The sequence below is a fragment of the Variovorax sp. PAMC26660 genome (assembly GCF_014302995.1).
Classification (GTDB): domain Bacteria; phylum Pseudomonadota; class Gammaproteobacteria; order Burkholderiales; family Burkholderiaceae_C; genus Variovorax.
This window is the reverse complement of the sequence record NZ_CP060295.1, coordinates 5,372,512-5,426,535: the sequence shown is the minus strand read 5'-3', so window position 1 is coordinate 5,426,535 and position 54,024 is coordinate 5,372,512. Positions and strand designations below refer to the sequence as shown.

The 54,024-nt window shown below is 64.0% G+C and carries 59 protein-coding genes, 1 tRNA gene and 2 pseudogenes (2 of these 62 cut by a window edge); 25 read left to right on the top strand and 37 right to left on the bottom strand.

All coding sequences use genetic code 11. From position 1 onward, the window contains the following. Window positions 1-1,024, top strand: the 3' portion of a protein-coding gene (locus H7F35_RS25640) for an alpha/beta hydrolase family protein (RefSeq protein ID WP_222621966.1). The gene continues 266 nt to the left of window position 1, outside the view; only the last 1,024 of its 1,290 coding nucleotides appear in the window; the start codon falls outside the window, past its left edge; it ends in the stop codon at window positions 1,022-1,024. 13 nt (window positions 1,025-1,037) lie between these two features. Here H7F35_RS25640 and H7F35_RS25635 read toward each other — a convergent pair whose 3' ends face one another. Beyond that, a complete protein-coding gene (locus H7F35_RS25635; protein WP_187109361.1) occupies window positions 1,038-1,412 on the bottom strand; it encodes a VOC family protein in 375 nt (124 codons plus the stop codon). 226 nt (window positions 1,413-1,638) lie between these two features. Here H7F35_RS25635 and H7F35_RS25630 point away from each other — a divergent pair, with 226 nt between their 5' ends. Together H7F35_RS25630 and H7F35_RS25625 are read left to right on the top strand one after the other, a co-directional pair. After that, window positions 1,639-2,835 (top strand): MFS transporter, encoded by a 1,197-nt coding sequence (locus tag H7F35_RS25630; RefSeq protein WP_187109360.1) that lies wholly within the window; start codon window positions 1,639-1,641, stop codon window positions 2,833-2,835. 49 nt (window positions 2,836-2,884) lie between these two features. Further along, the gene (locus tag H7F35_RS25625; RefSeq protein WP_187109359.1) at window positions 2,885-3,640 is read left to right on the top strand and encodes an SDR family oxidoreductase; all 756 of its coding nucleotides are present in this window, start codon (window positions 2,885-2,887) and stop codon (window positions 3,638-3,640) included. Between the two features lie 77 nt (window positions 3,641-3,717). Here the strand turns inward: H7F35_RS25625 and H7F35_RS25620 are convergent, their stop codons facing one another. From H7F35_RS25620 to H7F35_RS25580, 9 genes are all read right to left on the bottom strand, one after another. Further along, window positions 3,718-3,972: a hypothetical protein gene (locus H7F35_RS25620; protein ID WP_187109358.1), complete on the bottom strand. Its 255-nt coding sequence runs from the start codon at window positions 3,970-3,972 to the stop codon at window positions 3,718-3,720. Between the two features lie 8 nt (window positions 3,973-3,980). Beyond that, the gene (locus H7F35_RS25615; RefSeq protein ID WP_187109357.1) at window positions 3,981-4,517 is read right to left on the bottom strand and encodes a YbjN domain-containing protein; all 537 of its coding nucleotides are present in this window, start codon (window positions 4,515-4,517) and stop codon (window positions 3,981-3,983) included. Window positions 4,518-4,545: 28 nt separating this feature from the next. Then, a complete protein-coding gene (locus H7F35_RS25610; protein ID WP_261803349.1) occupies window positions 4,546-5,490 on the bottom strand; it encodes a peptidylprolyl isomerase in 945 nt (314 codons plus the stop codon). Beyond that, window positions 5,487-6,239, bottom strand: a complete 753-nt coding sequence (locus H7F35_RS25605) for a hypothetical protein (RefSeq protein WP_187109356.1) — start codon at window positions 6,237-6,239, stop codon at window positions 5,487-5,489. Before H7F35_RS25605 ends, H7F35_RS25610 begins: the two co-directional genes overlap by 4 nt. A gap of 10 nt (window positions 6,240-6,249) precedes the next feature. Beyond that, window positions 6,250-8,037 carry a putative porin gene (locus tag H7F35_RS25600; RefSeq protein WP_261803348.1) on the bottom strand — a complete coding sequence of 596 codons (1,788 nt, stop codon included), beginning with the start codon at window positions 8,035-8,037 and terminating at the stop codon, window positions 6,250-6,252. Between the two features lie 79 nt (window positions 8,038-8,116). After that, on the bottom strand, window positions 8,117-8,860 hold the full coding sequence (locus H7F35_RS25595; protein WP_261803347.1) for a hypothetical protein: 744 nt from the start codon (window positions 8,858-8,860) through the stop codon (window positions 8,117-8,119). Between the two features lie 10 nt (window positions 8,861-8,870). Continuing rightward, entirely contained in the window at window positions 8,871-9,281 is a 411-nt protein-coding gene (locus H7F35_RS25590; RefSeq protein WP_093237370.1) for an ExbD/TolR family protein, read from the bottom strand. Window positions 9,282-9,294: 13 nt separating this feature from the next. After that, window positions 9,295-11,097, bottom strand: a complete 1,803-nt coding sequence (locus tag H7F35_RS25585) for a DUF2341 domain-containing protein (protein ID WP_187109355.1) — start codon at window positions 11,095-11,097, stop codon at window positions 9,295-9,297. A gap of 66 nt (window positions 11,098-11,163) precedes the next feature. Next, window positions 11,164-12,843 carry a ShlB/FhaC/HecB family hemolysin secretion/activation protein gene (locus H7F35_RS25580; protein WP_261803346.1) on the bottom strand — a complete coding sequence of 560 codons (1,680 nt, stop codon included), beginning with the start codon at window positions 12,841-12,843 and terminating at the stop codon, window positions 11,164-11,166. Between the two features lie 412 nt (window positions 12,844-13,255). Between H7F35_RS25580 and H7F35_RS25575 the strand changes: the two genes are divergently transcribed. Beyond that, the gene (locus tag H7F35_RS25575) at window positions 13,256-13,822 is read left to right on the top strand and encodes a thioredoxin family protein (protein WP_187109353.1); all 567 of its coding nucleotides are present in this window, start codon (window positions 13,256-13,258) and stop codon (window positions 13,820-13,822) included. A gap of 375 nt (window positions 13,823-14,197) precedes the next feature. Further along, window positions 14,198-14,332 (top strand): hypothetical protein, encoded by a 135-nt coding sequence (locus H7F35_RS34870; protein ID WP_261803345.1) that lies wholly within the window; start codon window positions 14,198-14,200, stop codon window positions 14,330-14,332. An 11-nt stretch (window positions 14,333-14,343) separates the two neighbouring features. On the opposite strand, the gene H7F35_RS25570 is transcribed toward H7F35_RS34870, so the two are convergent. The 4 genes from H7F35_RS25570 to H7F35_RS25555 all read right to left on the bottom strand — a co-directional run bounded on the left by H7F35_RS25570 (window position 14,344) and on the right by H7F35_RS25555 (window position 16,896). After that, window positions 14,344-14,583: a DUF333 domain-containing protein gene (locus H7F35_RS25570; RefSeq protein ID WP_187109352.1), complete on the bottom strand. Its 240-nt coding sequence runs from the start codon at window positions 14,581-14,583 to the stop codon at window positions 14,344-14,346. 48 nt (window positions 14,584-14,631) lie between these two features. Further along, window positions 14,632-15,372: a response regulator gene (locus tag H7F35_RS25565; RefSeq protein ID WP_187109351.1), complete on the bottom strand. Its 741-nt coding sequence runs from the start codon at window positions 15,370-15,372 to the stop codon at window positions 14,632-14,634. 149 nt (window positions 15,373-15,521) lie between these two features. After that, window positions 15,522-15,932, bottom strand: a complete 411-nt coding sequence (locus tag H7F35_RS25560; RefSeq protein WP_187109350.1) for an OsmC family protein — start codon at window positions 15,930-15,932, stop codon at window positions 15,522-15,524. Window positions 15,933-15,987: 55 nt separating this feature from the next. After that, window positions 15,988-16,896, bottom strand: coding sequence for a LysR family transcriptional regulator (locus H7F35_RS25555; RefSeq protein ID WP_187109349.1), 909 nt, complete (start codon window positions 16,894-16,896; stop codon window positions 15,988-15,990). Window positions 16,897-16,988: 92 nt separating this feature from the next. On the opposite strand from H7F35_RS25555, the gene tam reads away from it, so the two are divergent. After that, on the top strand, window positions 16,989-17,780 hold the full coding sequence (gene tam, locus H7F35_RS25550) for a trans-aconitate 2-methyltransferase (protein WP_187109348.1): 792 nt from the start codon (window positions 16,989-16,991) through the stop codon (window positions 17,778-17,780). 5 nt (window positions 17,781-17,785) lie between these two features. Here tam and H7F35_RS25545 read toward each other — a convergent pair whose 3' ends face one another. Next, window positions 17,786-18,211, bottom strand: coding sequence for an organic hydroperoxide resistance protein (locus H7F35_RS25545; protein ID WP_187109347.1), 426 nt, complete (start codon window positions 18,209-18,211; stop codon window positions 17,786-17,788). A gap of 54 nt (window positions 18,212-18,265) precedes the next feature. Next, window positions 18,266-19,303 (bottom strand): alpha/beta fold hydrolase, encoded by a 1,038-nt coding sequence (locus tag H7F35_RS25540; protein ID WP_187109346.1) that lies wholly within the window; start codon window positions 19,301-19,303, stop codon window positions 18,266-18,268. Between the two features lie 275 nt (window positions 19,304-19,578). On the opposite strand from H7F35_RS25540, the gene H7F35_RS25535 reads away from it, so the two are divergent. The 3 genes from H7F35_RS25535 (at window position 19,579) to H7F35_RS25525 (ending at window position 23,336) form a co-directional block, all read left to right on the top strand. After that, window positions 19,579-20,964, top strand: a complete 1,386-nt coding sequence (locus H7F35_RS25535) for an ATP-binding protein (RefSeq protein ID WP_187109345.1) — start codon at window positions 19,579-19,581, stop codon at window positions 20,962-20,964. A gap of 100 nt (window positions 20,965-21,064) precedes the next feature. Continuing rightward, window positions 21,065-22,861: a cytochrome c biogenesis protein DipZ gene (locus tag H7F35_RS25530; RefSeq protein WP_187109344.1), complete on the top strand. Its 1,797-nt coding sequence runs from the start codon at window positions 21,065-21,067 to the stop codon at window positions 22,859-22,861. Between the two features lie 94 nt (window positions 22,862-22,955). Beyond that, window positions 22,956-23,336: a hypothetical protein gene (locus H7F35_RS25525; protein WP_187109343.1), complete on the top strand. Its 381-nt coding sequence runs from the start codon at window positions 22,956-22,958 to the stop codon at window positions 23,334-23,336. Between the two features lies 1 nt (window position 23,337). Here H7F35_RS25525 and H7F35_RS25520 read toward each other — a convergent pair whose 3' ends face one another. After that, window positions 23,338-23,739 carry a DUF4440 domain-containing protein gene (locus tag H7F35_RS25520; protein ID WP_187109342.1) on the bottom strand — a complete coding sequence of 134 codons (402 nt, stop codon included), beginning with the start codon at window positions 23,737-23,739 and terminating at the stop codon, window positions 23,338-23,340. Further along, window positions 23,736-25,163 (bottom strand): MFS transporter, encoded by a 1,428-nt coding sequence (locus tag H7F35_RS25515; protein WP_187109341.1) that lies wholly within the window; start codon window positions 25,161-25,163, stop codon window positions 23,736-23,738. The genes H7F35_RS25520 and H7F35_RS25515 overlap by 4 nt, the downstream gene beginning before the upstream one ends. A 104-nt stretch (window positions 25,164-25,267) precedes the next feature. On the opposite strand from H7F35_RS25515, the gene H7F35_RS25510 reads away from it, so the two are divergent. Continuing rightward, window positions 25,268-26,203: a LysR family transcriptional regulator gene (locus tag H7F35_RS25510; RefSeq protein WP_187109340.1), complete on the top strand. Its 936-nt coding sequence runs from the start codon at window positions 25,268-25,270 to the stop codon at window positions 26,201-26,203. A gap of 399 nt (window positions 26,204-26,602) precedes the next feature. On the opposite strand, the gene H7F35_RS25505 is transcribed toward H7F35_RS25510, so the two are convergent. After that, window positions 26,603-26,857, bottom strand: coding sequence for a hypothetical protein (locus H7F35_RS25505; RefSeq protein ID WP_187109339.1), 255 nt, complete (start codon window positions 26,855-26,857; stop codon window positions 26,603-26,605). Between the two features lie 228 nt (window positions 26,858-27,085). Here H7F35_RS25505 and H7F35_RS25500 point away from each other — a divergent pair, with 228 nt between their 5' ends. Further along, on the top strand, window positions 27,086-28,264 hold the full coding sequence (locus tag H7F35_RS25500; RefSeq protein ID WP_187109338.1) for a GGDEF domain-containing protein: 1,179 nt from the start codon (window positions 27,086-27,088) through the stop codon (window positions 28,262-28,264). A gap of 25 nt (window positions 28,265-28,289) precedes the next feature. On the opposite strand, the gene H7F35_RS25495 is transcribed toward H7F35_RS25500, so the two are convergent. From H7F35_RS25495 to H7F35_RS25480, 4 genes are all read right to left on the bottom strand, one after another. Further along, window positions 28,290-28,655 carry a hypothetical protein gene (locus tag H7F35_RS25495; protein WP_410010730.1) on the bottom strand — a complete coding sequence of 122 codons (366 nt, stop codon included), beginning with the start codon at window positions 28,653-28,655 and terminating at the stop codon, window positions 28,290-28,292. A gap of 140 nt (window positions 28,656-28,795) precedes the next feature. Further along, entirely contained in the window at window positions 28,796-29,239 is a 444-nt protein-coding gene (locus H7F35_RS25490) for a hypothetical protein (RefSeq protein ID WP_187109336.1), read from the bottom strand. A gap of 68 nt (window positions 29,240-29,307) precedes the next feature. After that, on the bottom strand, window positions 29,308-29,547 hold the full coding sequence (locus H7F35_RS25485; protein WP_187109335.1) for a hypothetical protein: 240 nt from the start codon (window positions 29,545-29,547) through the stop codon (window positions 29,308-29,310). Window positions 29,548-29,737: 190 nt separating this feature from the next. Further along, on the bottom strand, window positions 29,738-30,961 hold the full coding sequence (locus tag H7F35_RS25480) for a diaminopropionate ammonia-lyase (RefSeq protein ID WP_187114407.1): 1,224 nt from the start codon (window positions 30,959-30,961) through the stop codon (window positions 29,738-29,740). Between the two features lie 113 nt (window positions 30,962-31,074). Between H7F35_RS25480 and H7F35_RS25475 the strand changes: the two genes are divergently transcribed. Further along, window positions 31,075-31,560 carry an Lrp/AsnC family transcriptional regulator gene (locus tag H7F35_RS25475; RefSeq protein ID WP_187109334.1) on the top strand — a complete coding sequence of 162 codons (486 nt, stop codon included), beginning with the start codon at window positions 31,075-31,077 and terminating at the stop codon, window positions 31,558-31,560. 19 nt (window positions 31,561-31,579) lie between these two features. Here the strand turns inward: H7F35_RS25475 and H7F35_RS25470 are convergent, their stop codons facing one another. The 3 genes from H7F35_RS25470 to H7F35_RS25460 are packed head-to-tail and all read right to left on the bottom strand — an operon-like array spanning window position 31,580 to window position 34,049. Beyond that, window positions 31,580-32,380: an aldolase gene (locus tag H7F35_RS25470; RefSeq protein WP_187109333.1), complete on the bottom strand. Its 801-nt coding sequence runs from the start codon at window positions 32,378-32,380 to the stop codon at window positions 31,580-31,582. 10 nt (window positions 32,381-32,390) lie between these two features. Further along, entirely contained in the window at window positions 32,391-33,041 is a 651-nt protein-coding gene (locus H7F35_RS25465) for a glutathione S-transferase family protein (protein WP_187109332.1), read from the bottom strand. Window positions 33,042-33,056: 15 nt separating this feature from the next. Continuing rightward, a complete protein-coding gene (locus H7F35_RS25460) occupies window positions 33,057-34,049 on the bottom strand; it encodes a Bug family tripartite tricarboxylate transporter substrate binding protein (RefSeq protein ID WP_187109331.1) in 993 nt (330 codons plus the stop codon). Window positions 34,050-34,144: 95 nt separating this feature from the next. On the opposite strand from H7F35_RS25460, the gene H7F35_RS25455 reads away from it, so the two are divergent. After that, a complete protein-coding gene (locus tag H7F35_RS25455) occupies window positions 34,145-34,678 on the top strand; it encodes an XRE family transcriptional regulator (protein WP_187109330.1) in 534 nt (177 codons plus the stop codon). Here the strand turns inward: H7F35_RS25455 and H7F35_RS25450 are convergent. Then, entirely contained in the window at window positions 34,675-35,106 is a 432-nt protein-coding gene (locus H7F35_RS25450) for a GNAT family N-acetyltransferase (protein ID WP_187109329.1), read from the bottom strand. The two genes, H7F35_RS25455 and H7F35_RS25450, sit on opposite strands and share 4 nt — an antisense overlap. Before the next feature lie 50 nt (window positions 35,107-35,156). Further along, entirely contained in the window at window positions 35,157-36,035 is an 879-nt protein-coding gene (locus H7F35_RS25445) for a LysR family transcriptional regulator (RefSeq protein ID WP_187109328.1), read from the bottom strand. Between the two features lie 71 nt (window positions 36,036-36,106). Between H7F35_RS25445 and H7F35_RS25440 the strand changes: the two genes are divergently transcribed. The 3 genes and pseudogenes from H7F35_RS25440 to H7F35_RS25430 form a co-directional block, all read left to right on the top strand. Continuing rightward, window positions 36,107-36,643 (top strand): GNAT family N-acetyltransferase, encoded by a 537-nt coding sequence (locus H7F35_RS25440; RefSeq protein WP_187109327.1) that lies wholly within the window; start codon window positions 36,107-36,109, stop codon window positions 36,641-36,643. 3 nt (window positions 36,644-36,646) lie between these two features. Continuing rightward, a complete protein-coding gene (locus tag H7F35_RS25435; protein WP_187109326.1) occupies window positions 36,647-38,161 on the top strand; it encodes an MFS transporter in 1,515 nt (504 codons plus the stop codon). A gap of 289 nt (window positions 38,162-38,450) precedes the next feature. Then, window positions 38,451-38,723, top strand: a pseudogene (locus tag H7F35_RS25430) (hypothetical protein); the annotation flags it as partial. 66 nt (window positions 38,724-38,789) lie between these two features. Here H7F35_RS25430 and H7F35_RS25425 read toward each other — a convergent pair. Further along, window positions 38,790-39,158, bottom strand: a complete 369-nt coding sequence (locus tag H7F35_RS25425; RefSeq protein WP_261803343.1) for a hypothetical protein — start codon at window positions 39,156-39,158, stop codon at window positions 38,790-38,792. 848 nt (window positions 39,159-40,006) lie between these two features. Here H7F35_RS25425 and H7F35_RS25420 point away from each other — a divergent pair. Beyond that, entirely contained in the window at window positions 40,007-40,195 is a 189-nt protein-coding gene (locus tag H7F35_RS25420) for a hypothetical protein (protein ID WP_187109323.1), read from the top strand. A 310-nt stretch (window positions 40,196-40,505) separates the two neighbouring features. Here H7F35_RS25420 and H7F35_RS25415 read toward each other — a convergent pair whose 3' ends face one another. Beyond that, a complete protein-coding gene (locus H7F35_RS25415; protein ID WP_187109322.1) occupies window positions 40,506-40,781 on the bottom strand; it encodes a hypothetical protein in 276 nt (91 codons plus the stop codon). A gap of 379 nt (window positions 40,782-41,160) precedes the next feature. Here H7F35_RS25415 and H7F35_RS25410 point away from each other — a divergent pair, with 379 nt between their 5' ends. Next, entirely contained in the window at window positions 41,161-41,388 is a 228-nt protein-coding gene (locus H7F35_RS25410) for a hypothetical protein (protein ID WP_187109321.1), read from the top strand. A 113-nt stretch (window positions 41,389-41,501) separates the two neighbouring features. Here the strand turns inward: H7F35_RS25410 and H7F35_RS25405 are convergent, their stop codons facing one another. Further along, window positions 41,502-41,819 carry a hypothetical protein gene (locus H7F35_RS25405; RefSeq protein ID WP_187109320.1) on the bottom strand — a complete coding sequence of 106 codons (318 nt, stop codon included), beginning with the start codon at window positions 41,817-41,819 and terminating at the stop codon, window positions 41,502-41,504. Between the two features lie 495 nt (window positions 41,820-42,314). On the opposite strand from H7F35_RS25405, the gene H7F35_RS25400 reads away from it, so the two are divergent. The 4 genes from H7F35_RS25400 (at window position 42,315) to H7F35_RS25385 (ending at window position 44,801) form a co-directional block, all read left to right on the top strand. After that, window positions 42,315-42,446, top strand: a complete 132-nt coding sequence (locus tag H7F35_RS25400) for a hypothetical protein (RefSeq protein ID WP_261803342.1) — start codon at window positions 42,315-42,317, stop codon at window positions 42,444-42,446. Between the two features lie 88 nt (window positions 42,447-42,534). Continuing rightward, a complete protein-coding gene (locus H7F35_RS25395) occupies window positions 42,535-42,834 on the top strand; it encodes a hypothetical protein (RefSeq protein ID WP_187109319.1) in 300 nt (99 codons plus the stop codon). 25 nt (window positions 42,835-42,859) lie between these two features. After that, window positions 42,860-43,768, top strand: coding sequence for a pyridoxal phosphate-dependent aminotransferase (locus tag H7F35_RS25390; protein ID WP_261803341.1), 909 nt, complete (start codon window positions 42,860-42,862; stop codon window positions 43,766-43,768). 28 nt (window positions 43,769-43,796) lie between these two features. Then, window positions 43,797-44,801, top strand: a complete 1,005-nt coding sequence (locus H7F35_RS25385) for a hypothetical protein (RefSeq protein ID WP_187109318.1) — start codon at window positions 43,797-43,799, stop codon at window positions 44,799-44,801. A 39-nt stretch (window positions 44,802-44,840) separates the two neighbouring features. Here H7F35_RS25385 and H7F35_RS25380 read toward each other — a convergent pair. Beyond that, window positions 44,841-45,212 (bottom strand): annotated as a pseudogene (locus H7F35_RS25380) (transposase); the annotation flags it as partial. Between the two features lie 506 nt (window positions 45,213-45,718). Between H7F35_RS25380 and H7F35_RS25375 the strand changes: the two are divergent. From H7F35_RS25375 to H7F35_RS25365, 3 genes are all read left to right on the top strand, one after another. Beyond that, window positions 45,719-47,746 carry an McrB family protein gene (locus H7F35_RS25375; protein ID WP_187109317.1) on the top strand — a complete coding sequence of 676 codons (2,028 nt, stop codon included), beginning with the start codon at window positions 45,719-45,721 and terminating at the stop codon, window positions 47,744-47,746. Further along, window positions 47,743-49,041 carry an McrC family protein gene (locus H7F35_RS25370; RefSeq protein WP_187109316.1) on the top strand — a complete coding sequence of 433 codons (1,299 nt, stop codon included), beginning with the start codon at window positions 47,743-47,745 and terminating at the stop codon, window positions 49,039-49,041. The genes H7F35_RS25375 and H7F35_RS25370 overlap by 4 nt, the downstream gene beginning before the upstream one ends. A 311-nt stretch (window positions 49,042-49,352) precedes the next feature. Next, window positions 49,353-49,868, top strand: coding sequence for a hypothetical protein (locus H7F35_RS25365; protein WP_187109315.1), 516 nt, complete (start codon window positions 49,353-49,355; stop codon window positions 49,866-49,868). 63 nt (window positions 49,869-49,931) lie between these two features. Here the strand turns inward: H7F35_RS25365 and H7F35_RS25360 are convergent. The 5 genes from H7F35_RS25360 to pheS all read right to left on the bottom strand — a co-directional run. Continuing rightward, window positions 49,932-50,008, bottom strand: a tRNA-Pro gene (locus H7F35_RS25360). A 26-nt stretch (window positions 50,009-50,034) separates the two neighbouring features. Further along, window positions 50,035-50,490: a MerR family transcriptional regulator gene (locus H7F35_RS25355; RefSeq protein ID WP_187114406.1), complete on the bottom strand. Its 456-nt coding sequence runs from the start codon at window positions 50,488-50,490 to the stop codon at window positions 50,035-50,037. Window positions 50,491-50,554: 64 nt separating this feature from the next. Next, the gene (locus H7F35_RS25350) at window positions 50,555-50,926 is read right to left on the bottom strand and encodes an integration host factor subunit alpha (RefSeq protein ID WP_187109314.1); all 372 of its coding nucleotides are present in this window, start codon (window positions 50,924-50,926) and stop codon (window positions 50,555-50,557) included. Between the two features lie 2 nt (window positions 50,927-50,928). Continuing rightward, window positions 50,929-53,370 (bottom strand): phenylalanine--tRNA ligase subunit beta, encoded by a 2,442-nt coding sequence (gene pheT, locus H7F35_RS25345; RefSeq protein ID WP_187109313.1) that lies wholly within the window; start codon window positions 53,368-53,370, stop codon window positions 50,929-50,931. A 50-nt stretch (window positions 53,371-53,420) separates the two neighbouring features. Further along, a protein-coding gene (gene pheS / locus H7F35_RS25340) for a phenylalanine--tRNA ligase subunit alpha (RefSeq protein WP_187109312.1) crosses the window boundary here: on the bottom strand, window positions 53,421-54,024 show its 3' portion. The gene runs 473 nt beyond the window's last position; only the last 604 of its 1,077 coding nucleotides appear in the window; its start codon lies off the right edge, out of view; the stop codon is at window positions 53,421-53,423.

The following is a 54,024-nucleotide window of genomic DNA, read 5'->3' as shown; positions in this document are numbered from 1 at the left end:
AGTCACATCCGAGCGGGCCACCGTTGCCTATGCCGGCGCCAACGCATTGCAGGGGCTGCTCACCGACCGCGCCGAAGGTCTGTTCAAAGACGAAGAGCTGGCAGTGCGCCTGCGCACCGGTTCGCGCCTCGTGCTGCGCCTGCGGGCCGATGGCGACATGGAGATGTCGCTGTGGAAGCCCGACACGCAACTGGTCTCGGCCGGCGTGCTGACGCAAAAGCCGTTGGCGTCCACCTACACGCGCACCATCGAACGCGTGCCCACCCCGTGGAGCGACAACGGCAAGGCGCAGACACTCGAAATGGTCGTCTTCCGCCCGCAGGGCATCGGCCCTTTTCCGACGCTGATCTTTCACCACGGCTCGACCGGCCGGGGCAACCGGCCCGAATGGTTCAAGCTGACCTGGACCAGCCCCGAAATCGCACGCTACTTCACGGCCAGGGGCTGGCAGGTGCTGTTCCCCCAACGGCGCGGTCGCGGGCAATCCGACGGCCTGTACGACGAAGGCTTCGAGGCCGATCGCTCGGCCGGCTATTCATGCCAGCCCAGGCGCGCGCTGGCCGGATTCGATCGCGCGGTGGAAGACCTCGATGTGGTGATGCCACAGGTGCTCGCGCGTCCCGATGTCGATTCCAGGCACCTGATGATCGGCGGCGTGTCGCGTGGCGGCATCCTTGCCGTGGGCTATGCCGGCATGCACCCCGAGATGTTCACGGGCGTGATCAACTTCGTCGGCGGCTGGGTCGGCGACGCCTGCCCCAAGGCGAACGAAGTGAATCCGTTGCTCATGCGAAGGGGCGCCGCCTTCAAGCAGCCGATGCTGTGGCTCTATGGCGATCACGACCCGTTCTATGCACTGCGCCACAGCCGCGCCAACTTCGACAGCTTCACCGCGGCAGGTGGACGCGGCGAGTTCCTGAGCTTCGATCCGCCGCCCGGTCGGGATGGGCATGCGCTGCACACCGAACCATCGCTCTGGCAGCCCGTCGTTGAGCGCTACCTTGCGGGGATGGATCGGTACTGAGGCCGGTCGAGACTCACGTGGAAGAAGCTGCGCGATAGGCTCGGCTTGAAACGCTGACAGAGTTCTTGTCGGGGTCCTTCGCATTGGCGAAGGCATAGCCGTTGGCTTGGTGAATGGCGCCGAACTTCAGTCCGCGCGTTGCGGCATCCGCGACGAAGGCCGCCACGTCGCGCACCTGAAACGTCAGCTTCACGCCGACCTGGCCCAGCGTCACCGACTTCGCGGCCTGGTGGATCAGGATGCCCGCGCCGCCATGCGGCGCATGCAATTCGATGAGGCCTTCATGCACCTCGCCGCTCGTGACAAAGCCGAAGTGCATTGCAAAGAAATCGGCCGACTTCTTCATGTCGCGGGCGTAGATGAGCGCGGTAGCGAGTGGGGATTCCATGCGGCGATGGTACGGCGATGGTACGGCGGTGATTCGGCCGTGCAGCCGCACCAGCAGGCCGTTGCGCGTTTGCCAGGAAGGTGTTGACGCTGGCGCAGCGCCCACGTTATATTCGCCGCCGCAGTTGCCGCAAGGCGACTGTCGTAAGCGTTACCGTCATCCAACGCGTCCCTTGTCGAGAGGATCCCAGCTGGGAATATCTCGATCAATACAGACGCGCTTTGGCATGACATCAATTTCCTCTCCCGTATCCGCTCGCCCGTTCGAGACCTCCGCTTTCACGGGGCTCGCTCCCGTGGTGCTGGCGGTCTTCCTCGGCTTCCTCGCAATCAGCGTCCCTCTGGCGGCGCTGTCGCTCGAGGTACGCAATCACCTCGGGTTCGGCTCGGCCACCATCGGCTGGGTCATCGGTGCCCAGTCGCTGGCCACGCTGCTCACCCGCCATCAAGCCGGCACGCTCTGTGACCAACGCGGCCCGCGCGCTGCCGTTCTTCTCGGACTTCCACTCACCGCCTGCTCGGGCCTGGCGTATGGCCTGTCGAGCGTTCTGCCGATGGACCCCGTTGCAAAGCTGGTCGTCCTGCTCATCGGACGCCTGATCGCAGGCCTTGGCGAGAGCCTGTTTCTGACAGGGCTGATGAGCTGGGGCATCGCGCGCGTGGGCGCCGCCCGCACCGGCAAGGTCATGTCCTGGACGGGCATTGCGATCTACGCCGCGCTCGGACTCGGCGCACCGCTGGGGCTGGCCGTGCAAGCGGCATACGGCTTCGTCGGCGTCGGAGTTCTTGTGCTGCTCACGCCGATGCTGGGCTGGGCCATCGCCCTGCGGCTTTCGCCTGTTCCCGCCGCCGGCGGGCAGCGCGTGCCTTTCCATCGCGTACTCGGTTTGATCTGGCGGCCAGGGCTCGTCCTGGCATTGGCCACGGTGCCCTATGCCGCGATGGCAGCCTTCCTCACGCTCGACTACGCAGCACACGGTTGGCCGCACGCCGGCACGGCGCTGCTCGGCTTCGCTGCCGCCTATGTCCTTGTGCGCTTGGTCGGTTCGGGGCTTCCTGACCGCTTCGGCGCGACGAAGGTCGCCGTGGGTTCGTTGATCTTCGAGGCCATCGGGCAAGTGCTGATCTGGTGTGCCCCCGCGCCGGGAATGGCCGTGCTGGGCGCGACGCTGACCGGCCTGGGCTTCTCCCTCGTGTTCCCGGCGATGGGCGTGCTGGCGACCCGTTCCGTTCCGCCCGAACAACGCGGCCGTGCAGTGGGCAACTTCATCGCCTTCGCCGACATCGCACTGGGTGTGACCGGGCCCGTGGTCGGATTCGCGACGCAATGGTTCGGCATCTCGTCGGCCTTCCTCGTGGGTGCCTGTGCGACTTGCGCGGCCTTGTGCCTGCTGCCTGCCATCCGGCTCAGTCGCAGCGCATAGCGCCCCCCATGCATACGACAACCTCAACGCAAACCACAAGCAGCAAATCATGAAGACGACAGGCAACACCATCCTCATCACCGGCGCCACCAGCGGTATCGGCCGCGCGCTCGCCGAAGCGTTCCACGACAGCGGCAATCGCGTCATCGTCAGCGGGCGCCGGCAGGCCCTGCTCGACGATATGACTGCGCGCCGACCCGGCCTGATCGGCATGCCGCTCGATCTCGACGACCCGGCTTCATTGCCGCGTTTGGCCGAAGACGTTCGCGCGCGCTTTCCCGAACTCAATGTGCTCATCGCCAACGCCGGCATCTCGCGGGCGGAAGACGTGACGGCAGACGGCTGGGATGCTTCAGACGCCCAGTCGATCGTGGACACGAACATCATGGGCGTGCTGCGCGTGATGGCGGCGCTTTTGCCGGTGCTGAAAGGGCAACCCGACGCGGCCATCATCGCGACCAGTTCCAACCTTGCCTTCGTGCCCCGCGCCGACTTTCCGACCTACTGCGCCAGCAAGGCATTCCTGCACTCGTGGCTTCAATCGATGCGCCATCAACTGCGCAAGGTTCCCGTCGAGGTGCTCGAACTGGCACCGCCTTATGTGCAGACGGAACTCACGGGCGGCGGCCAAGCATCCGACCCGCGCGCCATGCCGCTTGCCGTGTACGTGGCCGAAGTCATGCAGTTGCTGGCGGCTAAGGATCACCCCCGGGGCGAAGTGCTGGTCGAGCGCGACAGGGCCCGGCGCTGGGCCGAGCGGGACAGTCGCTACGTCGCCACTTTTGCTGCGATGAATCCGGGCTGAAGCGGGCGGGAAGTCACTGCGCCGGTGTCTTCGAATCCCGGTGGATCAGGGCCGCATCCGACCTCCATCCGAAGCGCTCAGGCAGTGCCGTCTTCCGGATGCTTCCACGCCGGCGCGTGGGCCCGCCGCGCCGCATTGAGTTCGGCCATCGAGATGTGCAGCTCCGCCATGGTCTGCACCAGCAGCTCGAGCAATGCGGCGCGTTGCCGCAAGCGCACGGTCTCGGCGCGGCGCGCGCGCTGCGCCTGGCGCGCAACGGCCTGGATGGCACGGCTGGTCGGCGAATCGTGAAGGTCCACCGACGACGGACTGGATGCGGCGCTGGCTGGCATCTGCTGGATCACGCAGCGGCGGACACACCGGCAGCGTCGCGGGCCTCTGCGTTCGCGGCGTCGCCACGGGTTTCCGAGGCGGGGCCGTAGTTGCGCAGGTGCAGGAAGAACTCGCCCATCATCTGCATCCACAGGCGCACGGCGAACGCCAGGTAGGCGTGGCTCACGCCGCCGGCCACCACCACGTCCATCTCCAGCACGACGAAGTCGCCGTGCTGTGCCACGCGCGCAAAGCGCTTGGTGCGGTGCCACGAGGCGAGCACGGCCTCGGGCAGCGTGCCGCCCTGCACATGCAGCGGGCAGCTCAGCGTGAAGTCGGTGTACTGCGTGGTGGTGACGGGGTTGCCCCACAGCACCTGGAAGCCGATGCCGTGGCTCGCGCTGTGCAGGCGCACCACGCCGTCTTGTTCGATGGTGGTGACGGCGCCGCCGGCGGCCTTGATGGCGTCCGACACCTGCTCGGGCGTGACGGCGTCCAGCAGGTCGAGGGCGGGAGCCGCCGCGATGTCGGTGGCTTCGGTGATGTTCGTCGTTGTGTTGTTCATGTGTTGTGACCCTGTGGGAATGATCTGGTTAGTTGGTTTTCTTGATGGCGGCATCGAGCGCGGCGGCGTCGATGCTCAGGTTCGTGGCAGGCGCCACTTGCGTGAGGTAGGCCTGCACGAGCTGTTGCTGGCGCTGCTGGCGCAAGGCGGCCTGCAGTTGCGGCTTCACTTCGTCGAGCGTGGCGGTGCGCGCGGGCTGGATGTCGAGCAGCTTCACGACATGAAAGCCCGCCTCGGCCTGCACCGGTTCGCTGACCTGGCCGGGCTTGAGCCTGGCGATGGTGTCGCGCAGCTCGGGCAGCATGCGCGCGAGCGGCAAGGTATCGACCTCGCCACCGCGCTCGGCGCTGCGCTTGTCCTGCGAGCTGGCGCGTGCCACGGCCGCGAAGTCGCCGGCGCGAGCCTGGCGTGCGAGCTTGCCCGCCTCTTCGCGCACCTTGGCAACGGCGGCCGCATCACGCTGCGGCGTGGCCAGGAAGATCTGCGCCACGCGGTAGGCGGCCGGCAGGTTGAAGCCGGTCTTGCCCTGCTCGTAAGCGGCCTTGACTTCAGCGTCCGACGGAAAGCCCGCCGGCACCTGGCTCACCGACTCCAGGTAGCTGGTGCTCACGATGCGCGCGCTGATCTCGCGCGTGGCGGCGTCGATCTTCGCTTTGACGTCGGCCCGCTCGGCCCAGCCCTTGGCGCGCGCGTCGCGCAGCACGGCTTCGCTCAGCAGGCGCTGGCGCAGCCAGCCGTCGAGCGTGGCGCGGTCGGCCTTGACGGCGGCGCGCTCGGCTTCGGGCAGGGTCTGCAGCAGCTTCTCGACTTCGTCCTGCCCCACCGTGACTTCGCCCAGGCGGGCCACCACGGTGTTGCCCGGCGCCGGCGTCTGCGCGCCGGCCATGCCGACGGACGACACCAGCAGTGCGCCGGCAGCGACGCGCAGCCGACGGGCCAGCATGGCGGAGGAAGACCTGATGTGTCGTGTCATTGCTTTTCTCCCGAAGCGGGTGTGGTTGCGGATGCAGCGGCGGCAGCAGGTGCCGGTGCCGGCGCATTCACCGCGCGCGCATCGAACTTGCCTTCGTACAGCTTGTCGCCGTACTGCTGCGCGATCTGCTCGAACTTGACGCGGCTCTGCGCGGCAAAAGGTTGGCGCGACGCCAGCACGCTGCCCAGGTCCACCGTTTCGTAGGCACGCAATATCTCCTGCCCCACGGCATAGAGCTGCGTGTTCTTGGCCTCGCATTGCGTCATCGCGGTGCGGTGCGTCGCGGCCTCGGTGGCCAGGCGCTGGCGCTCGGCTTCTGAGGCGCGCGCCATCTTCAGCAGATCGTCATACGCGCCACGGTATTGGGCGATCTGCGCGGTGGCCTTCTCGCTCGTGGCCTGCGCCTGCTGGCGCAGTTGCTGGCTGCCGGCGCTCGCCTGCCCATGAGCCTGGCGCTCGGCAGCCAGTTGCGACTGGCTTTGCGCAAGCTCCTTCTTGAGCGCCTCGATGTCGGACTTGGCCGGCGCCGCACCGGCCGCAGCACCCGCGGCTGGCGTGCCCGCAGGCTGCCCCGCCTTGAGCGCGGCCAGCTCGTTCTGTGCCTGCTGGAGCTGCGTGGTCGTCACGCGCAACTGCGCGCGAAGCCGCTCCTCCATGCTCTGGCCCTGCGGCTGTTGCTGTGCGTGGGTCACGCCGGCCGTGGCGGCAAGCGTTGCCAGCACCAGCGCCGGGAAGATTTTTCTGGACACGGCAAGCTCCTTAGAAACGCGCATTGAATTCGAGCTGCAGGGTGTCGATGGCCAGCGGCGCTCCATAGACGGCCTTGGTCGAGATCCAGCGGCCGGTGAACCACATGTTCTTGTCGATCGCGTACGAGCCGCCCAGGAAGTAGCCGCGCGCATTGGTGCCGCCGCCGTGGAAGGTCGAGTCGTTGTAGCCGTCGGGCATCGCGTCGGGCTCGATCCGCTTGTAGCCCGCCAGCACGTTCCAGTCGCCGCGTGCCGACGGTGCCGGCTTGCCGTAGGTGGCCTGCACCATGTAGGCGTTGCCGCCGCTCTTGTAGTCGGCCTTCCCGGTGCCGCCGGTGGCGCCGAAGTTGTTGACGATGGCGCCGCGAATGCCCGCGCGGTTCCAGATGTCGTTGGCGTCGTACGCGGTGTTCTTCACGAAGTTGGCATCCAGGCGCAGGTTGTTGCCGGCCACGGCCGTGTCCCAGCGCAGGTTCAGGTCGATCAGGCGGAACTTCGAGGCCAGGCCCACGTACTGGGGCTGCGGCGTGCCGGCCGGGTTGAGCGGGTCCAGCGAAATGTCGCGCAGCAGCATGAGCGTGTTGCCCTTCTGCATGAAGGCCGGGCGCGACCAGTCGGTGCTGCAGCCGTCGGCGCCGGCATACAGCGCGCAGGGCTGCGAGACCTTGCCGCTGATGTTGTTGAAGTTGTAGTAAGCAAGAGCGCCGCGCAAGCGGTTGTCTGCGTCGATCTTCCACTCGGCGCCGGCCTGCGCGCCGAAGAGCCACTTGTTCTCGCTCTTCATCTTGGCCTGGCTGCGGCTCGGCGAATTGTCCGACGAGTATTCGAGCGGGATCAGGCCGAGCGTGCCGAACAGCGTGAGGTCCTTGTTCGACGCGAGCTTCTTCTCGAACTGCGCGGCAATGCCGTCGAAGTTCAGGTCGCTGGAGTACAGCAGGTCGGTCGACATGAAGGGGTTGCCGAAGCGGCCGGCCGTCACGGTGAGCCAGTCGACCGGCTTGTGCGAGATCCACATCTGGTCGAGCCACACGCTCTTCTTGCCCAGGCCGCCGCCCAGCGTCTGCGTGGTCGACACCGGGCTGTCGTCGCTGCCCGAGGCCAGGCGAATGCCGGCCTTGGTGTTCTCGGTGAGGTCGGCGTACACGCCCAGCCGCGCGCGGGCGCGGAACAGGTTCTTGCGGTCTTGCCGCGTGTTGAGGATCGACGGCAGCGCAAGGTTGGTGTTCGGGTTGACGTCGTAGCCCGTGCTCTTGTTGAGCTCGGACCAGTTGATCTCGATGTTGCTGTTGTTGCCGGCGTAGTTGCGCGACTCGTTGCGCACGCGCACGTCGCCTTCGACGCGGATGCGCTTGCTCCACTCGGGCGTTTCGTTGGGCGCGGCCCAGCCTTCGGTCTGGGCCTGGGCCATGACCTGGGCCTTGATCTCGTCGCGGATCTGGTCGCGCACGGTCTGCGAGATGTAGGGCACGCGCACGTCGCCGGCTTCGAGCCGCACGCCACCGGCCACGCTGGCCGATGCGGCGGTGGTGGCGGCCGACATGCGCTGCGCCTGCTGCGCGGCAATGGCTTCGGTCTGGGCCTGGGCCAGCAGCGCCTCGCCAACGTCCTTGGCAAGCGTGCCGCTCTGGATCAGGCCGCGGATCAGCTTGACCATGGCGGATTCGGCAGGCGCTGCACCGGTTTGCGCGGTGGCACTCGTGGCCGCGAAAACGAACACGGAGGCCACGGCCGCCGCGAGCGCGCATTTGCGCAGGGTCGGCATGGCGCCCCTGCTCTGGATGTTTTTGAGATGGTTCATCGCTTCGTTCACAGGATTGAATGGGACTGGCAGGGGGCGTCGGCGGTGGCCGCAGTGGCGGTCACTCGGGTCACGGAGTTCATGGCCGGCGTCCCTTCATGGACACGCGCATCGGAAAGCGCAGCGAGGCCGGCGGCTTCTCGTCGATGCGGTCGAGGGCGCGCACCATGGCGAGCACCGCTTCGTCGGATTCGGGCGTGCCGGTGCTGCGCACCAGTTGCGCCCGCGCGGTCTTGCCGTCGGCGCCGAGCCACAGGTCGATCTGGATGTCGTCGAACACGAGCTGGCGGGTGCGCGGATCGCGCGACAAAGCCTGCTGCAACATGCTCGAGACGTAGCGGGCATACGAGCCGCTGCCCAGGCCGCCACCGGCACCGGTGCCGCTCATGCCGCCGCCGCTGCCGGCTTGGATACCAAAGGCGTCGTTGCCGGCCTGGCCGGCGCTGTCCATGGTCACCGGGTCGCCCAGGTCTTTCGATGGGCTTGGGGGCGCGTCGTCCTTGGGCGGCTCCAGCGGCTCGACCGGCTTGGGCTCCTTCTCGACCACTTCGGGCTTGATCTTTTCCGGCTCGGGCTCGGGCAGCTTCTCGGGCTCTGGTGGCGGTGGCGGTGGGGGCGGCAGCATCAGCATCGGCGCATCGGCCACCACGCGCTTCTTGCTCGCGGTGTCCGACAGCAGATGCCACACCAGGGCCACCAGCGCGGCGACGATCGCCACGCCGATGACCACCCCACCCCAGCGGCGCCACAGCCCGCGCGTCCCGGCCTTCCCGCCCGCGCGGTGCGCGGTGGGAAGAGGAGAAGTCGGATCGCGAGGTTTCACTCTGCGTTCCTCACTTCTGCTTGCCGGTCACAAGGCCGATCTGGTTCAGCTCGATGCGACGCAGCAGGTCCAGCACATCGACCACCTTCGCGTACTGCACGCTGGCATCGCCGCGCACGATCACGGGGAAGTCGGGAGACAGGGCCTTCTCGGTGCGCAGGCGCTCTTCCAGCTCCGGCAGCGTGACCGGGTAGGCGTCGAGGAACACGTTGCCCGCGTTGTCGATCGTGATGGCCTTGGTCTTGGGCTTCTCCAGCGCCACCGAGGCGCTGGCCTTCGGCAGGTCGACCTTGATGCCGGGAATGCTGGCGTTGCTGGTGAGGATGAAGATCACCAGCACCACCAGCAGCACGTCCACGAAGGGCGTGATGTTGATGCCGCCCGTGCGCCTGCGGGGCGAGAACTTGGCTGGGGTTGCCATGGTCGTGCGCTCCTCAGGCCCGCGCCGATGCCATCGGAAGCGAGCGGCCTTCGCCCTGCTCTTCGGCCAGGCGCGTGACGAACTCGTCGACGAACACGGCCATGTCGGCGGTGATGGCGTCCGAGCGCGAGGCGAGCCAGTTGTAGCCGAACAGCGCGGGAATCGCGACGCCCAGGCCGGCGGCGGTACACAGCAGCGCGGCCGCCATGCCCGGGGCCACCGAGTTGATGTCCACCGCGCCGGCCATGGCCGCCACGACGAACACCAGCATGATGCCGATCACGGTGCCGAACAGGCCGACGTAAGGCGCGCCTTCGATGGTGGTCGAGAGCCAGTTCATGCGCTTGGACATGCGCTCGATCTCGCGCACCATCACGCCGTCCATGGCGGCACGGATCGCGCCGATGGTGGCGCTGGACACGGCGCTCAGGTCGTAGCCGCGGTCGTGGCGGCGGCGCATTTCGTCCACTGCCACTTCATACAGGCGCCACAGCGACGAATCGGCACGCACCTCGTGCGGCACGGTGTTGTTCACGGCCAGGCGATCGAGTGGCGCGCCGGCAGCTTCGCGGAAGTGCTCGATGAAGGTGGTGTTGGCGCGCGAGGTGGCGCCGTAGTGGCGGCCCTTGGCAATCATGATGGCCCAGGAGATCGCCATCATCAGGCCCAGCAGGCCCACGACGATCCAGGCGTCCAGCGGCATCGCGGCCAGGATGAAGCCGAAGTGGCTCTTGCCGGCCTGCTGCTCGTCGGCACCGAACACGGTGAGGCGCGACTCGGCGCCTTGCGACACGGCATCGGCCAGCAGCAGCGCATCGGCGCGTGCCACCTTCGACAGGCGCACTTCATCGATGGCGCCGGTGAATGCGGCGAAAGTGGCGGCGGGTTGCGCACCTTGCGCCACCGGCAGGCTGCCCGGTGCATCGGCACCCAGAGCCGCAGCGGTATTCAGCGCGGGCAGCTTCGCAGCCAGCGACACGGTGGGACGGCCGCCCACATACAGCGCCACGCTGTCGCCCTCGGCCTTCACGGCAAGGTGCGACCACTGGCCGGCCTGGATCGGCTGGCCGGGCGTGCTGCGCTGGCCGTTGACCTGCACGAAGGGCACGCCCTGGTCGATGCCGACCACGAGTTCGCCGGCGCCGTCGCGGCGGGCATAGATCGCCTGGCGGGCACCGAGCTGGTCGGGCTTGACCCATGCGGAGAACGTCAGCGCGCCACCGGCCTGCACGGCGAGCGACGGCGTGGAGGGCAGCATCAGCGGGCCGCTGCCGAGCTGCGCGCCCTTGCCGATGACAGTGCCTTCGACCGGCACGGCCGAGGTCTGGCCGTTGTTGGCGTAGGCGGTGGTGTCGCGCGGCGGCACGGCGCCTTCGGCGAAGTGGTAGACCAGCGTGTAGTCGGGGTCGAAGCTGCGCTGGCCGTTGCCCGAGGCGGGAGCCTTCGGGTTGCCGTAGTACATCCACAGCTTCTGCGGCGTGCCGGCCGAGACGTTGGGCACATCGACCCACACCAGCGCGATGCCCAGCAGCGGATCGAACTGCTCGATCTGGTGGTTCAGCACGGTCTTGTCATCGGCCGCAACGAAGCGCAGGTCGGCGCCGGTCTCGCTCACACCCTCGAACTTGAAGTTGCCGGTGTGCAGGCGCACCAGCACCGGCACGCGGCCGGCATCGCTGCCGATGGCGCCGGCCTGCGGGCCGCCGTCGATGGTGACGGGCTTGCGGTAAGACCATTCGGCTTGCCACCAGGCGTGGGCCAGGCCCGGCAAGAGCGTGCTCATCAACGTGAGCACGATAAAAAGAATTCGTCGCATGACAGGGTTCTCCGAAAAACTCGTAGAGAGAAAAAGATAGAAAGAAAAAGGTGGCGTCTGCGTGGATCAGTAGTTCGCGGTGAAGCTGAAATTCACGCGCGGGTCGTGCTTCTTGGTGCGCGGACCGTCCGTGAGCGGGTAGCCGAAATCGACGCGGCCAGCGAAGTACTGGCTGATCTTGAAAGTGGTGCCCAGGCCCACCGAATACAGCGAGAAGCGCTCGGCCTGCTCGGGCAGCGGGCTCTTCAGGCGCAGCCGCGCCGCATCGGCGAAGGCATACACGCGCCAGTTCTCGACCAGCGGCCCCAGGAAGGTCAGCGGCTGGCTGCGCACTTCGAGCGAGCCGACCACGCCGTAGTCGCCGGTGGCTTCGGCCGAGAGATAGCCGCGCACCGAGTTCATGCCGCCGCCGGCGATCTGCTCGCTGGACACCAGCGGCGAATCGGTCATCTGGCCGTTGAAGCGGAAGGCCAGTTGCTGGCCGCCGTCGAAGGTGTGCGTGCCGTTGAGGTCGGTCTTCAGCACCATGAAACTGGGCGAAGACTTGTAGCGCTTGTAGTCGAAGGCGGCCCAGTCGCTGGTATAGCCAAAAGAGCTGCTGGTGCCCACCACCAGCGAGATGCCGACGCCGTACTGGCTCTTGTCCGTCTGGCGAAAGCCCGAGTACGACAGCGTGATCGGCGCGTACTTCAGCGGCACCGTGTCGCCGCTGCCCTTCAGGCGCAACGCCTCCTGGTTGTTCTTGAGGTCCACGCCCACGCTGAACGCGTGCCACCAGTTGCCGGTGTTCGGCACGGTGTAGGTGGCCTTCACGCCAATGGAGTGGCCCTTGCCCAGCACGCTGGTGCCGCCGACGGTGGCCACGTTGCTGTCGGACTTGTACGCATTGGCTTCCAGGCTCCAGTTGGTGCCCGGCAGCGGCGCCGTATAGGAAGCCGAGAACACCTTGGTCTGGCTCAGGTCCTGCGGCGCGCCGAAGAAACTGATCGACGCGCTGTGGCCCATCTGCCAGAGGTTGTCGTGGCCCAGCGAAAGCGTGGAGCGCAGCTTGCGCGTGTCGGCGCTGTAGTCGTTGTTCAAGCCGGCACTGGCACGCCACGGGCTGCTGTCGTCGACCTTCAGGTCCACGTCCATGGTGCCGGGCATCGCGCCCTGGCGCACCAGCGGCATCACCTGGCGCTTGGGGCTGCGATTGAGCGCGGTGAGTTCGGCCTGCGCGGTAGTGAAGTTGGGCACGCCGCCTTCTTTCAGCGCGGGCACCTGGTCGCGCACGTCGACCGGCGAGTTGTATTCGGCGCCCACCACACGCACGCGGCCCACGCGGGTTTCATTGACCTGCAGGAACACGATGCCCTGCGTGACCTGCTGTTCGGGCAGGTCGACGTACACCGACTGGTAGCCGGCCGCCTGATAGGCCGCGAGCAGCGCGTCGCGCGCGCCCTCCACGTCTTTCAGCGTGCGCTCGGGGCCGAGGAAGGGCGTGACCGCCTTCTCGATGGCGCGGGCGTCGAGCACGGTGTTGCCGCGCACGATGTATTCGGCAATGTCGACCTTGCGGGTCGATTCGGGGGTCGCAGCCGGTGCGGCAACCGGCGTCGGGGTCGAGGGTGTGGCCGCCGAGGCGGGTGGGGTTGTGGATGCTGCGGCGGGTGCGGATGCCTGGGCAAAGGCCGCCCCTTGGGCACCTATTGCCATCACTGCCAGCCACACCGCTCTCCAGCAATTCGGTGGGGCGTTCTTCTTCATGTCATGCATTTACAGCTCGGTTCTCAAAGATGAAGCTCGCTTGGCAACGGCGCATGAGGCAGAGCCTTCATGTCGCTGTTGCGTACGGTTATCTAGACGCGCGGCGTGCGCGGCGACTGTCGTTTGTCACGAAAACTTCATCAAGAAAATGGCACTCGGTCCGCCGCGATGGGTTTTCCTGCGCGTAAGAAGAATGGTCTCGACGTAGGAGGCTCTTCTTTGTGACACCGCGATGAAACTGGCGGCGCATCGCGTTCAATGCGCGGGTTGGAAGTGCGGCCGTGAAACGCTGTGTGTCGACGTCCCTTGACGGATACACAGGCATACGCCTTGCGCGCCGGAAGAGGACAACGCGGCGAAGAATCGGCTCCGTTCAAGAACCCGCCCGTCACTCTCCCCTGCAGGAATCAACATGCGCCTTCGTTCTCTCGCCGCCTTCTTCGCCGTGGCCGTTGCGGCCTCGGCGGTCGCCCTTACCCTGAGCTTCGCCGCGCCGCCGCTGGGCGGTGACGTGCCCGCCGCCGAAGCGCTGCCCGCGCCCGAGTTCCAGAACATCGACGCGTGGCTCAACACGCAACCGTTGAAGTTGAGCGAGTTGCGCGGCAAGGTGGTACTGGTCGATTTCTGGACCTACACCTGCATCAACTGCCTGAACCACCTGCCCTACGTGAAAGACTGGAACGCGAAGTACAAGGACCAGGGCCTTGTCGTGGTGGGCGTGCACACACCGGAGTTCGCGTTCGAGAAGTCGACGAAGAACGTGCAGGACGCGGTCCAGCGGCTGCAGATCAAACATGCGGTGGCGCAGGACAACAGCTATGGCACCTGGAAGGCGTTCAAGAACCAGTACTGGCCGGCCGTGTACCTGATCGACAGGCAGGGAAAAGTCGTGTACTCGCACTTCGGCGAAGGCAGCTATGGCACGACGGAGAAGAAGATTCAGGCGCTGCTGTCGGAACCTTCGACGGCGGGGTCCTAGGATGACGCCTTGCTTTGCTGTTCGTCGCGTTGTGCTTGATTCGAGGTGCTGCTGCTGTTCAGGGCGGCACTCACGCCGACACGGTGCTCTTTTTCGCGAATGTCCCCCGCTTCGCTCCTCCTTTATTTCGCGAAAAAGAGCCCCGTATCGACGTGAGCGCTCAGAGCGGTTGTTGACCGGCGATCGCCAGCAGCGTGTCCTGTGCGAATGACGCCAGGTACTCCCCGCAGCGAAATAAAGGAGGAGCGAAGCGGGGGACATTCGCGGAGGGGAGTACCTGGCGTCATTCGCACGAGCCCTGAATAAACCCGAACCCGCCCCGAACACAACAGCGCGAAAGCCGCAAACCGCAGCCCCCCGAAAGGAGTCACTGATATGAAGAAGCTCTGGCTAGCCCTGCTCTTCCTGACCGGCGGCATTGCGCACGAGATACGCAACCCGGTGAACTGCCAGTGCATCTCAGCGCGGCAGACCGACGGACCCCGCGTGCGTACGCGCAAGCCGTCGTAGTGCAGCGAACCCTACTTCGCCGGATGGTCGCGCCGAAAAAGCTCCCACTCTTCGATCTGCTTGCCATCCGGCAGCTGGCAAATGCCGTACTGGCCTTTGTCATTCGACTTCATCAAAGTCGTTCCCCCAAGGCTCTGGCAATAAACCGACGCGGGGTTCGCCATGCCGACCCGCGGTGGTTGCGGTGGCTCAGGCTGAGCGCACGCGGTAACCAGGAGAGCACCCAATGGCAACAAGAGAGCTTTGATCATTTCGCGAGTGTAGGTCCGCGACCGCATCGCCAGGATCTGGCCAGCCCCTCAGTCCAGCGCCTCGACCGACGATGCCAGAACATAGCCTTCGCTGCGCACCGTCTTGATGTAGCGCGGCTCCCGCGCATCGTCGCGCAGACGCTGGCGCAGACGGCTCACGAGCAGGTCGATCGATCGCTCGAACAATTCCGCCTCGCGGCCCTGGGTCAGGCTCAGCAACTGGTCGCGGCTCAGCACCTTTTGCGGATGGTCGAGAAACACGCGCAGCAGCCGGTACTCCGCACCGCTCAGCGCCACCATCACACCGCTGTCATCGATCAGATGGCGCGCGGTGGTGTCCACCTGCCATTCGCCGAACGCCAGCTTCGAGGCGGCCTCGGTCGAGCGCATGTTCGGCGGCAGCATGCGCGTGCGGCGCAACACCGCACGCATGCGCGCGAGCAGTTCCCGGGCGGAGAAGGGTTTGGCCAGGTAGTCGTCGGCGCCCATCTCCAGGCCGAGGATGCGGTCAGCCTCTTCGCTGCGGGCCGTGAGCATCAGGATCGGCGTGGCCTTGAATTTTCCCGTGCGCAGGTCGCGGCACAGCGTCAGCCCGTCTTCGCCCGGCAGCATCAGGTCGAGGATGATCAGGTCGAACGGGCCCGACGCTTCCAGCGCCGCGCGCATGTGCCGGCCCGTGGGCACCGCGACCACGCGCAGTCCGTTCTTGACCAGGTAGGTGGTGAGCAGCTCGCGGATTTCCCGGTCGTCGTCTACGATGAGAATGTGGTCGGAGGTCTTGGGCGTCATGGCGGTGCAATGGGGCGCCGGATGGCGCGATAGCCGCAATGTATGCCGGTTGACGCGCGGAACGAGCGGGTTTGTATGCCTGTGTATCTGGCGGACCGGGCCGCCACATTACGTTGCATGAACCTGCGGCACCGGTTCATCGCGCTGGGTCAATCCGCTGCGGGTCCACGCTCGCTCGTGATCTCCGCGCCCTCGCGCATCGTCTTCGTCACCGGCGTATTGGCCACCACTTCGAGCAGGCGCTCCCATTGGGCATCGCTCAACGGCGCATCGGCGTGAAGAACCCTGCGGATGTGCGCCTTGCCGTCGGCGTCTTTTGTCAGCGTGAGTTCCGCACGAAACTCGCCCAGCTCCCAGCCCTTGCGCTTCGCATACATGCGCAGCGTGATGGCGGTGCAGGCCGACAGTGCCGCCAGGTAGTAGTCGTAGGGCGCGGGACCGAGCCCCTGTCCGCCCAGGGCGGCCGGCTCGTCCGCGAGAAGCTCGAATTTGCCCACCGCGATGCGATGGCTGTAGTCGGTTCCCGTGGAAACGATGGTGGCTGTGGTGCCGTGGCTCATGTGTTCACTCCTGGACAAGTCTGATGAATATGCGTGTGGCAGCCCGAATCATCGATCAGGCCTGCCCGTTCTGCTTTCGCGAGGCCTGCGCCTTGATCATGTTGTAGAGCGCCTGCGCCGCCGGCGACAGGTGCGCCGTCTTGCGGGCCATCAGCACCAGCGTGCGCGAGACCACCGGATCGATCAGCTCCACGATGCGGATGTCGGGATAGGCGCCCGCCTGCACCGCCAGCCTGGGCACGATCGCGGCGGCCACCTGCTGGGCGACCAGCCCGACCGCGGTGGAACTGCGCTGGACTTCGTAGAAGGTCTGCAGGCCGAGCGCGCTCTTGTCCAGAGCCATGTCGAGCAGGTCGCGGTTGCCGTTGACCTGGCCGGCGAAGATCAGCGGAAATTCCTTCAATTGCCGCCACGCGATCCTGCGGCGCTTTGCCAGCGGATGGCTCTGGTGGCAGATCAGCACGTACTTGTCTTCGAGCAGCGGCACGCTCGACAGCTCGGGCGGATGCGAGCCGGACATGCCGATGCCGAACTCCACTTCGCGGTGCAGCACCGCGTCGGTCACGGCCGACGTCGAGTGGTCGAGGATCTTGATCCGGTTCTGCGGATAGCGCGCCGAATAGGCCCGCATGATCTTCGGCAGGAACTGCACGCCCGCTGTCGGCACGCAGGCAATGGACACGTCGCCGCGCTCGGCCTTGCCGCTTTCGCGGATCTCCAGCAAGGCGTCTGTCAGTTCGATCAGTTGGCGGCGCGCTTGCGGCAGGAAGTTCTGGCCGATGGTCGAGAGCCCGACGGAGCGGGTTGTGCGCTCGACCAGCGCCACGCCCAGGAATTCTTCGAGCTTGCGCAGCCGCTGCGTGATGGCCGTCTGCGTCACGCTGAGATGGTCGGCCGCAGCCTGGAAGCTGCCCCGCTCTGCAATCGCGACGAAAGCCTGAATGCCCAGGATGTCGATTTTCATGAGCGATTTGAATGAATGGCCGAAATAAATTCATTTTACGTAGACAAGCACGCTGCGCAAACTATCCGCACCCACTTCAAGAAGAGCCTCCGATGACTGCCTCTACCCCCGACGCCACCAGCGGCGACTGGTCTGCCAAGCAATACACAGCCTTCGAGAACGAACGCACCCGGCCGGTCCGCGATCTCGTGGCCGCCATTCATTCCAAAGACGTTCGGCTGGCCGTCGACCTGGGCTGCGGGCCCGGCAATTCCACCGACGTGCTCGCCCAGCGTTTTCCTGGCGCGACGGTCACCGGCATGGACAGCTCCGAAGACATGGTGACTGCCGCGCGAAAGCGCCTGCCCGCCATCGGCTTCGAGGTGTCGGACATCGAAAGCTGGAACCCGTCGCAGGCCTTCGACGTGATCCTGGCGAATGCTTCGCTGCAATGGCTGCCGGACCACGCATCGCTGTATCCGCGCCTGGCGAGCAAGCTCGCGCCCGGCGGCAGCCTCGCGATACAGACGCCCGACAACCTGGAAGAACCCGCGCACCGGCTGGCGCGCGAAGTCGCGGCATCGAAGCGCTGGGCCGAAAAGATCGGCGACGTGAAGCACCCGGCGCGGCACAGCCCGGCGCATTACTACGCGTTGCTGCGGCCGCATGTCAGCCAGGTGGATGTGTGGCGCACCACCTACTTCCACCCGCTCGCCGGCGCTGCGGCGGTGGTGGAATGGTTCAAAGGCTCGGCGCTGTTGCCCTATCTGGCGCGGCTGAACGCGGATGAGAAGGCCGCGTTCATTGCGCAGTACCAGACCGAGATTGCAAAGGCCTATCCCGCACTGGACGATGGCACGGTGCTGCTGCCTTTTCCAAGGCTGTTCATCGTCGCGGTTCGCTGAAGAGATCAGGCGATCGAGAATTCGACCTCGATGTTGCCCCGCGTCGCGTTCGAGTAGGGGCAGGTCTGGTGGGCGCCCTCCACCAGTTGCTTCTTCTGCGCGGCGTCGAGACCCGGCAGCGTGATGGCCAGCTTCACGGCCAATGCATAGGCCGCGTCGCCTTCCGTCTTGCCGAGCGACACGCTGGCATCGACAGCCACGTCTTCCGGCAGCTTGATGCCGAGCCGGCCGCCGGCGAGCCGCATCGCGCCGATGAAGCAGGCCGAGTAGCCGATGCCGAACAACTGTTCGGGGTTGGTGCCGGGCTTGCCCGAGCCGGGTGGGCTGAGCTTGACGTCGAGCGCGCCGTCGCTGGCCTTGCCTGCGCCTTCGCGGCCGCCGGTGGTGTGGGTGGATGCGGTGTACAGCACTTTGTCGAGCTTCATGGTCATGGTGGTTCCTTTGGAGTGAGTCGGGGTGGGTCGGGAGAAAGAAAAAGAGTCGGTTCAGCCGCGCGCGGATGCGAGCTTCCAGATCGCATCGACAAACACCTGCGGCGTTTCCTGCGGCACGTTGTGGCCCGCGTTCACGACAATGTGCGTGCGCGGCCCGGTGAACTTCGCGGCATAGGCCTTGCCGTCGGTAGCGGGCACCACGCCGTCGGAATCGCCGTCCATGGTGATGGTGGGAACGGCAATCGTCGGGAAGGCGGCGAGGCGCCTTTCGAGGTCTTCATACGGCGCAAAGCCCTCCGCGAGCCCCAGGCGCCAGCGGTAGTTGTGAATCACGATGTTCACATAGTCGGGGTTGTCGAAGGACGCGGCGCTGCGCTCGAAGGTGGCGTCGTCATAGTTCCACTTCGGCGAGTTGGTGGTCCACAGGATGCGCGCGATGTCGCGCCGGTTCGCCTCCAGCCCGAGACGGCCGCGCTCCGTGGCGAAGTAGTACTGGTACCACCAGCCCAGCTCCACCTTGGCGGGCAGCGGCAGCTTGTTGCCGGGGCGGTTGGTCATGATGTAGCCGTTGACCGACAGCAGCCACAGGCAACGCTGCGGCCAGAGCGCCGCGATGATGCAGGCGGTGCGCGCGCCCCAGTCGTAGCCCACCATCACGGCGCGGTCGATGCCGAGCGCGTCGAGCAGCGCGATCTGGTCCAGCGCCACGGCCGCCTGCTGTGCGGAGCGCGGGTTGGCGCTGTCGAGAAAGCGGGTGCTGCCATGGCCGCGCAGGTGCGGCACGATGACGCGGCAGCCCCTTGCGGCCAGCAGCGGCGCGACCTCTGCATAGCTGTGGATGTCGTAGGGGTAGCCGTGCATCAGCAGCACGGGAATGCCGTCGGCGGGGCCGGCTTCGTAGTAGCCGACGTCGAGTTCGCCCGCCTTGATCTGGCGGATCGGTTCCAGCCTGGGCGACTTGCCGGATGAACCGGTGGGTCGCGTCTCGGCCGCCTGGGTGTTGCCCATGAAGGCCAGCTCTATGGCCGCAAGGCTCGCAGCCGCGCCTCCCAGCAAGAAGCGGCGTTGACGATTGATGGGTGCAGACATGCGCGTTCCTTCGTATGCGTTGAGTGATCTCATCGCCAGGGCACCGGATGGGGTGCGGCTGGCGATGGCCTCATTGGATTCGCGGCGTGTATTCGCGATGTGTCTTGAAAGGGGCCTTCTTGTATGGCCGTGTGTGCCGGCGCCGCGAGATACACGGGCATACAAAAACGGAAAGCGCGAACGCGCGGGTAATGTTCCATGTCGTTTGCGGGGTTCAACACACTGCAATACAAACAAACGGCACCGGTGGCGGGCACGGGTCTATAAACCAGCCCATGCCCACATCAGCCAGCCCCGACGCCCTCCCCGCCAGCACTGGCCTTCAGGCGCCCGTTCGCAAAAACTGGCACCGGCTGGTGCCGCGTTCGCTGTTCTCCCGGGTGACGCTGATCATCGTGATCGGCCTGGCAATTGCGCAGTTGCTGACCTTCGCGGCCATCCGCTACGAACGCGACATGGCGCTGCGCGAGCTGATGATGATCGGCATCGAGCGCGACATCGCCAGTTCGGTCGCCATCCTCGACCGCCTGCCCGCCGCCGAACGCGCGAGCTGGCTGGAACGGCTGGAACGGCGCAACTACCGCTTCGTGCTGGGCGGCAGCGCACAGGGCATCGCACCGCAGTCCGTGCTGCTGCAGCAGTTCGCCACGGCCATCGCCGATGCGATGCGGCCTTTCGAGATCGTGAAGATCGGGCAGGTGGCGCAACCGACCGAGAGCCTGCAGATCCAGGTGCGACTGAGCGACGGCTCTTCGGTGGTGGTGCATGCGAGGCGGGTGGGCATGCCGGTGTCGCGCTGGGTGATGTGGCTGCTGGCCATCCAGTTGGTGGTGCTGGCCCTGTGCGCCTGGTTCGCCGTGCGGCTGGTGACGCGGCCGCTGGCCGATCTTGCCGCGGCTGCCGACGAACTGGGGCCCGACCTCAAGGCACAGAAGCTGCTGGAAGACGGTCCGACCGAAGTGGCCCACGCGGCACGCGCCTTCAACGCCATGCAGCGTCGCATCGCAGGCTACATGGCCGAGCGCGTGGAAATTCTTGCGGCCATCTCGCACGACCTGCAGACGCCGATCACCCGCATGCGCCTGCGCACCGAGCTGATGGACAGCGACCACGACCGCGACAAGTTCCGGCAAGACCTCGACGCGATGCACGCGCTGGTGCGCGAAGGCGTGACCTACGCGCGAACGCTCCACGGCGCCACCGAGCCGGCCTGCCGCATCGACGCCGACGCGCTGTTCGAGAGCATGGTGGCCGACTATGAAGACTCGGGACAGGCGGTGCGGCTCGAAGGCCGCACCGGCGAACCCATCGTGACGCGCCCGAATGCGTTGCGCCGGATCCTGGCGAACCTGATCGACAACGCGCTGAATTTCGGCAGCGATGTTCGGCTGCAGGTGCGGGCGGACAGTGATCGACTGGTCCTTGCCGTGATCGACAACGGCCCCGGCATTCCGCCGGACCAGTTGGAGAACGTGCTCAAGCCTTTCTACCGCGTGGAAGGCTCGCGCAACCGCGGCACCGGCGGCACCGGGCTGGGCCTGGCCATCGCCCACCAGCTCGCGATGGCGATGGGCGCGGAGCTGACGCTGCGCAACCGCAGCGAAGGCGGGCTGGAAGCCCGGCTGACCCTGACGAACACCCGCGCTGCGCCGCCGGGCTGAGCCGCACCAAGTCCCTTTTTGAAAAGCGGCTCGCTCGTCGAGGCCGTGAAGACCTTGCTCGCCCTGTCGTTTTCATCCATCCACCGCAGAGAACCACACCATGTTCATCCTCCTCGTTGCCTACCTGGGTGGCGTGCTCACCATCCTGAGCCCGTGCATCCTGCCCGTGCTCCCCTTCGTGTTCGCACGCGCAGACCGTCCGTTCCGCTCGCACGGGCTGCCCTTGCTGCTGGGGATGGCGCTGGCCTTTGCCGCCATCGCCACGCTGGCGGCGGTGGGCGGTGGCTGGGTGGTGGCACTGAACCAGTACGGGCGCCATGCGGCGATGGGGCTGCTAGCGGTGTTCGGCGTCACGCTGCTGTTTCCGTCGGTGGCGCAGCGGCTGAGCCGGCCGCTGGTTGCGCTTGGCAACCGGTTGTCGCAACGGCAGCCGGACGGTGCCGCGACAAAGCCTTCGGTCTTCGCGCCGCTGCTGCTCGGCGTTGGCACCGGCCTGCTGTGGGCGCCGTGCGCGGGACCGATCCTCGGGCTGATCCTGACCGGCGCGGCGCTCAACGGCGCGAGCGTCGGCACCTCGCTGTTGCTGCTGGCCTATGCCGCCGGCGCGTGCACTTCGCTGGCGGCGGCGCTGCTCTTCGGCGGCCGCGTGTTCTCGGTGATGAAGGGCTCGCTGCGCACGGGCGAATGGGTGCGGCGTGCGGCTGGCGTGGCGGTGCTGGCGGGCGTCGGTGCGATCGCGCTGGGGCTGGACACAGGGCTGCTCAGCCAACTCTCGGCCGGAACCAAGTCGGCACTGGAGCAGGCGCTTGTCGAGAAGATCAACGCGCCGAAGCCGTCGCCTCTGCTCGCCGCGCCGGTGTCGACGTCACTGGCGCCTGGCCTGATGTTGACATCGGCACTGCAGGAGCCGAAGAAGCCTGTGCCTCCACTCGGTGTCGAGGGCTCGCTTCCGTCTCTCGCCGGCGCGACCGAATGGATCAACTCACCCCCGCTGACGCCCGAGAGCCTGCGCGGCAAGGTCGTGCTCATCGACTTCTGGACTTACTCGTGCATCAACTGCCTGCGCACGCTGCCCTATGTCCGCGCATGGGCAGAGAAGTACAAGGACGCAGGCCTGGTCGTCATTGGCGTGCACACGCCCGAGTTCGCGTTCGAGAAGCTGCCGTCCAACGTGCGCAGGGCGACGAAGGACCTGGGCGTTGGCTTCCCGGTGGCCGTCGACAGCAACTACGCGATCTGGCGTGCATTCGGCAACCAGTCGTGGCCGGCTTTCTATTTCATCGACACGCAGGGGCGCATCCGCCATCAACAGGTCGGGGAGAACCGGTACACGAAGTCGGAGCAGGTCATCCAGCAACTGCTGGCCGAGGCCGGGCGGGCGGATGTGCCGGCTCAGGTGGTCTCGCCACAAGGCCAGGGCACACAGGCCGCGCCCGATGCGTCGCCTGCACTGTCGGGCGAGACCTACCTCGGCTATGAACGCGCGCACAACTTCGCCTCGCCCGGCGGCCTTGCGAGCGACCGTACCCGCGTCTACCAGAGCGCACCTTCGCTGCGAACCGACCAATGGGCCTTGAGCGGTGAATGGACCGTGGGGAGTGAACGCGCGGTGCTGGCCCGCGCCAACGGGCGCATCGCTTATCGCTTTCAGGCGCGCGACCTGCACCTGGTGCTGGGCCCGTCGACCGACGGAAAGCCCGTGCGCTTCAGAGTGCGGGTGGACGGCAAGCCGCCGCTGGCGGACCACGGCGCCGATACGGATGCGGAAGGCAACGGCGTCATCGACGCGCAACGGCTCTATCAACTCGTGCGCCAGTCGGTGAATGGCAAGGACCGGCTGTTCGAGATCGAGTTTCTCGATGCCGGTGCGCAAGCCTATGTGTTCACCTTCGGTTGAAGCGGTCGCGCCGTCTTGTGGCTGACTTGCGCGCTGCCTAGACTGACGGGTTCGCCGCCGTCCCGGCCGGCCAATCGAACGATGGGGAGTGAGGATGCGCGCAGGTCTCTTGTATGGCGCCATGGCGTTGCTGGCATTCGGTTCCCACGGTGTTGCGATGGCGCAGGATTCGCCAGCCGCGAAGGCGGAGGACACGGGCGCGGACAGTTGCGTGGAAGTGGTGGTCAATGGCGAGCGCACGCCCTCCTATGCCTGCCTCACGCAGAAGCTGCGCCCCACCGCGCCGCCACGCGCGGCCGACGGAGCGCAGCCGGGCATGGCGTCGGAAGCCATCGCGCAGCGGCCGTCCAACCAGCTCGGCCTGTTCAACCGGGCGGCGACCGAACATCGCATGGGCAACACCTTCGGCACGTCGGTGTATCCGCAGCGGCCACCGCCGGTGGTGCCGGCTTCGCCGCTGATCACGCGGCCCTGAATCAGCCTCGGGTGGTTTCCTGCAGATGCCGCCATTGCAGCGCGCCGTCCTGTCGCCTGTCCAGGAGCACGGTCGCCAGGCGGACTTCTACCTCGCTATTCAGCGTCTGCGTTTCCGCATAGGTCACGACGGCGCCGCGCTCGCTCTCGTACAGCAGCGCGAGGTCTGACACGTCGATCTTCAGGCCTTGCTTGCGGCCCGCCATGGCCGAGAAGAAATCGGCCAGCGCCGTGTGATCGAGCCTGTGGCCTCCGGTCGTCAGCATCGAGAACTCGGGCGAAAAATGCGCGAGCAGTTCGGGGTGAATCGTCGCGTCTTGTGCAGGCGCATTGAACAGGCGCTCGATCAGCGCGCAGGTGTCGGTGATTTCCTGGAGGTAGATGTGGAGGGGCGTCATGGTCATGGTTGCGTCTTCGGGTGGGGTTGCATCCGCAGGCGACGCAGGATGTCCGCGTTGCCGATGCGCATGCAAAGGAGGATCGGAAGCACCGCGCTCGCGGCGGCAATGGCGAAGCAGAGGTGAAACACGTGGGTCGCGCGCACGCTCATGGCCGGATCGCCCGGGTCGGTGATGCCGTCCAGGCCGAGCAGCAGGTTGAGCAGCACGCTCAGCAGGGCCACGCCAAGGCAGAAGCTGATCTGCCGGCCGATGTTCCAGAGCGCACTGGCTTCGCCCAGTTGGTCATCGGCGGTCTGCAGGAAGGCCGTGCTCTGCGCGGCGCTGCTGGTGAGGCTGCCGCCGAAACCCATCAGGGCATAGGCGGCTGTCAGCAGGGGCCAGCGCAGCGGCGGCGAAACGCCGGCCAGCAACGCGATGCCTGCGCCATGCAACAGCGCACCGAGCAGGAACAGCGGCTTGGGTCCGACACGGTTGAAGCTCTTGCCGGTCAGCGAGATGGCGAGGAAGGCGCCCAGCGACCACGGCAGCATCAGCAGGCCGGTGTGCGATGCGGACATGCCCATCACGGTCTGCAGATAGAACATCGCGACCAGGCTCACGCCCATGAAGACGCCCGGTACGAGCAGGTAGACCAGCATCGACACGCGCAACAGCGGATCGCGCGCGAGCCTGAGATTGAGGATCGGGTGTGCGCTGCGCAGCGCGCCGCGCACATGCCATGCGAATACGAGCAACCCTGCCGCGAGGACGACCGCGCCGACCGCCTGCCGGTCATGTTCGCCGAGCATCGTCAGGCCGAGCAAGGCGAGCGCGATGGCAAGGGCGCCACTGGCCAGGCCCGACAGGTCGAGCGGCGTGTGGACGGTGCCGACCTGCTCCGGCCGCAACCAACGCCAGGCCAGCACCAGCGTGAACGCGGCCAACGGGACATTCAGGAAGAAGATCCAGCGCCACGAAAGAGCGTCGACGATCAGGCCACCCAGCGCAGGCGACAGTGCCGGTGCGAGCAGGCCGACAAGCATGATGAGACTGGACAGGCTGGCCCGCTCCTCGGGCCGGTACATGCGGTAGGCCATCGTCTGGCCCAGTGGGATCAGCAAACCGCCACCGAGCCCCTGGATAAAGCGCCACGCGATCAGCGTCGGGATCGTGCCGGAGGCACCGGCGCCCAGCGTGGCAAGCATGAACACCGCGAGCGAAAGCATGAAGATGTTCCGGCTGCCGCAGCGCCGCGCCAGCCATGCACTGAGCGGGATCACCACGGTCAGCCCGAGGATGTAGGCGTTGCCGACCCACGCCAGCGTGGCAATGGACGCATTGAACGCATGCGCGATGTCGGGGTACGCCACGTTGGCGATGAACATGTTGACCAGGTCGACGAAGAACCCGAGCAGATACAGGGCTGCCACTTTTTTTCGATACAACACGACGTGCTCCGTCTTCAGAAAGGCGAGAGCTTAGACAGGCATAGGCTTTCGATAAACGGCCTAATGGTAACTACACTGTCTTATCGAATTTGACAATGAACGCAATGAACAACGTCAGCCTGAACCGCCTGAACGCCTTCGTTGCCGTGGTCGAGGCCGGCTCGTTCACGGCGGCGGCCGAACAACTGGCGCAAAGCAAGGCGGTCGTGAGCTTCAACATCAAACAGCTCGAGGCGGAGTTGGGCGTGTCGCTGATGACGCGCAGCACGCGCCGGCTGGTGCTGACGGACGTGGGCGAGCGCTTCTATCGCGATTGCCAGGAAGTTCTGCGAGAGGCGCAAGAAGCGATCGATACCGCACGCAAGGCGCATGCAGGGCTGAGCGGCACGCTGCGCATCACGACGACCACGGAATACGGTGTGCACGCGGTGGTGCCCGCGCTCGCGGCGTTTGCGCGCGAGAACCCGTTGCTGGAGATACGGCACGCATCGTCTTCGCAGCAGGAAGACCTGATCTCCGAGCGATTCGACCTGGCGATTCGCCTCGGCCGGCTGCAGGATTCGAGCTACCGGGCCTCGCTGATCGAGACCTTCGACATCGTGGCGGTGGCGGCGCCCGATTACCTCCAGCGCGTACCCGGCAAGGCGATCACGACGCCGGACGAACTGGGCCGCGCGCAATGGCTCGGGCACAGCCGCCTGCCATCGCCGCGACGCTGGCCGCTGCAGACGCCGCAGGGTGGGCGGACAACGCTCGAGATCGATACGCCCGCCGCGATGATCGTGACCGATTCGGCCTCCACCCTGCGGGCGTTTGCGCTGCAGGGCGCCGGCGTTGCGCTGTTGCCTGAATGGCTGGTGCGCGACGACATCCACGCACGACGCCTGCGCCGGCTGCTGCCGGACTACCGATTTCCCACTCAGTCGGTGTACGCGCTCTACCCGGACACGCGGCATGTTCCCGAGAAGGTCCGCGCGTTCATCGACTTCCTTCGCGCCGCGGTGCGAACGCCGCGAGCCATGAAAAAGGGTGCCCCTTAAAGGTGCCGGGCCACGAGCACCACAGCCCCGGCGAGCGAAATGGCGCCACCCACGAATTTTCTGAATGTGTTCACGATGTGTTCTCCGTCAGTCAGCGTCGATGGTGCCGCCTTGACGGGCTGAGAGGGTTTGGCAATCTTCATGCGCGCGATAGCAAAACCTGGAGCAAGCACCTCGGTTCAGATAGGCCATCGCTATCTGATACAATCGCGCTTCGTCCGGACTTGCTCCGAATGTTGCCTGGCCAGGCAAGCCGAATCTCACACCGGCGCGTCGAAGTCACTACGACGAAAAAAACAACAGGTGGCTTCCGCAATTGAACATTTGCCGTAACCGTGGACCGCGTGAGAGTTCACGACCACATTCCAAAGCCCGCCTCGTGCGGGCTTTTTCATTGGTTCAGTCGAGCAGCATCCTCGACTCGGCGTCCAGCAGGGACAGCCGCTCCCTCGCGAACTGGCTGGCCCGCAGACGAACGCGCGCCAGCGCGGCGTCCAGCGAAGGTTGCTGCATGAACACGAGCACGCCCCACTTGAGCCCCTGCAGGTTCAGCTCCGCGACACCTGCATAGCGGCCATTGCTGGTCTGCTTGATGTCGATCCGGCTGGACCAGCCATCGGGCAGTTCGACGAGGAGTTGCTGTGCTGCGTACATGGCGCCAAGGATAGGTCTCGGCCTTCGGCAGCCCAAGGAAATAGTTCCTTGGTATTAATGTTTTGTTTTTGATTGTTTGCAATCTCACGGTTGCTGGGTCGTGCCCGCTTTCGGCCGCTGCGTCGAGTCGATATCCTCCAGCCTTCTCAAGACGCAGTCGACAGAGTTCTTTGCCCTGCCTGGGAGGCCGGCACACGCCGCTGCGCGACGCAAAACACATCGAGCACCATGGGCTACCTGCCTTATCTCTTCGACCCCCGCTCCACCATCCTGCTGGCGGGTCTGATGGGCATCATGATGTCGCTGGTGTTGTTCTTCATGCGCCGCAGCTATCCGCCCAGCATCCGGGGGCTGAGCGACTGGTCCCGGGCGCCGTTGATTGCGTTTGTCAGCACCTTGTTGTTCGCCGCGCGTGGCTTCCTGCCCGACTTCGCCACGATCGTCGTTGCCAACATGGTGCTGTTCCAGGCCTGCGTCATCTACTACGCGGGAAGCCAGCAGTTTCTGCTGGGCCGCAGCGACACCCGGGGCTGGACAGCACTGAACCTGGTGCTGGGCATGCTCATGTTCTGGTTCAGCAGCATCCAACCGGACTTCGAGGCGCGTCTGGCGATCGTCACCCTCGCGGTGACGCTGCTGTTTTTCTTTCACGCCATGCTCTACGTGCGGCACAAGGTCCCGGTGTACGGCATGCGGCTGATGATCGGGCTGCTGCTGGCCCAGTCGCTGGTGGCCGGCTTGCGCTTCGTGTCGGTGATCATGGGAATGGCCGGCACCAGCATCATGGAAGCGACGTGGATCCAGTCGGTCTACATCACCATGTATTCCTTCAGCGTGCTGTTTCTGTCCATCGCTGTCGTGCTGATGGCCACCGACCGCGTGCACACCGAGTTCGAGTACCTCGCCACCCGCGACCCGCTCACCGGCGTGCTGAACCGGCGCGCACTGCTCGATGCCTGCCTGGCCGAATTCGCCGCGAGCCACGGAACGCAGGGGCGACCTGCAGCGTTGCTGATGGTGGACCTGGACCACTTCAAGAGCATCAACGACCGCTTCGGCCACCAGATGGGCGATGCGGTGCTCCGCGAGGCGGTCAGCCGCATGCAGCGGGTGATCGGCACGCAGGGCCTGCTCGGGCGCTATGGCGGTGAAGAATTCGTCGTGCTGCTGCCCCACACGACGATGGCCGATGCCATGACCATCGCGGCGCGCCTGAAGGAAGGCATCGACGAGCCCCTGCCGCCCGATTCACCGGCGCATGCGGTCGGCTCGTTCGCCGTCAGCATCGGCGTGGCGACCAGCGACGGTGTCAAGGACGTCGACGAGGTGCTGGCGCAGGCCGACGAGGTGCTGTATCGCGCCAAGGCGCTGGGACGCGGCCGCGTGATTGCCACAGCCACGGCCTGACAGGCCAGCGAGGCCGCCGTAACGATCAGTCGTCGCGGTCTTCGTGGTAGCGGCGATAGTGTTCGCGCGCCCACTCCCGGCGGCGCCATTCCCGGCGTTCGGCGCGACGTTCATCCCAGCGGGATTCGCGCTCGTAGTACCCGGGGGCCGGCGCGTAGTAAGACGGCGGCTGGTAACGCACGGGCGGCGCAGGCTGGTAGTAGATGGGTGCCGGTCGCGAAGACACAGGCGCCGGCTCGTAATACGCCGGCGCGGGTTGGCTCACCACGACGCCCGGCACGGTCACGCCGATGGACCAGCTCGGGCCGGCATTCGCCGAGACCGCAGCGCACAGTGCACTGACAGCGATCGCGCTTGCGGCAGCCAGCTTGAGAAAGGTTCGATGAGCCATCACGTCGTCTCCTGAAGGACGGGAACAGTCCCGATGTGAAGACAACGCCATGCCCTTTGCAGCCGCGCACATCGCGAGTGTGAAGATCGTTCCCAAATGTCACACGGCGTGCTGAGCGTCAGCCTCGCCTCAGGTGACGTTCACCCCAATCCGGAGCGCTTGCAGTCGAAAACCGCGCTTTGCTCGACGGCGCGCAGTGCCGGCACCTTGTTCACGAAGCTCACCCCCGCACTGATCAGGCGCCATTCACCCGCCTTGAACAACTTGAAGAGGTTCATGACTTCCACGCCCGGGGCGGGAATCGAGTTGAAGACGTAGATGGGCTCACCGGATTGGGTGTCGTCCATGCTCACCAACTCGCCCCTTATCTTGCTCATGGTCTCGGCGTCCTTTGTCTTGGAGCGCACGGTGTCCATGAGCACGGTCCGCGAGTGCTCGTCGATCGAGATCTTGCGAACCCAGTGGAAGGAGCCGGCCCCTGCGCCTGGGCCAGGAACGCACGTGATCGTTCCTGCAGATGCCGAGCCTGCGGCCGAAAGAAGCAATAGCAGGAGGCCTGAAAGCCGCCCGGTCCGAATGTGCATGTCGCGCCCTCCTCAGGTTTGAGCAGGACGGACTTTAGCGCCAGGCCGCCGGGGCGGCATCGCTGGCCTCAGGACTTCTTGGCGTGCGGCTTGGCGTGATGGTGGCGGGCCTGATGCTTGTGCATCTTGGGCGCGTGGTCGTGCATGGCCATCGGCTTTTCCGCAGGGCGCGCCTGCAGCTGCTGGGCATGGCTTTCCACTGCGGCAGCACGGGCCGGATCTGTGCTCACGCGGACTCCGTTGTCGGACTGCGCGAACGCGCTCGCCGCACCAAGCAGAACGGTCAGGGTAACAAGAAGCTTTTTCATGTGATTCCATCCAGGGTGAGGGAGACGGCCTCCCGGGTCTTCAACGGATGAACCGCGTCGGCTGTTGACGAGGCGGCCATCTGCAAGGCCTGTCCAGCGCCCGAACACGCAACCCTGTCGTACAACGATGGTCTGGCCACGGGTCTCGCTGACCATCCCCGAATCGATTTTGGACGCTCCGACGAGACGATCAAACGCCCCCGGTCTGCGCCCATTGCTGCTGCGCCTGCAGGACTTCGTCGGCGCTCCGGCCCAGAAGCTCTGCGTAAACGCCAGGCGCTGTTGCGCCTTCGGTGTTGATCAGCAGCACCTTCGAGTCGGTGTCGAGCGCGGCTTGTTGGCGCCACTGGGGCGAGAGCGCAATCATCTGCAGCGCGGCCGCGCCGGCAGCCCCCGACTCGCCGCTGACGATGGGCCGATCAAGCCTGGAGCCCTGCGCAAGCCATTGCATGGCTTCCACGGCGTGGCTGTCTTCGATGGCGGCAAAGCAATCCACCGACGGCTCCAGAAAGCGCCAGGCCAGCGTGGATGTTTCGCCGCAGGCAAGGCCCGCCATCACCGAGTCGACACTGCCGGTCGCCGCGGATGGACGGCCTTGAAGTGCGCTCTGCATCAGGCAGTCGGCCTGGCGCGGCTCCACGACGATGAAGGCTGGCCGCTCTGCGCCGAACCTCTCCCAGAAATAGCTCGCGACCCCGGCAGCCAAGCCACCGACGCCACCTTGCAGAACCACATGGGTGAAGGGGCACGCTTGCGAAGGCGATTCCGTCTGCTCCAGCAGCTCGTCGATCATCGTTCCGTAGCCTTGCATCACGTCGCGGGGAACCTCTTCATAGCCCGGGTATGCGGTGTCCGAGATGACCTGCCAGCCATGCTGCTCGGCCAGATGCGCCGCGTGTGCCACAGAGGCGTCGTAGTTCCCCTCGATGCGAATGACCTCGGCGCCGAACATCGCGATCGCACGCTCGCGCTCAGGGCTGACATGCCGGTGCAGGACGATCACGCAACGCACGCCCGCACTGCGGGCGGCAGCGGCGAGCGCGCGGCCGTGGTTGCCGTCGGTGGCGCTGATGACGACCAGGTCGCCCAGATGGCTGCGGTGCGCACCGGCCAGCACATCTTCGGGGGCCCATGAAGGATGGCTGCGAACAATCAGGCGAACAAGCGCAGCAGGCGCGCCGAGCGCCTTGAAGCTGCCCAGCGAGGAACGCACGGATTCGTCCTTGACGTGAACCTCGGCGACGTCCAGCCTGCGGGCCAGATCCGGCAGGCGCCAGAGCGGTGTGGGCTGCGGCGAGAGCAGGTCCCAGCGCGAAAGCCAGGACCGGGTGTGCCGCGCTTCGGCGATGCTCATGCTGCTTTGCAGCGTGTCCGGATACTCGCCTCGAAGGGCTCTTGGGTTGTTGACCAGCATGGCGAAATTCCTAGGGTGATGCGCATAATCGTAGGCGTGCGGCCCGCGAATTTCTTCTCGTTGGCGCATGCGCATATGCAATCCCTCCTCGCTTTTTCCTCCTGTTTCGACGCATGACCACACGACTGGATGCTTACGACCTGAAGCTGCTCGAACTGGTCCAGCAGGATGCGCGCATTCCTCAAGGCGAGTTGGGCCAGCAGGTCAATCTTTCAACCGCAGCGGTGAACCGGAGACTGAAGCGGATGGCGGACGAAGGCGTCATCGAGCGCCATGCCGCGATCATCAATCCCGATGCGGTGGGATGCGAGTTGACGGTGATCGTCGAGGTGAAGGTCGAGAGCGAACGCGTCGACCTGCTGGACGCGATGAAGCGGACGTTTCAGGCCTGCCCGCAGATTCAGCAGTGCTACTACGTGGCGGGCGACTGCGATTTCGTCCTGATCTTCGCGGTCAGGAGCATGAGCCAATACACCCGGCTGACGCGTGAACTCTTCTTCGAGAACAACAACGTCAAGCGCTTCAACACGCTGGTGGCGATGAGCCGGGTCAAGGTCGGGCTGCACGTGCCCTTGTCGGAAGAGGCCGCACTGGCCTGACGTTCCGGGCGGCTGGCGTTCAGGCCCTTCGGACGCAATCCGCGTTGCGCGGATCTTTCAGCGAGCGTCGCGCGTAGTAGTCGAACGCGACCGTGTTGCGGCGAGGCCGCAAGATCCAGTCGTGCGCTTCCCTGGCCAGTTCCGGATCGATGGGCTGGATCTTGCCCGCGGCCGACGCCAGCAGTTGCATGCGCGCCGCGCGCTCGAAAGCGATCGAAAGAACGCAAGACTCTTCCACGCTGCCGCCGGCCACGAGCATCCCGTGGTGCGAAAGCAGCAAGGCACGCTTGCTTCCGAGGGCCGACGCGATGAACTCGCCCTCCTCGTTGCCGACGGGAATGCCCGGCCATTTGCCGACGAAAGCCACGTCGTCGTAGAGCACGCAGTTGTCCATGTGGGAGATGACCAGCGGCTCTTCGAGCATGCCCAGCGCGGACGCGTGCGCGGCATGCGTGTGAATGATGCAGTTGACATCGGGACGCGCGCGGTAGACCCACGAGTGGAAGCGATTGGCCGGGTTGGGCATGCCGTCGCCTTCGAGGACGTTCAGGTCTTCGTCGACCCGCAGCAGGTTGTCTTCGGTGATCTCGTCGAAGCCCAGCCCGAGCCGCTGCGTCAGGAACTCGCCCGGCACGCCGGTGCGGGCCGTGATCTGTCCGGCCAGGCCGGAGTCATGCCCGTTGTCGAAAAGAATGCGGCATGTCAGGGCCAGCTTCTGGCGCAGCGTGTAAGTGCTGTCCGCGAGGTGCGCGTCCATCTGGGCGTATGACTGCTGGATCAGTTCGCCCTTGTCGAGTTTGAAAGTGTCTTGCGATGCCATGGCGTTGTCCTTATGCAGATTCGCTGGTGGAAAAGTTCTTCTCGGGCGCGCCGGGAAAGAGCGGCTGGTAGCCGGGCAGTTGCTCGATTCTGCCGAGCCATGCGGTGATGGCCGGACAGGCCGACAGGTCGATGCCGCCCATCGGCGCCAGGCGCGTGTAGGGATAGAGCGCCACGTCGGCAATGCTCGGCGCATCTGTCGTGGCGACCCAGCCTGTTGCGCCCTGCCGCGACAACTGCGCATCCAGTATCTGCAGCGACTGCCTGGCTTCGCGGGCGAAGTGGATGAACTCTTCGCCGGCCGGATCGCGGTCGCGATGCAGGGCGAGATGCAGGCGCAGTTGCGCCAACGGCTTCATGTGCCGTTCCTGTTCGAACGACAACCATGCTAGTACTTGCGCCTGTCGGGCCACGTCGCCCGGCCACCAGGGGCTGCCTTGCGCCAGAAAATAAAGGATCGCCATCGACTCGCCCAGGTGCGTGCCGTTGTCCAGCGCGAGCACCGGGACCTGGCCCATCGGCGCGATCGCGAGAAAGCCGGGGCTTCGCAGGTCCCCGCGGTCGATGGAAAGCGTTTCGCGTTCCAGCGCGATGCCGAGAAAGCCGGCGAGCAGTCTCACCTTCCATGCGTTGCCGGAACGCTGGGTGTCGTAGAGCTTCATGTCTCGCGTCCTGCGTCAGTCCAGCTTCGTGCCCGCAGCCTTGATGACCTTGCTCCACTTGGCGGTTTCGCTTTTGACGTGGGCGAGGTAGGCCGGCACGCCGGTGGTCATCGGCTCGATGCCGAGTTCGGCCAGGCGTGCGACGACTGCGGGGCGCTTCAGTGCGCGGGCAAGCGCCTGGTTGAGGATCTCGACCTGCGCCTGGGATGTGCCGGCCGGTGCGACGATCGCGTTCCATGAGCCGATCTGGAAGTCGGGCAGCCCCTGCTCGGTGCTGGTCGGCAGATCAGGCACTGCTGCATTGCGATGGTTTGCCGCGATGGCCAGCATCTTGAGCCGCCCCGTCTTGGCCTGCGGCTGGATGACGGGAATGGCGTCGATGACGATCTGCACCTGGCCGCCCATGACCGCGTTCACCGCCTCGGCGCCGCTCTTGAAGGGGACATGCACGATGTCCGTCTGGGTCGCCAGCTTGAACAGCTCGATGCCCAGGTGGGGCGAGCTGCCATTGCCTGCGGAGCCGAAGTTCAACTTGCCCGGATGCGCCTTGGCGTAGGCGATCAGGCCCTTCAGGTCGCTCACGCCATCGATGCCGTTGACGGCCAGCACGTAAGGTGAGTTGCTCACGAGCGAGACAGGCGTGAAGGCGGCCGGGTCGTAGTTGAGCTTGTTGTAGAGCATCTTGTTGACCACCTGCGTGCCCACCGTGCCCAGCAGCAAGGTGTAGCCATCGGGCTGGGCCTGTGCGACGGCTTGTGCGGCAATGGCACCGCCGGCTCCCGCCTTGTTGTCGATGATGACCGACTGCTTCAGTTCTTCGCCGAGATGCTGGCCGATGAGCCGCCCGGCCACATCGGTGATGCCGCCCGCACCGAACGGAATCACGAGTCGAATGGGCTTGCTGGGATAAGCCGGCTGGGCGTGGGCCACGGAAGCGGACACCAGCAACGCGAGCGCCCCGGCGAACGAGCTGACAAACAAAGCCCGAAGGCGCGTGCGTACCGACATACCATACTCCTCAGATAGCGGGCCAGCCCCGCAAAGATTGTTCAAATCAGGAAACCAAAATCATTTTAGGACACAAGTGTCCTAAAGAAAAGCGTATGTCCATCAAACTGAAGTTGCTTCGCGTCCAGGCCGGATTGACGCTCGAAGAGCTGGCCCAGGCGACGGACCTGACCCGCAGCTATGTGTCGAAACTGGAAAGAGGCATCTCGACGCCGTCCGTGGGCGCGGCACTGAAGCTGGCCAAGGCACTGCATGTGCAGGTCGAGGAAGTGTTCGCGGAGTCGTCCGACAGCGACCCCGTGCTCATCAGCCGCGCGGAAGCCAAGACGACGGACGCGCGCCCGAAAACGCCGCGCGTTGTGTCAGGGGCGTCGCCCGATCGCAGGATGGTCGCGTTCGTGCTGACACCCACCGAGGAGCCCGTGCGCAATCACCCCATGAGCAATCACAAAGGCGAAGAGCTGCTGTACGTTCTCAAAGGCCGCATCAGCCTTCAGCTCGCCGGCCGCGTGGAGCTGCTGAATGCAGGCGACAGCGCGCACTTCAATTCGAGCATCCCCCACAAGATCACGTCGGTGGGCAAGCAGCAGGCGTCCGTGCTACTGGTTGTGGCGCAGGATGAATCCTAGGCCTTGGAACGATAGGCGTCCGGCACAAAGCGCTCCATGAGCGTTTGCGGTTTGGCCGGCGACGTAAAGCCGAACTTCTCGTACAACCCGTGCGCGGTGCTCGTGGCCAGCATGAAGCGTCTCAAGCCCTGGAGCCGCGGGTGGGACATGACCGCCGCCATGAGCGCAGCGCTGTAGCCCTTGCCCCGATGCTGCGGCAGCACGAAGACATCGACGAGGTAGGCAAACGTGGCGCAGTCGGAGATCACGCGCGCGTAAGCGACCTGGGCCGCGCCGACGAAGCCGCCGAAGTTCAAGGAGTTCTCGACGGATGTGCGCACCGTCTCGAAGGGAATCTGCCGGGCCCAGGTGGACTCTTCGGACAGGAAGCGGTGAATGAGCGCCACGTCCTGGTCGTGGATGTCGGTGGAGATGCGCAAGGGTTCCATCAGGGCACTCAGGTCGTTGGCGAAGCCGATATCGTAGGGTTACCAACCGCTCACTCGGGAGTGTCGAGCAGCAGCTCGGTGAAACGCTGCTGCACGTACAGGGCCGTTGCGCCCAGCGAGCGGCCTTGCAGCCAGAGCATGCGCACGGACAGCCGGGGCAGTGCCAGCGAGGGGCAAGGCACTTCCTGCAAGGCCTTGCGAAAGCCCTCGTAACGCGCGATGTTGACGGGCAGCACGGCCCAGCCGAGGTTGTCGGCCACCATCTCGGCCGTGCTGTAGAAACTGTCGGATCGCCAGACCTTGGGGCTGTAGGCCACCTCGTGAACATCGTCAGCGTGCATCAGCAGTTGCCGATGGCGCACCAGGTCCTTGCGGCGGACCGTGCGGCCGTCGGCCAACGGATGGTCGCTCGCCACGAACACGCCCTGCGGCACGCTGCCGATGTGTCGCAGGTCGAAGCTGGGCCGCACGGGGCCGCGGTCGAAATGGAACGCGACGCTGGCGCGCTCCTGCTCCACGTAGTCGGCCACTTCGGTGGCCGTGCCATTGAGCACGGTGAGTTCGAGGCTGGGGAACTTCGCCGAGATCTCGCGCATGAGCGTGCCGATGGCCGTGTACGGCAAGGCCTCGTCGAAAGCCAGGGACAGCGCGGCCTCGTTCCCCGCGTTCAACGACCGAGCGCGCTGGTCCAGTTGCTCTGCCTGACGCAGCAGTTCGCGCGCTTCGAGCAAAAGCACCCGCCCCGCTTCGGACAGCTGCGCATTCCTGCGCGAGCGGTCGAAGAGCGCCACGCCCAGGTCGACCTCCAGCAAGCCGATGGCGGTGCTGACGGCCGACTGCGCCTTGCCCAGATGGCGCGCGGCCGCCGAGAACGAGCCGCAGTCGGCGGTCGTCACGAATTGGCGGAGTTGATCGACGGTCCATTCCATGGGTTCTATCCATCTGTTTTATGGATGGATTTCATCTTTATTCATTCATTTTAATGGCGCAATATGCACCCATGACGATTTCTCGTACCCACACAGCACCGTTCGAGTTGAGCTGGTGCAACGATCCCTCCCAGGCCGAGGCCATTGCTGCTTTGTTCCTGCGACAGCTCGGCGCTCACTACATCTCGCACTCCGAACTGCAGGAGCAGCGCGCCGTGGCCATCGGCGAATGGCGCCCCGACCTTCCACAGGTCTTGCTGGCCCAGGTGCGTCATGCCCTGGCTCAACCGCTGGCGACGTCGACCACGCTGGTCGCAATTGCGCGCACCGGCGATTCGCTGGCCGGCATCGCGCTGGTGTCGATCGACGAAGCCAAGATCGCGTCCCGCACCTTTGCCACCCTCGACGACCTCGTCGTCGATTCGCGATTCCAGGGCACGGGTTTGGGCACGCAGATGTTCGACTGGCTTTGCACCGAACTGCAGCAGCGCGGCAGCGCGCGGCTTTTTCTCGAAAGCGGCATCGGCAATGAAGATGCGCATCGCTTCTTCAAGGCGCGCGGATGCACGCCCGTCTCCGTCACGATGCTCAAGGAACTGAAGGCCTGAGACATGACACACACCGCAAAGAAATGGATCACGCTGGTGATCGTCTCGATGGCGCTGCTGCTGATCGTGGTCGACATGACCGTGCTCTACACCGCGCTGCCTACGCTCACGCACGACCTCGGCGCATCGGCTTCCGCGAAGCTCTGGATCATCAACGCGTACACCGTCGTCGTCTCCGGCCTGCTGCTGGGCATGGGGGCGCTGGGTGACCGCGTGGGCTACAGGCGCATGTTCATCGCGGGGCTGGCCGTCTTCGGCGTGGCGTCGCTGTGCGCGGCCTATGCGCCGACCTCGGGCGCCCTCATTGCGGCGCGCGCATTGCTGGGCGTGGGCGCCTCGATGATGATGCCGGCCACGCTGGCCATCATCCGGCTGACCTTCACCGACGACCGCGAACGCGCCGTTGCCATCGGCGTGTGGGCATCGGTGGCATCCGGCGGGGCCGCGCTCGGGCCGGTGGTCGGCGGCATCTTGCTGGAATATTTCTGGTGGGGCTCGGTCTTTCTCATCAATGTGCCGGTGGTGATCCTCGCGTTGGTGCTGGGCTTGTGGCTGCTCCCGCGCCAACGCCCGACCGGCAACCGGCCGTGGGACTTCATCGGTTCGGTGCAGGTACTGGCAGCGCTGGTGTGCCTGGTGCTGACGATCAAGGAATTTGCCAAGGTCGCACCGTCGGGCACCACGGCCATAGTGATCGGGACGCTGGCCGCTGTTGCCATGTTCTTTTTCGTGCGGCGCCAGCGGCGCAGCGCAGCACCTTTGATCGACTTCCGCCTGTTTCGCAATCCGTACTTCTCGGGCGGCGTGATTGCGGCCGTCGTGGCGTCTGTCGCATTGATCGGCGTCGAACTTGTCTTCAGCCAGCGGCTGCAGCTGGTGACCGGCCTGACACCGCTGCAGGCGGGCTTGACGATCCTGCCCCTTCCGTTGGCCGCCTTCGTGGCAGGCCCGGTCGCGGGGTTGATGCTGGCACGCATGGGTTCGCGCCGCATCATCCTGCTGGGCCTGCTTACCACAGCGCTGGCGCTGTGCGGACTGGCACTGTTCGCGGATGCGCATGGCATGCGCAAGCTGGCCGTTCTGGTTCTTCTGGGGCTGGGCGTCGGTGCGACCATCACGGCCGCCTCCAACGCGATCATGAACAACGCGCCGCTGGCGCATGCGGGCATGGCCGCGTCGATCGAGGAGGTCTCGTACGAACTGGGTGGCGTGCTGGGCGTGGCCCTGCTGGGCAGCGTGCTCTCGTCGAGCTACACAGCCGCACTGGCCATTCCCGAAGGCCTGGCCGTTCCCGCGTCTGCCGGTGACGGCATCGACGCCGCGCTGCTCGCCGCCGAGACGCTGCCAGCGCAAGTGGCGTCGCAACTCGTCTCGCTCGCGCACGCGGCGTTCGACCAAGCGTTCTTTGCGGTGCTGGCCGTGGCCGTGCTGATCGTCGTCGCGGCCGCAGGCTCGGTCGCGGCCCTGGGCTGGTGGGCCAAGCAGCGGCCCTCGCAAGCCGAGGGGTGCGCGTCTTAGGCGTTTCCTGAGGGTCGGTTGCCGAGGACGGGATCCGCGGTCATGACAGCGAGCAGGCCGCCATCAACGAGAAGTTTGCACCGCAGTTAATCAAATAGGCCTAGCGCGCAACCGCCAGTTACAGGGCGAGCGGCCAGTCAGTCAACCGACGCGCAGGGCGCACGTTGGTTGCAACATGCACGTCTTTCCGTGCGAACCTTGAGGTGCAACCTTGAAAAAAGCTCTGATTCTGTTGGCCACCGGTACTGTCTTCGCCGCATCCGTCTTCGCGCAGAAACCTCCCGCTCCTGCTGCTGCAGCAGCGACCCCTGCGCCGACGACGCAAACGGCTCCCGCGGCTCCAGCAGCACCAGCCGCCGCTCCCGCGGCAAAGGCGGCAACGACGACTGCAGCAGCGGCAGCGCCTGCGGCAGGTGCCACGGCGGGTCAGGTCTGGGTCAATGGCAAGGTCTATCACTGCGCAAACGACAAGTACTTCGGCAAGACCAAGCACGGTTCGTACATGTCCGAAGCCGACGCAAAGGCAAAGGGCGCGCATGTGGCGCACGGCAAGGCCTGCTGATATCTAGCCCTTCCGTCTGCTCGCAAAGAAGCCCTCCTCGTGAGGGCTTTCTTGCGCTGGAGGTGCCTACGCCACGCGCCCCAGTTCAAGGCCAGCTTCTTCGCTCGCTTCGCGCGGAAGCTCTGCCAGGAACGTCGCCACGATGATCGTCGCGGCACGGTCAAATTCGATGACCTCACGCACGCTCAGATGCAGTGGGGCCGTCTTGCCTGTAGGCCCAAGCGGTCGACGCAGTTCCAGCAAAACCTCGGCCGCCAGATCTCGGTCAGTGCGCGGCCGACCATCTGATTGCATCACCCATCGATCGAGCTGGTCGTATGGAATACGGCGGAAGATGCCGAAGACCGGGACGTATTGATGACGATCTTCGTCCAGCCGGATTGGAATGTTGAAGCGGCACAGAAACGCGCTCGCCTCCGGCAAGACTTCACTCATCGCTCCCATCGCATCACCTGATCTTTCGTTGTGAAAAGAGTATGCGGCGGTGAGCCGTGTATTCAGAGTAGGCCGTCGCCGACATCACGACTGGCGGCAAAAAACTCATCGTTTTCGACGCCCTAAGCGAGGACTAGTTCACGCTCGCAAGCATTGCGCGCAGAGCCCGCCACCTCGCCAACAGGCAACGGCTGCGCGCTGCAACTACTGCAATGACGTAGCAGTCCGAGTGCGCCGTAACTCGCGCCTTCCCAGGCGAGTGAACTCGGTCACCGTGGCCGCTGGTGGCTCGGTCGTCGCAGAGCGGCTCGAAGGCAGGATCGCCTTCACATGGCCGTCCTGCACCAGAGCCTGAACAGCGGCAACACCGCTTGTTCCTGCGACGGTGGCGGGAAGCGATTGACCGGCAAGATATCGAAGTAGTGAGTGGCGCATTTTTCTGACCTGCATCGCAACAGGTACATCGAGGGATTTGCGACGATCGCCAACCTCGAGGAACCGCAGTCAAGAGCGGGTGCAAGAGCTTCCTCTACCAACGCCAACAGATCGTCGAGGTCAGTATCGTTCGCCAACCTTAGGTTTGACTGAAGGAGTACCCACCTGCGCGCGCACTACGTCACGCTTCGCCGCCCGTATCCGTCGTGGTGTCTTATGTGCAACACGATGCATGGCACAACCGAGGTGCGATCAGTCATGACAGCCGTCCCTGATCGAACCCGTTGACTCACCCGCTTCGGCAGGCGCTTTTTTTGGCCCCGAATCACGCAACCCAATCTGATTGCGGATGGGCTGGACTGCGAGCATAGATTTTTATGAGGCTCCCCTCATCAATCGGAGGAGAAAGAAGAATGGCATTGGTAGTCGACCTGAGATACAGAAAGCTCAAACTGGCGATCGGTAAGGCCAGATCAGAATTGGCAAATTTTCGGGCGGCGCAGCCAACAGAAACTCATCGGATCAACGCCCTTCAACACATCTCCGATGCACTTTCGCTTGTGAATACATTGCTCAAGGAGCATCGCGACAAGAAGGTCTGAGCGTCGAGTTCCAACAGGTTGCTCACGGTTGAAGCGTTCCGGGTTACTCGATCAGTTCGATTCTCGTGTCGCGTCTTCCAACAACCGCTCAATGCTGCGCCAACTCCGATCAAGGCATTGCCTCGGCCACCTGGGCGACACACAGTGCATTGCGAGAAAGCGATGAGCTATGCCGCCCCAATGAGGCGCATCGTGCGAACGTGCGCGGAGGTTGCATCTGATCCGGTTCGCAGCGAATGCGTCCACGCACATCTGTCATGGACCCGGGTGATTCCGCGCGCGTGCCATGCTGGCGGAGCGAAGTGGACGTTCAGTCGTCCGTTTCGGTATCTGACTCGTCTTCGTCCGCATCTTCTTCAGCGCGGCGAACCGTCACAAAATTTGATGCATCTTCCACGAATGCCATGAGCTTTTCGTCGGGCGCCATCCCGCGAACTTCAGTCTGAGGGCCGTCGCCATTTTTGTAATCGACTTGGACCAGCGCAAAACAGGCCAAGGGTTCTTCCATCTCGCCTTCTTCACCTCCATCGTAAACAGCGACCCACCCATCAGCGGGCATGATTTGCAGGATCTTCACTTCTTCCATCGATACACTCCAGGCTCAAGAAATTGCGTTGTGCCTTGCAGCATATCCCATGAAAACAGGCCTCGAAGTGCTCTCGCTTGGACTGTGACCAACATAGGTCGAGGGGCACACCCTCCACGACAAGCGCGCCAAGGCAGCTTCGGATTCTGATTTCGACGTGTCTGCTCTCGAGCTGCTGCACCCCGAAGACGTGAAAGTCACGAAGCGCGTCTATCGCCGCAAGGTGCTCACGGGAACACCTTTGCAGTCCGCAATTAAGGGCGTGGTGCCAGAGCCTACGACGCGGCCAGATCCACTGGCTCCCGCGACTTGGGCGACGTCGGCGAAGCGTACTTCGAAGTGCGGCCGATCTGAAGTGGCCGCGACCGAAAATCTAAGCATGAGCCAAGAAGATTTCTTTCCCGAGCAGTCCACGATCCTCCGCACGCCCTCCTGGCTCGGCAGAGGAGTTACCGAAGAGAGCGAGCTGCCGCTGTCCCTAGGCGACTACAAGGTCACGCCGGGCGCCCCGGGCGAGTGGTGGACGGTCACCTCGTTGAAGGCGGGCGAGGTGGTCTATGGCGGCGTGGGCCCGGTCGAGATCCTCCGCAAGCGGGCGTCTACCTGATGTCCGTTGAAGCGAGATGCGAGTACGCGCATCGGACGCTTGCCGAGGGAACAGTGGCAATCCATTGAAGGAGTGGTAGCGGCGCCCGGCGAGCTCGGCTGCCGGCGCGACTGTCAGAGGTTGTTCTTCTTCAGCAGCTCACGGAAAACTGCATTCCCGGCGTCGTCGAGATCCTTCAGGGAGTTCTTACGACAGTACTCGTCGACGAAAAGGAAAATCGAGGCGTTGTCGGTTCCCTTCAGGCCATCCTTGCCAAGCCCGGAAGCCAGGCCGGAAAGGTATGCCACCATCCAGACCTGATCCGATCCTGCGGCTGCATTTTTGGCTTGCCGGCTGCTTACCCAGGCGCCGCACGAGGTTGCACCGCGGATCTCGATGGCCATGGTCGATGAGCAGCAAAGAATCAAAAGTGCCGCAGTAAGTTTATTCATCCGTCTCTCTCCAGTCAGGCAGGCTCCAGATTGTCGCCGCGGCAGGCCTGAAGGCGCAGCAGCTGGGCGTGATCGTGGCCGCCGACAGCACCGAGGTCACGCTTACCAGTGGCTAGGACGCCTCCGGGGCTGCCCGCGTTTCGCGAGTCCCTCGATCACGAACCCACCGTGTCCCGCTGGATTTGAGCGCCTCAATCAGTTGTATTCGACTCTTGGAAGCGCCCGAAGATGTCAGGACGCAATGAAGGGCCCCGTCGCGATAGATATGGGCGCTGCCAGTCAGATTGCCCTCGCTCGAAACCCGTTCGATTTGAAACTTGAATTCCCATCCGTCGTAGAAATAGCTACCTACGCTCGAATCCGGTGCCATGGTTGCACTCCCCAGTGAATGGCGGTCTTAACTCCCTGTGGTGGAAGATAGGGAAAATTCAAAGACCCTTGCGTCGGCGCAATTCGCATCCCTCTTGTAATCCTCAATCTGATCTGTTCGCCCGCGTGAAACTACAGCTGACCGCCCTGCTCTTGGCCCTGCCCTTGCTCGCTGCGGCCGAGCCGCGCGACTGCTTGGTGGTGGGCGTCAGCGACGGCGACACCATCACCGTGTGCTTGCCCTCGTTCAAGTCGTAGCAGTCGTGCAACCCTTCAGAACACACGCCGAACGCCGATAAGAAGATTGCCCGGACATCGGGTGCCTTCTTTTCGATTGGAGTGTGGAGTGATCGTCAACCTGACCACTGTCAACCCGCTGGTGACGCCCGGCGCAACGCCCCCATGGCGCGCAACCAGCCCGGTGGCTCTCGCGGATGCTGCGGCGTCGCAAGTGACGCCCGCGTCCGCCGTGTCGGTGAGCCTCGGGCAGACCGCCGCATCGGCCGACGTGCAGACCTACCTGATGCCCAGTCGCGCGATCGCAACCACGGCATGGCAGCAGCGCCCGGACGACGCGATCTCGTCGTTGATGGCCGGCAACATCGTCTACTCCTCGCTCTCGACGCGGCTCAAGCCTCAAGGATGAGCCCTTTAAGTTTCAGGGTGAAAACTTGCCCGGAACCCCGGTCGATTTCTCCCATGGCGACGTGAATGCAACTGCATTCGAGCCCGCACCCGGATCGCTCGAAGCGTTTGTTCAGGGCGTTCATCGTGGTGGAGGGCAGGCCTATACGGAATACCGAGGTGATGCCTCGATCCGAGAAAAGCTCGCGCTCAACTTGGCAGATTTCTCCGGCAAATCTGTCTCAGCCGCTGAAGAACTCATCATCACCCCGGGCACGCAAAGCGCTCTGTTCCTCGCTATCGCGAGCACGGTGACAGCTGGCGACAAGGTCGCGATCGTTCAGCCCGACTACTTTGCCAATCGCAAGTTGGTCGAGTTCATGGGAGCGGAAATGATCCCCGTGAAGCTTGACTATCTGAATGGTTCAGCTAATGCAGGGCTGGACTTGAATGAGCTGGAATCGGCGTTCAAGAAAGACGCGAAGGTCTTCCTTTTCTCGAACCCGAACAACCCAACGGGTGCTGTCTATTCACGAAGCGAAATCGGACAAATCGCGCAGCTTGCGGATAGATTCGGCGCAACAATCATCGTCGATCAGCTCTACTCCCGGTTGCTCTATGAGGGCCAGTCGTACGTTCACCTGCGCAGCACCTTAGCGGACGAAGCTAACGTCGTAACCATCATGGGCCCGTCCAAAACGGAATCGTTGAGTGGTTATCGCCTGGGTGTGGCATTTGGAAGCGCGCGCATCGTCCAGCGCATGGAGAAGCTCCAAGCCATCGTTTCGTTGCGCGCTCCCGGCTACTGCCAAGCGGTCATGCGGACTTGGTTCTCCGAGCCGGCGGGATGGCTAGCAGACCGCATCAACAAGCATCAGGCCATTCGGGACGAACTGCTGGCGGTGTTCCGCGGCATCGAAGGAGTTGCGGTTCGCACACCGCAGGCAGGCAGTTAGCCGGGTGGTTGACTTGATGCTTCCGAGCATGGTCGACTACGATTTCTGGCTGGCGAAAGGTAGCCAGACGAGGATGCCTCTGGCTGTACAGGTCGAAGTGATGCGCCAGATTACTATCGTGACTGGCGGCCGGGTGCATGCCTTTGTGCCGTTCGACCCACTGCGCCAAGTCGCGTTCGAACTCGGAAAGACTTCCAGCGACTCCTTTTCCCTCGTCACCGACGCTATCCAGACCAAAGGGTGTGTGGGGGTAAAGCTGTATCCACCAATGGGATTTGCGGCTTTTGGAAACAAGGATTTGAAGACGAAGGATGGCAGTCCTTTTTGGAAACGGTCTTGGCTTCCGAGCTGGACTGCAAGCCCGGACCTTGGGCAGAAGCTGGATGACGCCATGGCAATGATGCTCCGGTGGTGTGAGCAGCATGAAGTCCCGGTGATGGCTCACACCAACGTGTCCAACGGTGTGATCGACGAGTTCGAGGCGTTGGCCGGCTCCAAGTACTGGGCTCAAGCGCTCTCCGCCTTCCCCAGGCTGAGGGTTAGCTTCGGTCACTTTGGTGATACATCACTTGTCGAGGATGGCTTGGAACGAGCTCGGGGCTTTACGGCACTCATGGCCCAGGACAGGACAGCGGCTGGGGCGAACGCGTTTGCCGACGCTGGATACTTCGTTGAAGTCCTCAAGAAACAGCCGGAACTGCTGAAGAATCTTCGCCAACTCTACGAAGACCCGTTGCCTCCAGGCCGCGCTCCGTTGGCCGCTCGGTTCATGTATGGAACGGATTGGGAGATGACCTTGACGGAAGGGGGCATTAACGAATACCTGGCCGATTTCGTGAGTCTATTCGATGGACTCGAGGCCAGGCCGGTCATTCATCAACAGCAAGTCGTCGACCTCTCCGGTCGCTTCTTCGGGGGGAACGCGGCCGATTGGGCGGGCCTACGCAAGGGTGAGGCTACCCGCAACCGTCTGGAGGCGTTCTACAGCGCGCACGGCGTATCGATGCCTGATTGGTCTGCCAAGTTGGACTGAACCGACGCGAGGGGATGCGGATAAAAACTTGGACTGGTTTTATGCCGTAAGCCCAAGACTCTCTCGGTATTCGATGGGACTGAGAGAGCCCAGAGAAATCTTGATCCGCTGTTCGTTGTACCAACGGATGTAGGGGTCCACGGCTTGCATGAACTGCTCGATGGTTGTGGATTGCCAGTTGCGAGGTTAGAACAGCTCGGTTTTCAACCGGCTAAAGAAGCGTTCGCACGCCGCATTATCAGGCGAGCATCCCTTGCGGGACATCGAGCGAATGAGCTTCGCCTCACCGATCCTCGATAGCCAGCCGGGCGAGCGATAGTGAGCGCCACGGTCAGAGTGAACGACGGGCCGGTCGTTAGTGTCGGCCACCGTCTCGATGGTTGCATCCTGCATCGTGTTGGCGAGCTCAGCGCCTAAGGATCGACTCCCTCCTCCTCGCCGCTCGCTTACTTGCGAGCACCTGCAGGGGATCACGCTTACTTACGGCTGACAAACGAGGGAGCCAAAGCTTTCGGCTTGACGCGCGGGCATCCAGCACAATGATCACCTTGGCAGTTGCGCGCAGCGCCACAAGCACTAAATACGCGAATTACTAAGGCGCTGCTGCCGGGATCTTCAACTATTCGGACCGCCAAGGTACAAGCTCGTCGATGGCAGCCAAAGGGCATTGCATCGGTCGCCCTTGCCAGGGCCGCATGTCGGTCTTTAATCAGGTTCGACATGTCTGGGAATCGCCAAGCCATGCTTTTCTGCCGCGTCCCGCAGGCAAGTACGCTAACGTCAGATTGACTGTTGCGATTCAGACGCAACGCGGGGAACTCTTCGCTCGCCATAGAAAGCTTTCGCACAAATCGTTACGATCCTGATCGGCGCGGGGCCTGTTGCCCGGCGAGACAGCGGACGGAAGAAAACTAGGCATGCCAACTCCATATTTCAGAAACGAGCACTTCGAACTCCTCGAGCGGTGGCGCGGGACGGAATACGACAACGCGGACGCCGCCCATCAGTTGGCATATGCTGAGTTGTGCCAAGCTTACGACGTCACGAAAAGGTGGGCAGTAGCGCTGCAGAAGCAGTTGTTTCCCAATGGATGGTGCAAGACGGTGCGTAAACCCACCGATCAGTGGAAAGGTCAGTTCCTTCATTACAACTGGGGAAGAATTTATCCCTCAGGCAATGCGCCCCTCGGGTTGGCGTACACAGTAGGGATCGAGGCAGAAGGTGGATTTGTCGTCAAGATCGATGTCGTTGACAGCAAGATCAAAGACCGCAGCGTGAGGAAGGCATACGAGGACATTCGCGGCCCGTTCCATTCATCACGCATCGTCGCGATTAAGCCTATTGCTGAGGGGCTTTCGCTCGATTTTGACAAACTGGTTGCCTGGAGTGCGGAAGCCGTCAAAGGCTTTTCTCTTAGCTACGAAGCTCTTGCTGAGAAGCTGAAACTCTCCGCAGTCGACGAGACAAACTCGCTACTTCGACACTTCCAAAGTCATCCTGACTTCGTAGAACGGCAGCCGCTGTGGCCAGCAGCAACTACAGCGCTGTTCATACGAGTAGCGCAGGCTGTCAATGAACTTGGCTTGGATTGGTGGTTCACGAAAACAACGAACAGCCAATTGCGTTTCGGACGCAGGGAGAAGAATGCTGCCAAAGGTTCGCCGCTCGGCTCGCTGTTTCTGCAACAGACAGGTATTCGTGCAAGATGGGACGCGTTCGCTGGCTTGGATGTGCTGGAGCCAACGCCACTGAGCCACGAAATAGTCCAACTATTGGAAGAATCTGACAAAGATGCCGAGCCCTGGCCCGCGAGATTGATACCAAGCACAGATCGCGAAGGTTACTGGCCTGATGACTATGTGATCGAAGGAGACGAGGATGTCGAGGGCGATGTAAGCGTCATGGGCCCACCTAGAAATATTATCTATTACGGCCCCCCTGGCACCGGGAAGACATTCCAGCTGCAGGCTCTTCTCGCTTCTGAGTACACCGATGGGGACATTCAGAAGCGATACACGTTTGTCACCTTTCACCAGTCGTACGGGTACGAAGAATTCGTCGAAGGGTTGCGCCCGGTCATTTCCGTGTCTGACGACGCCGCTCCGGCTGCGGATGCAGAGTCACCAAGCCCGGCGACCGGCGAAATACGCTATGAGATCAAACGTGGCGCCTTCCTGAGATTGTGTGAGCTGGCCCGCACCAGGCCCTCAGAGCGATTCGCGATCGTTATCGACGAGATCAACCGGGGAAATATCAGCAAGATCTTTGGCGAGCTGATCACACTGCTCGAAGTGGATAAGCGTGAAGGCGCCCTTCACGCTGCGCAAGTGATGCTGCCCTACTCCGGGACCATTTTTAGCGTGCCCTCGAACGTGGATGTGATCGGCACGATGAATACTGCAGACCGGTCATTAGCGCTCATGGACACAGCACTGCGCAGGCGCTTTGAGTTCATCGAATCGATGCCCAATCCCAGGGTCCTTGCTGACGTGCTTGTTGCCCACAAGGGGACCGATATCAGCATCGAGCAGATGCTGATCATGCTCAACAGGCGCATCGAAGCGCTCTACGACCGCGAGCATACGGTCGGGCATGCCTATTTCACCGCGCTCGCCGACTCGCCCGTAGAACAGCGTTTTTATGCCCTCAAGGCCGTATTCAAGAACCGGATCATTCCGCTCCTTGAAGAATACTTCTTTGAGGACTGGCAGAAGATCCGCCTGGTGCTGGGCGATAACCAGAAATCCAAGGCAGAACGGCATCTACAGTTTGTTCACGAGGTTAGTCAGGAAACAGACTTGCTCCAGCTGTTCGGGCGTGAACACGACCTGGAACAGTACGCGACCCGTCCGCGATTCCAGTTGAATCCGGACGCCCTCGATCATCCGGAAGCCTATGTCGGGATCTATGCCGCCAAACGTGCGGCGGCCACCACGAACGAATGAACACACTGACGATCTTCGAGTTCGACAGGATCGTTGAGCTGAACGCAGAGGCTCGAGAGCCTGCGGTGCCATCTCGCGTTTTCAGTTGGCTGGAGACGATGTCCAGGGGAACCAGCAACGAAACGGCGCCTTGGCTGAAACCAAGCAGCGTCGGCGGACGACCAGCGATTCAAGTCACGAGCTACGTCGGTGTGCTTCAGGCGCCGTGCGGTTTTCAGATCGAGGTGCTGCCCAAAACTGGCCGCCATACATCCGCGGGCGAGTCACGGGCGTTGTTCGTCGAGATGCTTAAATGCTTGTGGGGCTTCCGGCACATCAAACCAGTCAACGCCGATCTACTCACTGGCCGCATGCCGCTGCTGGAGTTCTTTATCCAGCAGTTCCTTCAGGCTGTCAGCCATCTGGTAAAGCGCGGGATGCGCAGTGACTATGTCACGCGTGAAGGCAATCTTTTTTCGTTGCGCGGCAAGCTCCTGGTTGCACGACAGATCTCGCAAAATCTAATCCGGCGGGATCGTTTCTACTCCGAGTACGATGAGTTCTCACCCGACCGGCCAGAAAATCGTGTGGTCCGTGCAGCGCTGCATAGGGTACTTGGCATATGCCGCTCTCACGAGAACCAACGCCTCGCACGCGAGCTTGATTTTGCCTTTGCCGAAGTGCAGTTGCCTGCAGATCCTCTCTCCGATCTACAGCGCGTCAGGCTAGACAGAGCCACAAGCCACTACGAACACGCTTTGGACTGGGCCCGGCTTATTTTGCAAGGCCGGAGCCCTCTCTCGTCATTCGGCAAACATCATGCGCAGTCGCTGCTATTCCCAATGGAGGCCCTTTTCGAGGCGTATGTGAGGAAGTATTTGGAGCGCCAGCTCCAAGATGGCCTCGCACTGAAGGGACAAGCGAGCAACCTGCATCTGGTCTCCCACCAGAAGCAGCGTTGGTTTCGCATGAAGCCCGACTTATTGATCAATGATGACGCGAAAACGCATCTGGTCCTCGATACGAAGTGGAAGCTCCTGGATTCGGCGAAGAACGGTAGTCGGGAGAAATATCAACTCAGCCAAGCCGACTTCTACCAGCTTTTTGCCTATGGCCATCACTATCTTGATGGCGATGGCGACGTTGTATTGATCTACCCAAAGACAGATGCGTTTCTCCAACCGCTGCCTGTCTTCGACTTTCCCAAAGCCCACACCTTGAGGCTGTGGGTGCTTCCGTTTTGCCTCATGACCAGAAGCCTCTCAGTATCCGAGCCTTTGAAGCGATTTTTGCGCCCCATCCCCAATGCTGTTTGACCTTTTGCGGTTTAGCTGGTCAAGATTGCGTCGGCACTAACAAATCAGCCACGCGCCAGCGATCGCTGCGATAGTGCCCAGGGCCTGAACCCAAGAGGCCCAGTCACTTTTGCCGAGTTCGAAGTTGAGGCCAAGCGCCCGGTGCCTGCCGCAGACAAGCTCCAACTCATCCGCCGGATCCGGGCGCATCAGCCTGGACCGCAAGTCCGACACCTAAGCGGACGGCACCGCGAAACACATGTTTGGCGACCAGGCGCCCGACTTCTGCGAATAGTGCAACCACGACCAGTCGCACAAGATCATTGCGGCCCTTGGCACCCAACAGCGTAGGGATGGGGCAGCAGGCTGGCTGTGGCGGTCAGTTCAGCCTGCTCGACGACACGGTGCCACCGCGCCAGGTCGAATACGTCGACGCCTTGCCGAAAACCGCACGGACGTTGGTCGACGTGATTGGCATCGACGCCACCGTCGACCTGCTCAAGATGTTCGGCGGTGACGAGATCAAAATTCCCGAGGTGGTCAACGGCGCCTCGCGCACTTGGGCTGTGCTGGTCGAATGCGTCGGACGCGCAGTGGCCGTCCAACTCGTCGGCCGCGTCAGTGTGCATGTTGCGAAATGCGAGGCGGCATTGAAGGCTCACCGCAACCGCGACATCATCCAGAGCTACGACGCTGGAGCTCAGAAGCCCCCAGCAGGCCCGCTTTTCATTAGGGCGGCCCGCTTCTTCCGCCCACTTTCAGTATCTCCCGGTCAGTTAAGGGGTGTGCGTTCATTCACAGCACCTCCATGCATATCAATGGATGTGCGCAATTTGGGGCACCAGTAGGGCATGGGCTTCAGAAATGACGAAGGGGTTAGCAACTACTACGCTGCTAACCCCTGTCAATACTGGTCGGTGTGAAAGGATTCGAACCTTCGACCCCTTGCACCCCATGCAAGTGCGCTACCAGGCTGCGCCACACACCGAAGCTCTCGATTATAGCGGGCGAAATTCAGTGTCCGACGGTCAGCAGCTCACGAATTTCAAAGAGTTCACGCCGAAGATGCAGCAACTGCGACAGGTCGGCCGTGCGCGGCGCGATCTGTTCGGGACTGTCCTGCACGGCAGCATCGAATTCTTCCTGGTCGATCTCGATCGCCTCCATGCCTTCGAGCGGTACCTCGCCAGCCTTGCGACGGTCGCGCTCGCCTTGCACAAGTTCTTGCAACTTGTTGCGCGCGCCGCTGATCGTGAAGCCTTGGTCGTAGAGCAGGTCACGGATGCGCCGGATCATGAGCACTTCATGGTGCTGGTAGTAGCGACGGTTGCCGCGCCGCTTCATCGGGCGCAGTTGCGTGAACTCCTGTTCCCAGTAGCGCAACACGTGCGGCTTGACGCCACAGAGTTCGCCGACCTCACCAATGGTGAAGTAGCGTTTGACAGGAATCGGTGGGAGCGTTTTCTCCATTGAAATCAAGACGGTGCGCAGGAAACCTCAGAGATTACTCTACGCAACCGCGCAGCACCAAGCACTATTCGGCGCCCAGGCTCCACTCGACTTCGGAAGAGCTTCCCTGGTCGATGCTGCCGTGGATCTGCTCCTTGAGTTTCGCGCTCGCATGGAAGGTCGCAACACGGCGCTCGCCGATGGGGATAGCTTCGCCGGTGCGCGGGTTGCGACCTGGCCGAGGGGCCTTCACGCGGATCTGGAAGTTGCCGAAGCCCGAGATTTTGACGTCATCGCCTTCGATCAGGCTGCCAGCCACAAGCTCGAAAAAAGCTTCGACCATGTCCTTGGACTCACGCTTGTTCAGTCCGATCTGCTCGAACAGCAGATCGGCCAGGTGCGCCTTCGTGAGCGCCGGCGTTTCGAGGGCTTCGAGCGTGAATTCGGCAGCGTTCATCTTCATCCTCTCAAGCGGCCGCCGAGCTTGGCGCCCAATTGTTCGACGATTGCACGGACAGCGGGCTCGACCTGTTCGTCGGTCAACGTCGCGCTGTCGTCCTGGAAGCTCAGGCGAACCGCCATGCTCTTCTCGCCCTGCGCCAGTGCGCCGGTTGCAGCCACGGCACCATCGCGCAGCGGCTGCGGACGGTAGATGTCGAACAACGCAGCATCACGCAGCAGACCTTGGGCAGCCGACGCGGCGTGGATGGTCTGCATCAGCGCATCGTGCGAAACAGACTCGGCCACGACGACCGCGATGTCGCGCTCGACCGCCTGGTGCTTCGGCACCGGCTGCGCCACCGGCACAGGACGCGCCATGACCGCATCGAGGTCGAGTTCAAACAGCACTGGCGCATGGGCAAAGTCCCACTTCTGGCGCCAGCGCGGGTGCAGTTCGCCGACGAAGCCAATGGCCTTGCCGTCGACCATCACGCGCGCCGAGCGGCCCGGATGCAACGCAGGATGTTCAGCCGCCTCGAAGATCGGCACCAGGGGTGCGAGCAAGGCTTCAACGTCGCCCTTGACGTCGTAGAAATCGACGCGTGGCGCCTTGCCATACCAGTGCGATTCGTCAGCGTCGCCCCAGGCAAGCCCTGCCACGCGCATCGGCTGATTGACGCCGCGCACAGTGCTGTCGGTGGTGACAACGCTGTCGTCACGCATGAACACACGGCCCAGTTCGAACACGCGCACACGTGGCGCCTTGCGGTCGAGATTGAACTTGAGCACCTGCAGCAACGAGCCCAGGAGCGACGAGCGCATCACGCTCATCTGACTGGCAATGGGATTCAGCAGCTTGACCGGGTTGGCGTTGCCCGCAAGGTCTTGCTCCCAGTGCGCTTCCACAAAGCTGAAGTTGATCGTTTCCTGATAGCCCAGCGCCGCGACGCTGCGACGCACCGCAAAGCGGCTGCGTTGCGATTCGGTCCGCACACGGGCCGTGATGGGCGCAAGCGGTGCAGTGGTCGGCAGGTTGTTGAAGCCGATCAGGCGTGCGACTTCTTCGATCAGGTCTTCTTCGATCAGCAGGTCGAAACGGTGCGGCGGCGGTGCAACCGTCAAGGTGCCTTCGCCTTCCGTGATGGCAAAGCCGAGGCGATTCAACGCATCGGCGCATTGCACCTGCGTCAGCGGCATGCCGATCACGCGCGCGGCTCGTGCCACACGCAGCGTGACGGGCGCGGCCTCGGGCACATTCAGCTTCTGGTCGTCCATCGCGCCGGCTTGGCCGCCGCAGATTTCGATGATCAGCTGCGTGATGCGCTCGATGATTTGCACCGTCCGGCTCGGGTCCACGCCACGCTCGTAGCGGTGACCCGCGTCGGTCGAGAAGTTGAAGCGACGCGAACGGCCCTGCACGGCCTCGGGCCACCAGAACGCAGCCTCGACGTAGATGTTGTGCGTGTCGTCGGACACGGAGGTCGCGTCGCCGCCCATGATGCCGGCCAGCGATTCGACCTCGCGGTCGTCGGCGATCACGCCGACCTTGTCGTCGACGGTGATGGTGGTGCCATTGAGCAGCTTGAGCTGTTCGCCCGCCTTGCCCCAGCGCACCGTGAGGCCGCCATGGATCTTGTCGAGGTCGAAGATGTGGCTGGGCTGGCCGTACTCGAACATCACGTAGTTCGAGATGTCGACCAGCGGCGTCACGCTGCGCTGGCCGCAGCGCGCAAGGCGCTCAACCATCCAGGCGGGCGTGGCGACCTTGGTGTCCACGCCGCGGACGATGCGGCCCGAAAAGCGGCCGCAGAGTTCGGGCGCTTCGACCTTGACGGGGAGCACGTCGCTGAACGATGTGGCAACAGACGCGATCGCCGGGGTCTTGAGCGGCGCGCCGGTGAGCGCGGCCAATTCGCGCGCAACACCGTAGACGCTGAGGCCGTGCGCCAGGTTGGGCGTGAGCTTGAGGGTGAGCAGCGCATCGTCGAGCTTGAGCACATCGCGCACGTCGGCGCCAATGGGCGCATCGGCGTCGAGTTCGAGCAGACCGCCGTGGTCTTCACTCAGCTTAAGTTCGCGCGCCGAGCACAGCATGCCCTGGCTTTCGACGCCGCGCAGCTTGCCGAGCTTGATGAGGAAGGGCTTGCCGTCCTCGCCCGGTGGCAGTTCAGCGCCAACCAGCGCGCAAGGCACCTTGATGCCGACGCGCGCATTGGGTGCGCCGCACACGATGTTGAGCAAGGCGCCCTGCCCCACATCGACCTGGCACACGCGCAGGCGATCGGCATTCGGGTGCTGCTCGGCTTCCTTGATTTCGCCGACCACGATGCGCGTGAAAGGCGGCGCCACCGGTCGGCGCTCTTCAACCTCGAAGCCGCCCATGGTGAGCGTTTCGGCCAGTGTGGCGCTGTCGAGGGGCGGGTTGCAGAACTCGCGCAGCCAGGATTCCGGGAATTGCATCTCTTCGATCTCGATCTGTTTTTCTGGTGTGGAAAGGGCGTGTCAGCGAATCACTGGAACTGCGAGAGAAAACGCAGGTCGCCGTCGAAGAAGAGGCGCAGGTCATTCACGCCATAGCGCAGCATCGTGAGCCGGTCGGGGCCCATACCGAAAGCAAAGCCGATATAGCGCTCGGGGTCGAGGCCCATGTTGCGCACCACGTTCGGATGGACCTGGCCGGCACCGGACACTTCGAGCCAGCGGCCGGCCAGCGGGCCGCTCGCGAACTGGATGTCGATCTCTGCGCTCGGTTCGGTGAACGGGAAGAAGCTCGGGCGGAAGCGCAGCACGAGGTCGTCGCGCTCGAAGAAAGTGCGGCAGAAGTCGGTGAAGACGACCTTCAGGTCCTTGAAGCTCACGTTCTCGCCGAGCCACAGGCCTTCGCACTGATGGAACATGGGCGAGTGGGTGGCGTCGCTGTCGACGCGGTAAGTGCGGCCGGGTGCGATCACGCGGATTTCGGGCGCCTTGACCGTACCGGAGGTATCGGCAGCAGCAGCGGCGAACTCGGCCGCGTACTTCTTGATGTGCTGATGCGCGTATCGCACCTGCATCGGGCTGGTGTGCGGACGCAGGTTGTAGGGAATGCCGTCGTCACCATTGAGGTCGACGTAG

Coding starts and splice junctions, on each gene's coding strand:
- H7F35_RS25635 (WP_187109361.1), bottom strand. CDS start 1,412: ATGGAATCCCCACTCGCTACCGCGCTCATCTACGCCCGCGACATGAAG.
- H7F35_RS25630 (WP_187109360.1), top strand. CDS start 1,639: ATGACATCAATTTCCTCTCCCGTATCCGCTCGCCCGTTCGAGACCTCC.
- H7F35_RS25625 (WP_187109359.1), top strand. CDS start 2,885: ATGAAGACGACAGGCAACACCATCCTCATCACCGGCGCCACCAGCGGT.
- H7F35_RS25620 (WP_187109358.1), bottom strand. CDS start 3,972: ATGCCAGCCAGCGCCGCATCCAGTCCGTCGTCGGTGGACCTTCACGAT.
- H7F35_RS25615 (WP_187109357.1), bottom strand. CDS start 4,517: ATGAACAACACAACGACGAACATCACCGAAGCCACCGACATCGCGGCG.
- H7F35_RS25610 (WP_261803349.1), bottom strand. CDS start 5,490: ATGACACGACACATCAGGTCTTCCTCCGCCATGCTGGCCCGTCGGCTG.
- H7F35_RS25600 (WP_261803348.1), bottom strand. CDS start 8,037: ATGAACCATCTCAAAAACATCCAGAGCAGGGGCGCCATGCCGACCCTG.
- H7F35_RS25590 (WP_093237370.1), bottom strand. CDS start 9,281: ATGGCAACCCCAGCCAAGTTCTCGCCCCGCAGGCGCACGGGCGGCATC.
- H7F35_RS25585 (WP_187109355.1), bottom strand. CDS start 11,097: ATGCGACGAATTCTTTTTATCGTGCTCACGTTGATGAGCACGCTCTTG.
- H7F35_RS25580 (WP_261803346.1), bottom strand. CDS start 12,843: ATGAAGAAGAACGCCCCACCGAATTGCTGGAGAGCGGTGTGGCTGGCA.
- H7F35_RS25575 (WP_187109353.1), top strand. CDS start 13,256: ATGCGCCTTCGTTCTCTCGCCGCCTTCTTCGCCGTGGCCGTTGCGGCC.
- H7F35_RS34870 (WP_261803345.1), top strand. CDS start 14,198: ATGAAGAAGCTCTGGCTAGCCCTGCTCTTCCTGACCGGCGGCATTGCG.
- H7F35_RS25570 (WP_187109352.1), bottom strand. CDS start 14,583: ATGATCAAAGCTCTCTTGTTGCCATTGGGTGCTCTCCTGGTTACCGCG.
- H7F35_RS25565 (WP_187109351.1), bottom strand. CDS start 15,372: ATGACGCCCAAGACCTCCGACCACATTCTCATCGTAGACGACGACCGG.
- H7F35_RS25560 (WP_187109350.1), bottom strand. CDS start 15,932: ATGAGCCACGGCACCACAGCCACCATCGTTTCCACGGGAACCGACTAC.
- H7F35_RS25555 (WP_187109349.1), bottom strand. CDS start 16,896: ATGAAAATCGACATCCTGGGCATTCAGGCTTTCGTCGCGATTGCAGAG.
- tam (WP_187109348.1), top strand. CDS start 16,989: ATGACTGCCTCTACCCCCGACGCCACCAGCGGCGACTGGTCTGCCAAG.
- H7F35_RS25545 (WP_187109347.1), bottom strand. CDS start 18,211: ATGACCATGAAGCTCGACAAAGTGCTGTACACCGCATCCACCCACACC.
- H7F35_RS25540 (WP_187109346.1), bottom strand. CDS start 19,303: ATGTCTGCACCCATCAATCGTCAACGCCGCTTCTTGCTGGGAGGCGCG.
- H7F35_RS25535 (WP_187109345.1), top strand. CDS start 19,579: ATGCCCACATCAGCCAGCCCCGACGCCCTCCCCGCCAGCACTGGCCTT.
- H7F35_RS25530 (WP_187109344.1), top strand. CDS start 21,065: ATGTTCATCCTCCTCGTTGCCTACCTGGGTGGCGTGCTCACCATCCTG.
- H7F35_RS25525 (WP_187109343.1), top strand. CDS start 22,956: ATGCGCGCAGGTCTCTTGTATGGCGCCATGGCGTTGCTGGCATTCGGT.
- H7F35_RS25520 (WP_187109342.1), bottom strand. CDS start 23,739: ATGACCATGACGCCCCTCCACATCTACCTCCAGGAAATCACCGACACC.
- H7F35_RS25510 (WP_187109340.1), top strand. CDS start 25,268: ATGAACAACGTCAGCCTGAACCGCCTGAACGCCTTCGTTGCCGTGGTC.
- H7F35_RS25505 (WP_187109339.1), bottom strand. CDS start 26,857: ATGTACGCAGCACAGCAACTCCTCGTCGAACTGCCCGATGGCTGGTCC.
- H7F35_RS25500 (WP_187109338.1), top strand. CDS start 27,086: ATGGGCTACCTGCCTTATCTCTTCGACCCCCGCTCCACCATCCTGCTG.
- H7F35_RS25495 (WP_410010730.1), bottom strand. CDS start 28,655: ATGGCTCATCGAACCTTTCTCAAGCTGGCTGCCGCAAGCGCGATCGCT.
- H7F35_RS25490 (WP_187109336.1), bottom strand. CDS start 29,239: ATGCACATTCGGACCGGGCGGCTTTCAGGCCTCCTGCTATTGCTTCTT.
- H7F35_RS25485 (WP_187109335.1), bottom strand. CDS start 29,547: ATGAAAAAGCTTCTTGTTACCCTGACCGTTCTGCTTGGTGCGGCGAGC.
- H7F35_RS25480 (WP_187114407.1), bottom strand. CDS start 30,961: ATGCTGGTCAACAACCCAAGAGCCCTTCGAGGCGAGTATCCGGACACG.
- H7F35_RS25475 (WP_187109334.1), top strand. CDS start 31,075: ATGACCACACGACTGGATGCTTACGACCTGAAGCTGCTCGAACTGGTC.
- H7F35_RS25470 (WP_187109333.1), bottom strand. CDS start 32,380: ATGGCATCGCAAGACACTTTCAAACTCGACAAGGGCGAACTGATCCAG.
- H7F35_RS25465 (WP_187109332.1), bottom strand. CDS start 33,041: ATGAAGCTCTACGACACCCAGCGTTCCGGCAACGCATGGAAGGTGAGA.
- H7F35_RS25460 (WP_187109331.1), bottom strand. CDS start 34,049: ATGTCGGTACGCACGCGCCTTCGGGCTTTGTTTGTCAGCTCGTTCGCC.
- H7F35_RS25455 (WP_187109330.1), top strand. CDS start 34,145: ATGTCCATCAAACTGAAGTTGCTTCGCGTCCAGGCCGGATTGACGCTC.
- H7F35_RS25450 (WP_187109329.1), bottom strand. CDS start 35,106: ATGGAACCCTTGCGCATCTCCACCGACATCCACGACCAGGACGTGGCG.
- H7F35_RS25445 (WP_187109328.1), bottom strand. CDS start 36,035: ATGGAATGGACCGTCGATCAACTCCGCCAATTCGTGACGACCGCCGAC.
- H7F35_RS25440 (WP_187109327.1), top strand. CDS start 36,107: ATGACGATTTCTCGTACCCACACAGCACCGTTCGAGTTGAGCTGGTGC.
- H7F35_RS25435 (WP_187109326.1), top strand. CDS start 36,647: ATGACACACACCGCAAAGAAATGGATCACGCTGGTGATCGTCTCGATG.
- H7F35_RS25425 (WP_261803343.1), bottom strand. CDS start 39,158: ATGAGTGAAGTCTTGCCGGAGGCGAGCGCGTTTCTGTGCCGCTTCAAC.
- H7F35_RS25420 (WP_187109323.1), top strand. CDS start 40,007: ATGGCATTGGTAGTCGACCTGAGATACAGAAAGCTCAAACTGGCGATC.
- H7F35_RS25415 (WP_187109322.1), bottom strand. CDS start 40,781: ATGGAAGAAGTGAAGATCCTGCAAATCATGCCCGCTGATGGGTGGGTC.
- H7F35_RS25410 (WP_187109321.1), top strand. CDS start 41,161: ATGAGCCAAGAAGATTTCTTTCCCGAGCAGTCCACGATCCTCCGCACG.
- H7F35_RS25405 (WP_187109320.1), bottom strand. CDS start 41,819: ATGAATAAACTTACTGCGGCACTTTTGATTCTTTGCTGCTCATCGACC.
- H7F35_RS25385 (WP_187109318.1), top strand. CDS start 43,797: ATGGTCGACTACGATTTCTGGCTGGCGAAAGGTAGCCAGACGAGGATG.
- H7F35_RS25375 (WP_187109317.1), top strand. CDS start 45,719: ATGCCAACTCCATATTTCAGAAACGAGCACTTCGAACTCCTCGAGCGG.
- H7F35_RS25370 (WP_187109316.1), top strand. CDS start 47,743: ATGAACACACTGACGATCTTCGAGTTCGACAGGATCGTTGAGCTGAAC.
- H7F35_RS25355 (WP_187114406.1), bottom strand. CDS start 50,490: ATGGAGAAAACGCTCCCACCGATTCCTGTCAAACGCTACTTCACCATT.
- H7F35_RS25350 (WP_187109314.1), bottom strand. CDS start 50,926: ATGAACGCTGCCGAATTCACGCTCGAAGCCCTCGAAACGCCGGCGCTC.
- pheT (WP_187109313.1), bottom strand. CDS start 53,370: ATGCAATTCCCGGAATCCTGGCTGCGCGAGTTCTGCAACCCGCCCCTC.